This window comes from Paenibacillus sp. SEL1 (assembly GCF_054602535.1).
The window spans coordinates 843185-900249 of sequence record NZ_CM137723.1 but is presented as its reverse complement, the minus strand read 5'-3'; the positions used below and the strand labels follow the sequence as shown (position 1 = coordinate 900249).

Annotated in this window: 63 protein-coding genes, 2 pseudogenes and 1 riboswitch (2 of these 66 running past the window's edge); of the genes and pseudogenes, 47 read left to right on the top strand and 18 right to left on the bottom strand. The window is 45.9% G+C overall.

The genetic code is table 11. The annotated features are described in order from the left end of the window. Positions 1–932, bottom strand: partial view of an NAD(P)/FAD-dependent oxidoreductase gene (locus tag ACYCSE_RS04170; protein WP_076294236.1) — the 5' portion only. Its footprint begins 136 nt before the window's first position; 932 of the gene's 1068 nt are visible here — the first part of the coding sequence; its start codon is at positions 930–932; its stop codon lies off the left edge, out of view. A gap of 204 nt (positions 933–1136) precedes the next feature. Beyond that, on the bottom strand, positions 1137–2243 hold the full coding sequence (mqnE, locus tag ACYCSE_RS04165; protein WP_459701568.1) for an aminofutalosine synthase MqnE: 1107 nt from the start codon (positions 2241–2243) through the stop codon (positions 1137–1139). Between the two features lie 372 nt (positions 2244–2615). Here mqnE and ACYCSE_RS04160 point away from each other — a divergent pair, with 372 nt between their 5' ends. The 3 genes from ACYCSE_RS04160 to ACYCSE_RS04150 all read left to right on the top strand — a co-directional run bounded on the left by ACYCSE_RS04160 (position 2616) and on the right by ACYCSE_RS04150 (position 5278). Next, complete coding sequence (locus tag ACYCSE_RS04160; RefSeq protein WP_013311832.1) at positions 2616–2975, top strand: HesB/IscA family protein; 360 nt, start codon at positions 2616–2618, stop codon at positions 2973–2975. A 224-nt stretch (positions 2976–3199) separates the two neighbouring features. Further along, the gene (locus ACYCSE_RS04155; protein ID WP_459701565.1) at positions 3200–4234 is read left to right on the top strand and encodes a tyrosine-type recombinase/integrase; all 1035 of its coding nucleotides are present in this window, start codon (positions 3200–3202) and stop codon (positions 4232–4234) included. A gap of 93 nt (positions 4235–4327) precedes the next feature. Beyond that, positions 4328–5278: a tyrosine-type recombinase/integrase gene (locus ACYCSE_RS04150; RefSeq protein ID WP_459701562.1), complete on the top strand. Its 951-nt coding sequence runs from the start codon at positions 4328–4330 to the stop codon at positions 5276–5278. A 194-nt stretch (positions 5279–5472) separates the two neighbouring features. Here the strand turns inward: ACYCSE_RS04150 and ACYCSE_RS04145 are convergent, their stop codons facing one another. From ACYCSE_RS04145 to ACYCSE_RS04125, 5 genes are all read right to left on the bottom strand, one after another. Further along, positions 5473–5676 carry a YqaE/Pmp3 family membrane protein gene (locus ACYCSE_RS04145; protein ID WP_459701560.1) on the bottom strand — a complete coding sequence of 68 codons (204 nt, stop codon included), beginning with the start codon at positions 5674–5676 and terminating at the stop codon, positions 5473–5475. An 84-nt stretch (positions 5677–5760) separates the two neighbouring features. Continuing rightward, positions 5761–6339: a DUF3102 domain-containing protein gene (locus ACYCSE_RS04140; protein ID WP_459701558.1), complete on the bottom strand. Its 579-nt coding sequence runs from the start codon at positions 6337–6339 to the stop codon at positions 5761–5763. Positions 6340–6355: 16 nt separating this feature from the next. Then, complete coding sequence (locus ACYCSE_RS04135) at positions 6356–6730, bottom strand: hypothetical protein (RefSeq protein WP_459701556.1); 375 nt, start codon at positions 6728–6730, stop codon at positions 6356–6358. A gap of 136 nt (positions 6731–6866) precedes the next feature. Then, positions 6867–7031 (bottom strand): hypothetical protein, encoded by a 165-nt coding sequence (locus tag ACYCSE_RS04130; RefSeq protein WP_459701554.1) that lies wholly within the window; start codon positions 7029–7031, stop codon positions 6867–6869. A 34-nt stretch (positions 7032–7065) separates the two neighbouring features. Beyond that, positions 7066–7317: a helix-turn-helix domain-containing protein gene (locus ACYCSE_RS04125; RefSeq protein WP_322153696.1), complete on the bottom strand. Its 252-nt coding sequence runs from the start codon at positions 7315–7317 to the stop codon at positions 7066–7068. A 193-nt stretch (positions 7318–7510) separates the two neighbouring features. On the opposite strand from ACYCSE_RS04125, the gene ACYCSE_RS04120 reads away from it, so the two are divergent. The 4 genes and pseudogenes from ACYCSE_RS04120 to ACYCSE_RS04105 all read left to right on the top strand — a co-directional run. Beyond that, positions 7511–7999 carry a hypothetical protein gene (locus tag ACYCSE_RS04120; RefSeq protein ID WP_459701551.1) on the top strand — a complete coding sequence of 163 codons (489 nt, stop codon included), beginning with the start codon at positions 7511–7513 and terminating at the stop codon, positions 7997–7999. Between the two features lie 93 nt (positions 8000–8092). Next, entirely contained in the window at positions 8093–8293 is a 201-nt protein-coding gene (locus tag ACYCSE_RS04115; protein ID WP_459701549.1) for a hypothetical protein, read from the top strand. After that, positions 8290–8652, top strand: a complete 363-nt coding sequence (locus tag ACYCSE_RS04110) for a hypothetical protein (RefSeq protein WP_459701547.1) — start codon at positions 8290–8292, stop codon at positions 8650–8652. Before ACYCSE_RS04115 ends, ACYCSE_RS04110 begins: the two co-directional genes overlap by 4 nt. Before the next feature lie 404 nt (positions 8653–9056). Next, positions 9057–9221: pseudogene (locus ACYCSE_RS04105) on the top strand (BRO-N domain-containing protein); the annotation flags it as partial. Here the strand turns inward: ACYCSE_RS04105 and ACYCSE_RS04100 are convergent. Then, the gene (locus tag ACYCSE_RS04100; protein WP_459701545.1) at positions 9174–9317 is read right to left on the bottom strand and encodes a hypothetical protein; all 144 of its coding nucleotides are present in this window, start codon (positions 9315–9317) and stop codon (positions 9174–9176) included. The pseudogene ACYCSE_RS04105 and the gene ACYCSE_RS04100 sit on opposite strands and share 48 nt — an antisense overlap. Continuing rightward, positions 9317–9514: a helix-turn-helix domain-containing protein gene (locus ACYCSE_RS04095; RefSeq protein ID WP_459702475.1), complete on the bottom strand. Its 198-nt coding sequence runs from the start codon at positions 9512–9514 to the stop codon at positions 9317–9319. The genes ACYCSE_RS04100 and ACYCSE_RS04095 overlap by 1 nt, the downstream gene beginning before the upstream one ends. Before the next feature lie 158 nt (positions 9515–9672). On the opposite strand from ACYCSE_RS04095, the gene ACYCSE_RS04090 reads away from it, so the two are divergent. From ACYCSE_RS04090 to ACYCSE_RS03985, 22 genes and pseudogenes are all read left to right on the top strand, one after another. After that, a complete protein-coding gene (locus ACYCSE_RS04090) occupies positions 9673–9801 on the top strand; it encodes a hypothetical protein (protein WP_459701543.1) in 129 nt (42 codons plus the stop codon). Between the two features lie 107 nt (positions 9802–9908). After that, positions 9909–10067, top strand: a complete 159-nt coding sequence (locus ACYCSE_RS04085; RefSeq protein ID WP_165181746.1) for a hypothetical protein — start codon at positions 9909–9911, stop codon at positions 10065–10067. Between the two features lie 231 nt (positions 10068–10298). Then, positions 10299–10487, top strand: a complete 189-nt coding sequence (locus tag ACYCSE_RS04080) for a BRO-N domain-containing protein (RefSeq protein ID WP_459702474.1) — start codon at positions 10299–10301, stop codon at positions 10485–10487. A gap of 26 nt (positions 10488–10513) precedes the next feature. Continuing rightward, complete coding sequence (locus ACYCSE_RS04075) at positions 10514–11494, top strand: hypothetical protein (RefSeq protein WP_459701541.1); 981 nt, start codon at positions 10514–10516, stop codon at positions 11492–11494. Between the two features lie 200 nt (positions 11495–11694). Next, positions 11695–11928: a helix-turn-helix domain-containing protein gene (locus ACYCSE_RS04070; RefSeq protein ID WP_459701539.1), complete on the top strand. Its 234-nt coding sequence runs from the start codon at positions 11695–11697 to the stop codon at positions 11926–11928. A 418-nt stretch (positions 11929–12346) separates the two neighbouring features. Next, on the top strand, positions 12347–13264 hold the full coding sequence (locus ACYCSE_RS04065) for a hypothetical protein (RefSeq protein ID WP_459701537.1): 918 nt from the start codon (positions 12347–12349) through the stop codon (positions 13262–13264). Between the two features lie 71 nt (positions 13265–13335). After that, positions 13336–13548, top strand: coding sequence for a hypothetical protein (locus tag ACYCSE_RS04060; protein WP_459701536.1), 213 nt, complete (start codon positions 13336–13338; stop codon positions 13546–13548). 158 nt (positions 13549–13706) lie between these two features. Next, positions 13707–13844 carry a hypothetical protein gene (locus ACYCSE_RS04055; RefSeq protein WP_459701534.1) on the top strand — a complete coding sequence of 46 codons (138 nt, stop codon included), beginning with the start codon at positions 13707–13709 and terminating at the stop codon, positions 13842–13844. A 28-nt stretch (positions 13845–13872) separates the two neighbouring features. After that, positions 13873–14022, top strand: coding sequence for a hypothetical protein (locus ACYCSE_RS04050; protein ID WP_459701533.1), 150 nt, complete (start codon positions 13873–13875; stop codon positions 14020–14022). After that, positions 14019–14300, top strand: coding sequence for a hypothetical protein (locus tag ACYCSE_RS04045; RefSeq protein WP_459701531.1), 282 nt, complete (start codon positions 14019–14021; stop codon positions 14298–14300). The genes ACYCSE_RS04050 and ACYCSE_RS04045 overlap by 4 nt, the downstream gene beginning before the upstream one ends. A gap of 105 nt (positions 14301–14405) precedes the next feature. Further along, positions 14406–14852, top strand: a complete 447-nt coding sequence (locus ACYCSE_RS04040) for a hypothetical protein (RefSeq protein ID WP_459701529.1) — start codon at positions 14406–14408, stop codon at positions 14850–14852. A gap of 15 nt (positions 14853–14867) precedes the next feature. Next, positions 14868–15965 carry an SU10 major capsid protein gene (locus ACYCSE_RS04035; RefSeq protein ID WP_459701527.1) on the top strand — a complete coding sequence of 366 codons (1098 nt, stop codon included), beginning with the start codon at positions 14868–14870 and terminating at the stop codon, positions 15963–15965. A 78-nt stretch (positions 15966–16043) separates the two neighbouring features. Next, on the top strand, positions 16044–16421 hold the full coding sequence (locus ACYCSE_RS04030; protein ID WP_459701525.1) for a phage tail assembly chaperone: 378 nt from the start codon (positions 16044–16046) through the stop codon (positions 16419–16421). 23 nt (positions 16422–16444) lie between these two features. Continuing rightward, a complete protein-coding gene (locus tag ACYCSE_RS04025) occupies positions 16445–16576 on the top strand; it encodes a hypothetical protein (RefSeq protein ID WP_273041341.1) in 132 nt (43 codons plus the stop codon). Positions 16577–16592: 16 nt separating this feature from the next. Further along, the gene (locus tag ACYCSE_RS04020) at positions 16593–16943 is read left to right on the top strand and encodes a hypothetical protein (RefSeq protein WP_192510628.1); all 351 of its coding nucleotides are present in this window, start codon (positions 16593–16595) and stop codon (positions 16941–16943) included. Then, on the top strand, positions 16933–18906 hold the full coding sequence (locus tag ACYCSE_RS04015; protein ID WP_459701521.1) for a phage tail tape measure protein: 1974 nt from the start codon (positions 16933–16935) through the stop codon (positions 18904–18906). The genes ACYCSE_RS04020 and ACYCSE_RS04015 overlap by 11 nt, the downstream gene beginning before the upstream one ends. Positions 18907–18963: 57 nt before the next feature. Continuing rightward, positions 18964–19266, top strand: a complete 303-nt coding sequence (locus ACYCSE_RS04010) for a phBC6A51 family helix-turn-helix protein (RefSeq protein ID WP_459701519.1) — start codon at positions 18964–18966, stop codon at positions 19264–19266. A gap of 942 nt (positions 19267–20208) precedes the next feature. Then, a pseudogene (locus tag ACYCSE_RS04005) lies at positions 20209–20307 on the top strand (iron-sulfur cluster assembly accessory protein); the annotation flags it as partial. A gap of 423 nt (positions 20308–20730) precedes the next feature. After that, positions 20731–22035 carry a radical SAM protein gene (locus ACYCSE_RS04000; protein WP_459701517.1) on the top strand — a complete coding sequence of 435 codons (1305 nt, stop codon included), beginning with the start codon at positions 20731–20733 and terminating at the stop codon, positions 22033–22035. A 258-nt stretch (positions 22036–22293) separates the two neighbouring features. After that, positions 22294–22902, top strand: a complete 609-nt coding sequence (locus ACYCSE_RS03995) for a response regulator transcription factor (protein WP_322173165.1) — start codon at positions 22294–22296, stop codon at positions 22900–22902. 44 nt (positions 22903–22946) lie between these two features. Next, positions 22947–24683 (top strand): ABC transporter ATP-binding protein, encoded by a 1737-nt coding sequence (locus ACYCSE_RS03990; RefSeq protein WP_254350154.1) that lies wholly within the window; start codon positions 22947–22949, stop codon positions 24681–24683. Between the two features lie 407 nt (positions 24684–25090). Beyond that, positions 25091–26668, top strand: a complete 1578-nt coding sequence (locus ACYCSE_RS03985; RefSeq protein WP_322173162.1) for a sigma-70 family RNA polymerase sigma factor — start codon at positions 25091–25093, stop codon at positions 26666–26668. Positions 26669–26907: 239 nt separating this feature from the next. Here the strand turns inward: ACYCSE_RS03985 and ACYCSE_RS03980 are convergent, their stop codons facing one another. Next, complete coding sequence (locus ACYCSE_RS03980; RefSeq protein WP_254329235.1) at positions 26908–27786, bottom strand: LysR family transcriptional regulator; 879 nt, start codon at positions 27784–27786, stop codon at positions 26908–26910. A gap of 147 nt (positions 27787–27933) precedes the next feature. Here ACYCSE_RS03980 and ACYCSE_RS03975 point away from each other — a divergent pair, with 147 nt between their 5' ends. The 6 genes from ACYCSE_RS03975 to ACYCSE_RS03950 all read left to right on the top strand — a co-directional run bounded on the left by ACYCSE_RS03975 (position 27934) and on the right by ACYCSE_RS03950 (position 32947). After that, the gene (locus tag ACYCSE_RS03975; protein ID WP_322173160.1) at positions 27934–28821 is read left to right on the top strand and encodes a DMT family transporter; all 888 of its coding nucleotides are present in this window, start codon (positions 27934–27936) and stop codon (positions 28819–28821) included. A 727-nt stretch (positions 28822–29548) separates the two neighbouring features. After that, positions 29549–31315, top strand: coding sequence for an RICIN domain-containing protein (locus ACYCSE_RS03970; RefSeq protein ID WP_459701512.1), 1767 nt, complete (start codon positions 29549–29551; stop codon positions 31313–31315). A gap of 279 nt (positions 31316–31594) precedes the next feature. Further along, a complete protein-coding gene (locus ACYCSE_RS03965; protein ID WP_459701510.1) occupies positions 31595–31720 on the top strand; it encodes a YkvA family protein in 126 nt (41 codons plus the stop codon). Then, positions 31678–32004 carry a hypothetical protein gene (locus ACYCSE_RS03960; protein WP_459701508.1) on the top strand — a complete coding sequence of 109 codons (327 nt, stop codon included), beginning with the start codon at positions 31678–31680 and terminating at the stop codon, positions 32002–32004. The genes ACYCSE_RS03965 and ACYCSE_RS03960 overlap by 43 nt, the downstream gene beginning before the upstream one ends. Positions 32005–32022: 18 nt before the next feature. Then, the gene (locus ACYCSE_RS03955) at positions 32023–32313 is read left to right on the top strand and encodes a hypothetical protein (protein WP_341163182.1); all 291 of its coding nucleotides are present in this window, start codon (positions 32023–32025) and stop codon (positions 32311–32313) included. A 313-nt stretch (positions 32314–32626) separates the two neighbouring features. Then, the gene (locus ACYCSE_RS03950; protein WP_014277849.1) at positions 32627–32947 is read left to right on the top strand and encodes a hypothetical protein; all 321 of its coding nucleotides are present in this window, start codon (positions 32627–32629) and stop codon (positions 32945–32947) included. A 157-nt stretch (positions 32948–33104) separates the two neighbouring features. On the opposite strand, the gene ACYCSE_RS03945 is transcribed toward ACYCSE_RS03950, so the two are convergent. The 3 genes from ACYCSE_RS03945 to ACYCSE_RS03935 all read right to left on the bottom strand — a co-directional run bounded on the left by ACYCSE_RS03945 (position 33105) and on the right by ACYCSE_RS03935 (position 35072). Then, positions 33105–33962, bottom strand: a complete 858-nt coding sequence (locus ACYCSE_RS03945) for a 1,4-dihydroxy-6-naphthoate synthase (RefSeq protein ID WP_254329232.1) — start codon at positions 33960–33962, stop codon at positions 33105–33107. Next, positions 33963–34625 carry a futalosine hydrolase gene (locus ACYCSE_RS03940; RefSeq protein WP_459702473.1) on the bottom strand — a complete coding sequence of 221 codons (663 nt, stop codon included), beginning with the start codon at positions 34623–34625 and terminating at the stop codon, positions 33963–33965. Positions 34626–34826: 201 nt separating this feature from the next. Next, positions 34827–35072, bottom strand: coding sequence for a hypothetical protein (locus tag ACYCSE_RS03935; RefSeq protein ID WP_007431922.1), 246 nt, complete (start codon positions 35070–35072; stop codon positions 34827–34829). A gap of 308 nt (positions 35073–35380) precedes the next feature. Between ACYCSE_RS03935 and ppk1 the strand changes: the two genes are divergently transcribed. Next, positions 35381–37489 (top strand): polyphosphate kinase 1, encoded by a 2109-nt coding sequence (ppk1, locus tag ACYCSE_RS03930; protein ID WP_250240262.1) that lies wholly within the window; start codon positions 35381–35383, stop codon positions 37487–37489. Here the strand turns inward: ppk1 and ACYCSE_RS03925 are convergent. Next, positions 37449–38984 (bottom strand): Ppx/GppA phosphatase family protein, encoded by a 1536-nt coding sequence (locus ACYCSE_RS03925; RefSeq protein ID WP_069290324.1) that lies wholly within the window; start codon positions 38982–38984, stop codon positions 37449–37451. The two genes, ppk1 and ACYCSE_RS03925, sit on opposite strands and share 41 nt — an antisense overlap. Positions 38985–39201: 217 nt before the next feature. Between ACYCSE_RS03925 and ACYCSE_RS03920 the strand changes: the two genes are divergently transcribed. Both ACYCSE_RS03920 and sda read left to right on the top strand, forming a co-directional pair. Continuing rightward, entirely contained in the window at positions 39202–39858 is a 657-nt protein-coding gene (locus ACYCSE_RS03920; RefSeq protein ID WP_250260487.1) for a YheC/YheD family protein, read from the top strand. Between the two features lie 282 nt (positions 39859–40140). After that, a complete protein-coding gene (gene sda / locus ACYCSE_RS03915; RefSeq protein ID WP_007431918.1) occupies positions 40141–40284 on the top strand; it encodes a sporulation histidine kinase inhibitor Sda in 144 nt (47 codons plus the stop codon). A 160-nt stretch (positions 40285–40444) separates the two neighbouring features. Here the strand turns inward: sda and ACYCSE_RS03910 are convergent, their stop codons facing one another. Further along, positions 40445–41449, bottom strand: coding sequence for an NAD(P)/FAD-dependent oxidoreductase (locus tag ACYCSE_RS03910; RefSeq protein ID WP_235308434.1), 1005 nt, complete (start codon positions 41447–41449; stop codon positions 40445–40447). A gap of 244 nt (positions 41450–41693) precedes the next feature. Between ACYCSE_RS03910 and ACYCSE_RS03905 the strand changes: the two genes are divergently transcribed. Continuing rightward, complete coding sequence (locus ACYCSE_RS03905; protein WP_459701502.1) at positions 41694–42884, top strand: NAD(P)/FAD-dependent oxidoreductase; 1191 nt, start codon at positions 41694–41696, stop codon at positions 42882–42884. Between the two features lie 200 nt (positions 42885–43084). Here the strand turns inward: ACYCSE_RS03905 and hemQ are convergent, their stop codons facing one another. Further along, the gene (gene hemQ, locus ACYCSE_RS03900) at positions 43085–43864 is read right to left on the bottom strand and encodes a hydrogen peroxide-dependent heme synthase (protein ID WP_023990152.1); all 780 of its coding nucleotides are present in this window, start codon (positions 43862–43864) and stop codon (positions 43085–43087) included. Between the two features lie 345 nt (positions 43865–44209). Between hemQ and ACYCSE_RS03895 the strand changes: the two genes are divergently transcribed. From ACYCSE_RS03895 to uvrC, 4 genes are all read left to right on the top strand, one after another. Then, a complete protein-coding gene (locus tag ACYCSE_RS03895) occupies positions 44210–45727 on the top strand; it encodes a replication initiation and membrane attachment family protein (RefSeq protein WP_459701500.1) in 1518 nt (505 codons plus the stop codon). 40 nt (positions 45728–45767) lie between these two features. Next, a complete protein-coding gene (gene dnaI / locus ACYCSE_RS03890; protein ID WP_061830114.1) occupies positions 45768–46715 on the top strand; it encodes a primosomal protein DnaI in 948 nt (315 codons plus the stop codon). Positions 46716–46840: 125 nt separating this feature from the next. Then, positions 46841–47158: a thioredoxin gene (gene trxA / locus ACYCSE_RS03885; RefSeq protein ID WP_010347861.1), complete on the top strand. Its 318-nt coding sequence runs from the start codon at positions 46841–46843 to the stop codon at positions 47156–47158. 160 nt (positions 47159–47318) lie between these two features. Continuing rightward, the gene (gene uvrC / locus ACYCSE_RS03880) at positions 47319–49403 is read left to right on the top strand and encodes an excinuclease ABC subunit UvrC (protein ID WP_322173141.1); all 2085 of its coding nucleotides are present in this window, start codon (positions 47319–47321) and stop codon (positions 49401–49403) included. Here uvrC and ACYCSE_RS03875 read toward each other — a convergent pair. Further along, complete coding sequence (locus tag ACYCSE_RS03875) at positions 49372–51102, bottom strand: CPBP family intramembrane glutamic endopeptidase (protein ID WP_459701497.1); 1731 nt, start codon at positions 51100–51102, stop codon at positions 49372–49374. The genes uvrC and ACYCSE_RS03875 overlap by 32 nt on opposite strands. A gap of 261 nt (positions 51103–51363) precedes the next feature. Beyond that, a riboswitch (cyclic di-AMP (ydaO/yuaA leader) is annotated at positions 51364–51516 on the top strand. Positions 51517–51924: 408 nt separating this feature from the next. Between ACYCSE_RS03875 and ACYCSE_RS03870 the strand changes: the two genes are divergently transcribed. Both ACYCSE_RS03870 and ACYCSE_RS03865 read left to right on the top strand, forming a co-directional pair. Beyond that, complete coding sequence (locus ACYCSE_RS03870) at positions 51925–53265, top strand: TrkH family potassium uptake protein (RefSeq protein ID WP_459701495.1); 1341 nt, start codon at positions 51925–51927, stop codon at positions 53263–53265. Between the two features lie 192 nt (positions 53266–53457). Beyond that, positions 53458–54135 (top strand): potassium channel family protein, encoded by a 678-nt coding sequence (locus tag ACYCSE_RS03865; RefSeq protein ID WP_459701493.1) that lies wholly within the window; start codon positions 53458–53460, stop codon positions 54133–54135. 5 nt (positions 54136–54140) lie between these two features. On the opposite strand, the gene ACYCSE_RS03860 is transcribed toward ACYCSE_RS03865, so the two are convergent. Next, positions 54141–55046, bottom strand: coding sequence for a LysR family transcriptional regulator (locus ACYCSE_RS03860; RefSeq protein WP_028541456.1), 906 nt, complete (start codon positions 55044–55046; stop codon positions 54141–54143). A gap of 226 nt (positions 55047–55272) precedes the next feature. Here ACYCSE_RS03860 and ACYCSE_RS03855 point away from each other — a divergent pair, with 226 nt between their 5' ends. Then, a complete protein-coding gene (locus ACYCSE_RS03855; RefSeq protein ID WP_103050010.1) occupies positions 55273–55947 on the top strand; it encodes a succinate dehydrogenase cytochrome b558 subunit in 675 nt (224 codons plus the stop codon). Positions 55948–56040: 93 nt separating this feature from the next. After that, a protein-coding gene (gene sdhA / locus ACYCSE_RS03850; protein ID WP_061830109.1) for a succinate dehydrogenase flavoprotein subunit crosses the window boundary here: on the top strand, positions 56041–57065 show its 5' portion. It continues 721 nt past the right edge of the window; 1025 of the gene's 1746 nt are visible here — the first part of the coding sequence; its start codon is at positions 56041–56043; the stop codon falls past the right edge of the window.

Sequence of the window (57065 nt, the reverse complement as noted above, 5' to 3'; positions counted from 1 at the left end):
AGCTTTAAAGGATGCGGGTGAGGCGTTTGGCCCTTCCACAGGTCGCGTACAATGTGTGCGATTTGCTCCCCTTGCACTTCTGCCGCTTGAGCGCTTGGAGAGTAGGGAAGGCTCGCACAGTCTCCGACCACATACACCTCAGGATGGTCCGGTATTTGATAATATTCGTTGAGCACGATGCGGCCCTGAGGGTCTTTAGGGACGGCTAAATCCTGCACAATTTTTACTGGCTGAATCCCCGCTGTCCATACCACTGCATCCGTTACAATTTGCTCGTCACGGTTATAAATAGCCCCCGGCTCAATACGCGAAACCGCAACATGATTCAGTGCATTAACTTGATGTTCCTTGAACCAAGCATGTACATAGGCAGACAAACGTTGCGGGAATGCCGACAGCACCCGCTCGCCCCGATCCATAATGGTAATATTTAAATCCGTGCGGCTTTCACGTAACTCCGCAGCAATCTCAACACCGCTAAGACCGCCGCCTACAATATGGACATGTCCATATGGCTTGATTTCGTTCAAGCGCAGATAGGTTTGGCGGGTATGGTTAAACGACTGGATCGTACAGCTGTGTTCTTCAGCCCCCGGTGTATTGTGAAAGCGGTCGGTACAACCCAACGCAATGACAAGCTGGTCATAGGGCAAGGGTTCACCGTCTTGAAAATGGACCATTTTATTCTCCAGATCCATCGAGGTGACTTCTCCATATTTGCGAATAAGACGTTGTTCATCTGGAAAATGCACCCGCAAATCAAAATCAGATACCGTACCTGCCGCGAGGGCATAGTATTCTGTTTTCAACCCCTGAAAGGGCATCCGATCCACTAAAATAACTTGAACATCGTCGGGAATGTGTTTATCCAGCAATTCTTTGGCAATGGTAAGGCCGCCATAGCCGCCCCCCAGAATAACGAAATTTTTCATCAAAATCCGCCTTCCTTTCGCTACCGTGTCCCCGGCAAATGGTCTGGTGTCTCGTTGATCTAACACAAGTTTTTGTTGTTATAAAACCCGAGAATCGGGCCTGCCTTTGGCAGGCAGACCAGCGTATTCCGAGGCAGCATGATGCTGCATGGTGTGAGTAATGGGGATAAAATGCTCGCGGGAAATCTGAATCCGATATTACATTTATTCGAAAATTTCGATTTCGTTATAGAAGGTGTCCCGTTCAACAGGTATGCGTCCGGCACCTTTGACCAGCCAGATCAGCTCTTTACGGGTCAATCCGGCAGGGGTCAAAGCACCTGCGGCGTGGCTGATCTGCTCGCGCACAATCGTGCCATGCACGTCTGATGCGCCAAAGGTGAGAGCGACCTGCGTCAATTGCGGGCCAATATTAATGAAGTAAGCTTTGACATGGTCGATATTGTCCAGCATCAGGCGGCTGATTGCAATGGTTTTGAGATCCTCGTAAGCGGAGTTCCGGCGCATGATGTTGGCGTTTTTGCTTTTCGGCTGCATGGACAGTGGAATAAATACCATAAATCCGTTCGTTTCGTCCTGCAATTCACGAATTTGCAGCATATGTTCAATACGATCCTGATACGATTCGACCGAACCGTACAGCATGGTCGTATGAGTTTTCATGCCGAGATTGTGGGCCGTGCGATGTACTTCGAGATAGCGGTCCACGTTGGCTTTCGTAACACGCATCTTCTTCCGATATTCGTCGGACAAGATTTCTGCGCCACCACCAGTCAGGGATTGAAGTCCAGCCTTTTGCAGCTCCTGAAGCACTTCTTTAATACTCAAGCCGCTTATGCGTGTGAAAAAGTCAATTTCCGCTGCTGTGTAAGCTTTCAGTGTAACGTGGGGATATTTTTCATTCAGCGCCTTCAATGAGTCTACATAGTATTGGAAAGGCACATGATTATTATGACCACCGACGATATGGAATTCTCTTACTCCCGGATGGATGTGTTGCTCTACATAATCAATCATTTCCTGCCCGGACAACGTATAAGAGCCGTCCTCCCCCTGATCCTTGCGGAAATTGCAGAACGCGCAGCGCGCTTCGCATACATTGGTGAAGTACAGGCTCATGTTTTCGATAAAATAAACCTTTTTTCCGTTCTTGCGTAAATTAGCTTCATTAGCCAACTGACCCAGTGTGAGGATATCGTCAGTTTCATATAAATATATACCGTCTTCAAGGTTCAAACGAATACCGTTCTGTACCTTTTCTACAATTTCCGCCATTCTGCGGTCTGTAAAAGGTGTAACTAATGTGGACATGCCTATTCCTCCTTCAAGTTGCTCTGTGCGAGGCTGTCCGCCAAATCAGCGGCACAAGCGCTAAGTGCGCACAGGATGTCCCGTTCCGTCGGTAAGAATCCGGCAGCGCGGATATACGATATGTGAAAAATGTTACAATGCCAGGCTACAATGATGAATATCTCAAAATATCGCCTTTGAAATGACAAATTTCCGACAGTTTCTTTTACACACTCTTCACCTATTATAAACCTCACACCACCGGTGTTCAATACAAACGAATAGAAAAACAGGTCTTTAAGCCTGTAAGGGAAGGACATTCCATGACTTGAGCACGTGCAAATAGTGGAGTATACTGAAGGAGAACATGAAGTAAAAGAGGAGGATGGAGCTATGATTAACATCACCGATTCCGCTGCTGAGCGTTTGAAAGATATGCTGGAGCAGCAGGAAACGCCGAATATGTTTTTACGTCTGGGTGTTACGCCGGGCGGTTGCACCGGATTTTCGTATGCAATGGGCTTTGACGACAACGAGACGGATCAAGATATATATATGAACGTACAGGATATGAAGATTGTAGTGGAAAAGGAAAGCATCCGCTACCTGGACGGTCTGGAAATCGACTTTGAAGAGTCTGGAATGTCAGGCGGCTTCACGATTCATAATCCGAATGCTGTAGCTACATGCGGCTGCGGTTCAAGCTTCCGTACGGCTACGGATGCCGGAAAACCGAACGAAGAGCCTTGTTAACACACGTTACGTCAATGTTTTGTCTTCCGATGATCTGTTCGGAGGTAGATGCATTAGCCTAGCGGAATAGATGTTCGGGATTGCGGATTGTACGCAGGGATTTGAGCGTTAACAATCCCGTATGATGAACGTTAACAACCCCAAAATACACGATTTAGGGTTGCGGATTACAACCTCTACAGCGGTATAGTCACGTACTATACCTATGTGGAGGTCTTTTTATTATGGCGTTAAAGAAACGTGAAAGACGGGTGCCGGCGGGCGGAAGACTAGCACGGGAATATCCGCAGATATCGCTAGAGCAAGCGATTAATCTCGTTATAGGCACGAAGAAGTCGGAGGGCTTACGTGAACGTTCGCTCAAGGACTACGCGAAGCACTACGGGTATTTCGTCGATTGGCTACGCGAGAAACATCCGGATATTCAATACGTCGAGGATATTACGACAGAGATTATCCGTGACCACGTCGCGTATATGAAATTTGACAAGGTGCGTTATTCCGGTCATAAGTACATTCCTACGGAGAATCAACCCGTCGGACTGTCCGATACAACGGTCAATATACGCCTTCGTACGTTAAAAGCGATATTTAATCAGATGGAACGCGACGAGCTTATTGAGGTCAATCCAGTCGCTAAAGTGCGCTTGTTACGCCAGGACGTTGACCTTACGAACTGTCTGACTGACGACGAGGTAAAGGCGGTACTTGCGCAACCTAATCAGCGCGATTTCGTTGGATATCGGGATTACGTCGCGATCGCCTTTCTACTTGACTCGGGATGTCGCGTATCGGAAATGCTCAGTCTAAGGATATCAGATATCGACTTCCAGACACGTTTTATTACACTGTCGGGCGGCGTAAACAAAAACCGTAAGCCTCGGATGGTTCCGATTTCTGCGCACGTGGCGAAACTGTTATTGCAGTTAATCGAAGAAAACCGCCAGTATTTCACGACGGATCGCATATTCATGTCCTGCTTCGGTGACCCGGTAACTGCGAATCATTTCAATAAACGATTGAAGCTTTACGGAGAAAAGGCGGGCGTAGCTGGTAAGAAAATGACGGCGCACGTTTACCGTCACACCTGGGCTCGCGCGATGATTCTTAACGGAGCTGACCCGTTCACCGTACAGAAAATGGGCGGGTGGTCAGACATACGGACAATGCGGAGGTACATCCAAATGGATACGAGTGATGTACGGCGGAGTCACGACGAATATTCGCCGACTACACGATTTATTAAAAAGCGAGTTTGATAACGGCGCTCATCTCTTCGGAGGTGGGCGTTTTTGTATCCGCTGAGTTAATGGTTTAAACTTTCTCTTAATAATAGGAGAGGAGTTTAAAACATGGACTACAAAGAGAAAAGAAAGAAAATCATTGGACAAAAGCAGAACAAAGAACTATTGGAGATGGACGAAGCTATAACCGGTTTCCTTCAGTCAAGGAAGCTCAAAAATCTGACCGAAAATACACATGATTTTTACTTTCAAACCTTAAGTAAGTTCAAAGAGTTCCTGACCGAAAACGATGTATCGCGCCCTATAGACGTAATTACGGAGGACGTATACGAATTTATACAACGTAGATTAGACATAGGTAATAAAGCGTCTACAGTCAACAAATATATTAGAGGTCTGCGTGCGTTCTTTAACCACTTGCATAGCTCAGGCTACTTAAATGAGAACCCAATGGAACCGATTGATAAGCTCGTTGAAGAAAAGCGCATTAATCGCACGTTAAGCCGAGAACAGGTTGTTGCGCTATTGGACGCTCCTGATAGAGGTACGATAGCCGGTTTCCGTGCCTACGTTTTCCTGCTCGTTCTTTTGGATACGGGAATACGCCTTGAGGAGGCGCTGACCTTCCGTGTCCATGACGTTTACTGGAGGGAGCGCGTGATTCAAATTTACGGAAAGGGCCGTACAGAACGCGTTGTACCCTTCAGCGAAACGTTGGCGCTTCGATTACATGAATATCAGGGGATGCGCGGAGAACAGGAACATGACGTTTTCTTCGTGAATGCGGAGGGTCAGCCGCTTAAACGACGCTATGTACAGGAGCAGATAAGCGATTACGGGAAGCTTGCGAATATCAAGGGAGTTCGCGTGTCATGCCATTCGCTCCGGTATACGTTTGCGCGCAATTACTTAATGAACGGCGGTGATATTGTTTCGCTTATGTCGATCATGGGCCACAAAACGCTTGAAATGGTGAGGCTCTACGCTGAGATGTACCAGCCGGATATCTCCGTACAACATACGAAATATTCACCAGTAAATTCGATTCTAAACGATTAGCAGGAGGAGCAGTGTATTATCAAGAATCATATAACTCTTACTACTCCAATGAAAAAGCGTATTTTCGCCGTAAATAAGCGCCATAACTCCGTCCAGAACACCCACATAAGGGTAGCGCTGTAAACGCCTAATTTTCCGTTAAAAGCCCGTAATCCTCTACGTTGAGGACGCGGGCTTTTCGTTGTTTATAATCGTCAGTGGTCTTGGCCTCGGTGCATTGCTCGGATTAACTGCTCGTTACGCTTATCTGCTTTATGGCTGTTTACAACAACCAACGCGTGAATCACACCAGGAATGAAGAAAAATAGACATAGTATAAAATTTAAAATAGCCTGGCCGGGTTTGCCACAAAGTAGGACCGCCAGCGGCGGAATCAGAATAGCAAGAAGGTATCGCATCAGATGTAACCCCTTTTTACGTTTATTTACTTTGAGCACAATTCTATCAGATATAGGGAAATTATGCTACGAAAAAACTGGAAATTATGCCCTCGGCGGTTGTGCGCGTACAGCTTCCAGCGTATCGCACATAAGGCCGTAATCGTCCTCCGCTTTCTCGGCGCGAGTCTCCGCTTGTTCTCGTGCTTCACGTTCGGCCTTCAGCGCGGCTTTAACTTCGCGTAGTTCACGGACGGTCATTTCGTCAACAGTTTTGGTGGCGCCTGTTGACGGGATAGTATGCGAAGAAGAGACAAAGGACGAACGGTCGATATCGGAGGGTAACTGAAGGATCTCAAATACTTTACTAGATGAGATTCGGGACGACGTCGTCCCAAGTTCGTCAAATGCCTGGATGAACCTGTTAGCGGACCTCCGCGCCATGTCACACTCCTCAGCACACCAGCGCTCCCAATCACGGTAACCGGACAGTCCATACTTTTCGGGGGCATCGCGTACTTCTTTTAAGCGTACGCCAATTTCGAAGATAGCTTCGCCTGCGACGCGCTTGTACGCGTTGATTTCCGCAGTTATCGTAGGTAAATCGGATGATAAAGCTCGGGTGCAAGATGCACCTGGCCTCCAATGTGGCGGTGCGTCTTTGTGTAACGATGTCGTTACCATCTCTATTATGTAATAATTAGAAAATTAAATTAAGTAATATGAAAATAAGTATAGAGAGATGACCCACAAAAAAAGAGTACGCCTGGTTTTTGGATAGCTTAAACTCATCCGTAGATTGCTTGTCCATCATCTTTTGATTCTTTTGAGAAAGTCCCTTTTCGGGTAAAAGTTTATTTTCGAAAACAAAAGAATACATCCTCAGTAATCCATAGGAGGTGAAGAAGCAATATCCTAAACTTGCCCAAGCAATGATGAGTATAAAAAGAAAATGGGTGTTTTCAATTTTTCCATAAAGGGTAATCGTAAAACCTAATAAAATAGAAATAATGCCTAAAACCCATTTGTTATAATCAATTTTACTTTTATAGTAATCCTTTTCATCTTCGGTCAATTGGATACCCCTTTTTAATTATTTATCGTTTAACAAGGATACTAACACATATATCGTATAATTTCACCGTGAAATTAGCGTGTATCGGGCCGCTAAAGCCTACGTTAAGGGATACGGAAGGGTACGATTGGGGGCGCTAATTTAACGCTGATTTTACGTCATTACAAAGCAAAATAATTTCGCGAATTTCATCGCTTATTGAGTCTATACGTGCGTTAACGTTGTCGATCTTATCTCTCGTAACGCGTTGCTTGCGATCCAGTTCGAGGACGAGTGTGCGAATTTCATTGTTCATTTTCACAATAATAGCCTCCTACGTAAAAAAGACCGCGAGATTAACGGTCTTCTTTTTTTGGTTCGGTACTTTCTTTGGCACTTTGAGATATGTATTTAATCAAATCCCCCGGTTGACAGTCTAATACGGAGCAAATTCGTTCCAGAGTCTCGATAGTTATAGACTTTACGTCAACGCCCCCGTTAGTTACCCATTGGCTTATGGTATTTGGACGGATACCTGAGCTTTTAGACAATGCATACATACTCATTTCTCTTTTCTTGAGCATCTCTTCAAGCGTAAAACGAATCATGCGCGACCCTCCTTGTAATTAATTTTATTTTATCATAAAAGGGGCTTGACTCTAATAACTCATTGGGTTATTATCGTATCAGGTTATTAACGTATTGAGTTAATGAAAAGTTTCATCTTTATCCCCAGCAACATCGTACTGTTCCGAAGCACCATCGCAACTCATCCTATAATCTCGCTTGGAGGCGAATCATATGTCTATCACGTTAGGTTTCATCCGTAATCGTCGCGAAAGTAACGTCATTATCACGGTCGGAAGCGGCCGCAAACGTCAAGAACTCCGCGTTACATCGGAATTATTCTTCACTATTATACCGCAAGCTAATCCATATCTCTACGGTGATACAGTCGCAGCTACTCCGGCACAACTCGTCGAACTCGGCTTTGAATTGGACGCAGAAATGAAACGCGAAGTATTCCGTGTTGTTCGTCCGCTAGTTACTCCGGCTCAAGTCCGCTATGTACTCGATCCATCTACGGGTAACTACATAGTTCGGTACGTCGGCACACGTCAGGAACTCGTTATACAACCGCGGGCGTTCTGGCGGATAACCAGAGTCAATCAACGGTCATCGCTCGGTAGTTTAACGCTATCAATGGACGTAATGAAGGAACTCGGATTCATTGTCGGGAAGGGAGGCGTCCAGATTGAACGCAGTAAGCAATTTATTAACTACGCGTAACACCGTATTATCACGTAAAAATCGCAAACGTATTGTCGCAGTCCTAAAATTCATCTACTCAGTCGTATTAATTGCTCGTGAGGTGTTGACGTAATGTCTTACTTGGAAATATTCACGGATTATCGGCTGGGTTCCGAAACGACGAGCGAGGCGTTAATGATCGCGTTTCGGTTCTATGTTCTCGCGGTCGGCAACGTATTAGAAAGTCGGCACTTCACCGATGCCGAACGAATTGAGACGTTAAAAGAGTTAGATACAGCGTTTAACAATGTATTTCCGAATGGAGGCGTTTGAGTATGAATGGTATCGCTGTTCTCGAGAAGATCGTTATTTTGCACGTATGGGAAGACGATGACCTCGATTACGACATGAGCGAGGGCTTCCTCGTCAAACCGGGATACGCCGCTTTTGTACTGGAGGGAACCGTCTATCTATCAAAGGTTGAGCGGATATATCAGACGGGCGTCAATCGGTTTTATATCGAAAACCGAAACACATCTAGCGTTAGACTCGCAACCAACGTCACGCAAGATCCGGCTGTAGTCATACCGGAGATCGTTACCAAACTACAAGGCCGTGACGTCATCGGATGGTTGACGCAAGACGTCCTCAATCATATGGTCGGAGAGTTTCCGTTTCAGGTTCTCCGATGAACCCACGTGTTGTTCGAAATGACGCCAATCATTTCGGACACTCAACGGGGAGGAGACGGTTTAACACCCTACCAGGTCGGCCGCCTCGCGCCAACGAGCGGTCAAATCAAATGTCCGTACTTTCCGACGCCAATCGGAGGGATCGCTATGCGGACATCTGACCTGCGCTAACAGGTCGCTGCTTTAAATCTCCGGCCATCCGTAGACTGCGCGCCAACGCATGTACTGCGGTTTGGCCGGCTTCGATAATTCCTACGTCCGGATACGGCAATATCCGTCAGGCAGGCGTAGTTTATATAAATTTTTCACACCAAGACGATCGGCCGGTAAATCCGGTTCAGGCACCGGTCGTCTGCTTGTTATATCTAGTAATACGCAAGATAAGAACGTAGGTTCCGTTTTGTTTGAAATTTTTTATTGACCACTTGGAGGAAGTAAGAACGGTAGTAATCGAAGGCGAATCGTGGTTCGTTGCGAAAGATGTTTGTGACTCAATAGGGGTCGTGAATGTTACGCAAGCACTATTTAGGTTGGACGAGGACGAACGGTCTATGTTCAACATAGGTCGTCAGGGAGAAACGAACATCGTAAATGAACCTGGCCTCTACTCGCTTATCCTCGGCAGCCGTAGATTTGCCGTACCGCCATTCTTCCAACGTTTTCACTACGCTTCCTCCTCAATTTCGAAAAGGTCCTCAACTGCAACGCCCAAGGCACGGGCAATGGCGATAATGTTTGCGTATGCTCCTTGGCTGGCTCGGTCGAATCTAGATACAGCTGCCTGCGGGATTCCCGCTGCCGTTGCTAATTCAGTCTGCGTGAGTCCGCGTTCTTTCAATATAGTGCTTAGCTTGGGGGTCACCTTAATCAATTATGCCACTCCTCCGAACGTTTTTATATACCTAATATAGAGGGAAAATAAACTTTTGTCAAAACTATTGACTAATGATTATACACTAGTGTATAATATGTATATAAGGATGACACGTTAAAAGAGTCATCGGAAAGGAGAACATCAACATGAAAGATTGGGTAAACTTTATTACGGCCGTCATACAATTGGTTACAGCAATCGCAATACTTAAAACACACCGCCGTAATAAAAAGAAAAAAGGAACCAGTAAACGACGCGGCCCACGCAGACGTTAAGGATTCCTTGGTAGAGGGCGGCTTACACAGCGCCTTCTATACCCAATCATAACATAACGATCTAACATACACAATTGGCGGCGGTCTTACGCGGGAGGCTATGGAATATGGAAAAAGCGAAATATGTGGTGACAGAGGATAAAGGATACTGGAGCCAAACAGACGCATACACAATGAAGGATGTTCATGCCATTGTCGCGGGGGCTATTCGCGATGCAAAGGAAATGGGTCGCAGCTCGGTCAAGTTCACTATAGAAATTAAATAACACGGGGCTTCGGCCCCTCTTTTAGGAGGGAAATCGTATGGATGCGTTAACTTGGATTGTCTGTGTTGCGGCTTTAGTCGCATCGGTAATTGTCGCGGTTATTGTATTCCGAAATAAATAAGAATCGCAGGACGCTACGAAAACGTCGCCAGATGTTAGACGTCGATTGAGTGACGAGGTGGTTTCAACCCACACCGTCAAAGATTCGCGTGACAGAGCCAAAATGCAACGATAATCAATGAGGACGGACTCTATGATGTAATCCTTGAGAGTCGTAAGCCAGAAGCTCGTGCCTTCCGTAAATGGATAAGTGGCGAGATTTTGCCAACAATCCGCAAAACAGGAGGATCTGTAGCGAATGAAAAAAGCATACGTTTTGATTGCAATAATTCACAAAATAGAAGGTCTACGCTAGACTAGAGAAAAATAGAATCGGGAGGAGAAGTATGAACCTCAAAGATGCGATCAAAGCATACCAGGAAACAGGTGATATCAGCATCATCAATGGAATTATGGACGATGTTGAGACGGTCGACTTCATGGACAACCCTACACGGAGGTATGCCTCTTCTGAAATAAGAGAGGTTTATATCACACTGGCAGAGCCGCGACAATACATTGCTTATCGGATCAAGGCTATACGTGAAATGGCGGTAAAATACGCTTGGTACGTTCGACAGCCTTTAAGATATAGTTATCCCGAGTTGAACCGATATCTCTCCATAATGACAATCGACTTAAACATTGACATTCCGTTTGAGCCGATTGAATTTGATAGGTATTTGTACACATACGAAATTAACGCGGAACTTATGGCGTGGCTTCGGCAGGAAGAGAGCACAATAGAGGAACGTTTTATAGACGGAGGATTCGAACCCGATTATAAATGGTATCTTCACGTATTGGCTCTTATTGAGAAGACAGAGGCAGAGGCAGTTAAAGAGGAAGCGCGCATCCGTACGGAAGTTATGGAAGATATGGAGAAGGCGCTCAAACACGTACTGAAATACGTCGACCTCGAACGCAGCGAACAAGAAATAGTCAAATACGTTAACGCTTCGTTGATGACCCGGTATTATGGCGAGCAATCAAAGCGGAACGGCTTGCGACGTGTCAGGCGTGGTGGTGGCGATTGGATGATAAAACCGCAGTTCACTAGTCCGATCGCGTCCATACTTGGTGTGGATGTGCCGCCGTCGAAGTTGGCGAAAAGCCTAACCAAGCAGCAGAGCGAGTTCTTACGCAAGCTTACGGACAAGGCGGAAAAGGACATACAAGAAAACCAGCATGAGGGATACAGCGTTACGAGAGAAGGGCGATTCATAATGAAAGGAGCGTATGCAGCGCAGATTAGCGGCCTTCCATACGAGGTAGCAAAGCGGAGGCTAACAAGAATTAAAAATAAATTTCGAAATTTTCGTCTCTAGTTGTCCCTTTTTGACAGTATATTTATAACTTACGAAGGGGCTGGTAAGGGTCATGATAACCCAAGTATATTATACGACGAAAACGTCCGGATTGCAACCGAAATTGATCGCTCTCGTGTCGATTGCCTAACGACATGACGGCGGTCTTTTTATTTACACTACACGCAAGAAATCTTGCGCAATTAAAGGAGGCTAACGTTATGATTATCGATTTTACCACCGTCAAAAAGCTGCGGCTGATCTACCGTCTATCCCTTGCGGAAATGGCGGCCTTACTCGGCGTGTCTGAATCGCATCTATGGCGCGTGGAGAAAGGAGAACGCCCGATTAATGAAACGATGCGCCAGCGCTGTGTTGAGGAACTGGAGCTGAGCCCGCCGAAGTTGGAGCGGCTGCTCGAGATATACCGGGATACGTTACTACCGGGAAAGTAGACGCTGCAACGTTAGATATAACGTGTTCATACACTCTACCTTCCGCGTCGCTACGCTCCTGCGGACATCCGCCCCTAACCGGGACGTCTGTACATATTCTAAACGCGAGAAAGACTTTGGTAGAGATACACTTTCATCGTGCCATCTTTTGGGCGCGGTGAGGCAACGACCAAAGGGAGGCGGCAGGAGGTTATACGATCATCTTCATACCATACTTCATGCGTGTCAAAGAATAATAATTGACTGAATAAAGAGGGATAGAATCGACGAAAATCCAGAAAAAGAACGAAAAAAGGCTTTGCATCAACGTTTTTCAGTAGTGCCACTCTAAAAAGCTTGTTCCTGAAAAGCAGGGTATTTCGCCTTTTTTGTTCCTGAAAAGCAGGGTATTTATTAATTTCCAAAAGGAGGGGATTGCGTGTCAGTCGTGCGCAAGGAGGAACATCGAGTATGGGCAGGTCTTACGCCCAAAGTAAAGCGAGGTGTAATTGCTCAGAAGGAAGCCGTCGAGCAGGAAGTCGGGGATATGCTCGGAGATACGCTAGAAATCGCAATTAAGGTTACGGAAAAACAGGCGCATGGCTATTCTGCTGTAAATGAGATTAGTACGCACGAATCGGAAAACGGTGGATTTGTATTCGCTCTATTTGACGGCTGCATAACGATGAGCGAAAGGTTTCCGTCGCTTACACAGTCCGATCTAGCTCGTCTAATGTTCATCGGGACATACACCGGATATAACGGTCGTCTTCAGCACGACAACGGACGACGTATAGATCGGAAGCAACTCGAAAGATTGCTCGGGATGAGCCGCCCACGTTTCTCGGAACTGTATCGTAAGCTAGTGGGTGAGGCTGTTCTTACAGTAGAGGATGAACACGGCGATCTTTACATCAATCCCTCCATATTTTACAGAGGTGTGCTAAAGGATTCGCCGTATAAGCTAGACAGCTACCGACATACTCGGATGTTTCGGGACACAGTCCGTGAGCTCTACAAACGATATAACGGTAGGACGGTCAAACAGTTAGCGATCATCTACGCGGTTCTTCCTTTCGTAAGCTTTTCGACGAATATCGTTTGCTACAATCCGGAGGAGTCCGATGAAGACCGGCTCCAACCGATGGACCTCGAAAGGCTGGCGGCTTTGCTCCATTATCAGGACACGCAGCGACTTCGTATTGCCCTTGAGTCTATCAAGCTTGAAGGTGAGCCGGTGTTCTACCTGCCGCATAACGTCCGCGATAGACGTAAGAAGCGCATTATTATTAATCCGCGTATTGTTTTCGCAGGGTCAGCGGAAAAGCTGGCGGCGATTAAAGTTCTCTTCAATTAAAAACCGCACACGACCAAAGCGGCCCTGATTTCCGAGGGGCTTATTTGTCGTACCCAAAAGGAGGGCCTTACGTGGGTAACAAGATATGGCGGATCGATTCGGACAACCTCGCAGCTTACACAGAGGATGCTACCGTTATGGCGAAGATCAAGCGTAGCTATACGGATTTTCACGTCATGGCCGAGTATTTCCGATTCGGCAAGTTAATCGCGATTCAGTATCGTGTACCGGAAGCGCGGAAACGGTCTATCAAACGGCTGTTAAATTGCCAAATCAGCGCATGACGGCGCAGTACCCTATACGTTGAATTAGCGTGGTATTAGCGTATTAGACAAGCGGAGGAACAATGACCCTCGGCTTATTTTTGCGCGTCTGAAATCAAGCGAAAACACGGGAAATAAGTACCGGTTATGTACGCTTTAAACGGGAGGTGAGCTAGTGAGTGATCGAGAGGACGCGGCTGCATATTGTCCGTATTACAAGCCGGATTCGAGCTGCGTATTGCTTCACGCGATGTCAAAAGCGGATAAGCGGTGTAAAGCCTGGCGCGGCGATGATTCCGTACAATGTCGGTATTTAAGTACACAAGTAGCGAGGAGGTAGTAAACGTGAATCCGCAGTATCAAACAGTCGTAACGTTCGCTGACGGTATAAATGTTACTTTCGGTGACTCCGTATCCCGCGCGTGGATTCGATTCGCTGCGCCTATGATCGCGGAAGAGGAACGGAAACGTAGACGAAGGGGGAAACGGAAATGAGCAAGGGATTACCGACGATTGAGCATGAGCGGAACTTTGGCCGTGACTTTGTCTACGTTGACTCATCCGTTGGGTGGCCGATTCTACAAGGTAGTAAGCCTATTTCAGAGGATAGCGACGATCCAATCGAGGCCGGAGCTGGCGCGATAGTTTCCGCTTTTGACGAAGTGGCTGCGCGGGGATTGTTCATCGGCGAGAGTATTCGGCTTCATTCAAACGTGCTGGGCGCAGCCGATCGAGCACTACAAATAATTACCGCAACAGAGGAATTAGCGTGAAGGAGGTGAGACCGGTGATTACTCCAGCAATAAAACGGCTAATGACGCCACGAGGTTTTACGTGGTTCAGGCACATGAAATTTAAATGGTAAAGGAGCGGTATACGTGGAAGACGTAACAAATCCGGATATCCCGGAAGAACAAACGCAAGAGCCAACGCGGGAGGATGAACGCGTGGAGCTCAAACAGCGCCTTGAAACGTTGACAACGGAGCTACACAGCCAACGTGTTAGCAACGCATTCTATCGGAAGGCAAGAGCAGCAGGTATTGACGATCCGGACGCACTGGCGGGTATCGTAAATCTTTCTGCTGTAACGTTTGATGACGCAGGGCAAGCGCAGGGGATTGATGAAATCCTGACCGCGTTTACCGCAGCCGCTAAACCTAAAGAGCCGCGTACAATAGGGGGCCCGTCCGGTCTCAACTATCAAGAGAGAGTCGAAAAGACGAGTGAACAGCGACTTGCGACAGCAGCGGAAAAAGCCAAACGTACCGGTCGTCCGGAAGACATGGTCGAGTATATGGGCATTAAAAGAAAACTTCAAAAATAATAGGGGGAATTTATTATGACAATTTATACAACTGACTTGGTAGGTAAACGCGAATCTGTAGCCGACGAAATTCTGCTACTTAACCCAACACAAACGCCGATGCTGAATTTACTCGGATTCAGCCAGCCAGTTACATCAACTACGCACGTATGGTACGAGGACGTGATGTTCGCAACACGGACGACGGTAACTGCCGCTGCTGCTGTGGATGCAACGGAGATTAAGGTCGCCAGCACCGAGCCATTCCGACCGCGTACCATTGCGGAAATTGGCGATGAACTCGTATTGATTCAGGCCGTCGATACCACCGCGAATAAGATTACGGTCGTTCGCGGTTACAACGGAACAACTGCCGCCGCGATTACGAAGGATTCTCCGATTGAATCGTTGTACGGCGATGGTCTGGAAGGCGCAGACGCACGGGAAGCCCGCTTTAAAGAACGAGTCAAGGTCGACAATGTGACGCAAATCTTCGAGGATACGGTGAGCATCACCGGTTCCGCTGAGGCGGTAGCACAGTACGGTATCGGGACGTCAGGATTGTACAGTTACGAGAAAGCGAAGAAGCAAATCGAACTTGCGCTCCAGTTGGAAAAAGCAATTATCGGCGGTAGGAAGTCGGACAACGGCAATAGACGCACAATGCGCGGCATCCGTAGCTTCATCGAGACCAACGTAACGACCGCAGGCGGCCCTGTTACGAAAAAGCTACTCGATGACGTGGTACAAAAAGTCTACAATGCGGGTGGCTTTGCGACAGGAAGCGCAGGCTATACGTTCGTTGTTCCTGCCGTGCAGAAGCGCGCGATCAGCGACATGGCATTTACGCAGATTAGATTGACACAAGCGGAGAATAGTCGCGGCCAGAAAGTCGACCACATCGTCAATGACTTCGGTACATTCCAAGTCGTGCTTAACGATAATCTGAAGCCTGACGAGATTCTTTTCGTAGACGCGAATCGGATTAAGATTAGACCGCTCGGCGACCGCTCCTTCGGCCATACGTACCTCGGCGTCAAGGGCGATTATCAGTCCGGTATCATCGTCGGAGAGTACACGCTAGAGTTCGAACAAGAGAAGGCGCACGCCCGTATTAAAGGGCTGACCGCGTAAGTAAATAGCGAAATCACGGAGGTCCTTTTCTTTGGGACCTCTTTTTAATTCCAACAAAAACATACGGAGGTTGATTATATGACAACAAGCAGACTGGACGCACTACTCGGAGCCACTACGGATTTACAGGAAGGCGTGTATATCCCTCGTTTGAAGACGGATTTTATCGTCAAAGCGCTGGATGAAGATACGCTCGAAAAGGCTCGCGCACAGGCCACTACCGGTAAGGATAGATCGGTCGACGAGTCGCTATTTAACCGTCTACTCATCGTTAAAGCCGTAGCCGATCCGGACCTTAACGATAAGGCGCTGAAAGACCGTTACGAAGCGTCTGACGCAGCCGATGTCGTCAAAAAGGCGTTGTTGCCCGGCGAACAGGCCCGCGTCGTACAGGCGTTGCTTAAACTGTCCGGATTCGTAGACGATGCGAAGTTGATTGACGAAGCAAAAAACTAATCAAGTCGGGCGGGGAGGCTTACGTGCTGCACGAGATATTTCAACGGCTCGGCATCCCGCCCGACGAGGTTTATGCGAAAGAGCGACGGCACCGGATGTTTATGTACGCGTCGATGATGCTCCAGCTTGAACGGGAAGCGAAGGCGGCGCAATAACGATAGGGGGAGTTATATGTCGGACAATATTACGGTAGCTTTTGAGCGTGCGGTCCCGATCACGGTGTTACTGGCGGAGATCATTACGTATACACGGCCGGGTAACTACGGATTCCGGACAAACCATGCGGAGCAGTACGTAACGTGGACGGAGACAGCCGCACAATTCGAGGCTTCCGGGGTTCACTCGATTAAGACCGTTGGCTACCGTATGCGTCGTCTTTCGGATGCGCTAGAGAAAGCGGATGAGGCCGTGGATCGCGGTCGAAACGCTATGAGGCAGACACTAACCGTTCACGATGCGTTGCGTAAGTTACTGCGTGCGATCGATCGTTATCGGGAGTGGGTGGTACGGAATGTCGTTTGATTTAATTGGGCATTTACGGTTAAGAGACGAGATGAGCAGCAAGCTCAGTAAGGCTATGGGCGGCATGATGAAGTTCGGAGCAGCGGCGGGCCTTCTTGGGTCTGCCGTTTCTGCTGTCGCCGTTGCGGGAGATTCCGTTAAAAAAGCAATGGATTTTGAGGAGCAAATGTCCACGATTAAAGCTTTAACGGGTTCTACAGATGCACAAATGAAGCAGATGCAACAACTCGCGCTGGAGCAGGGAATGGCTACTAAATATTCAGCACTTGAGTCAGCAAAAGCGATCGAGGAGCTTTTGAAGGCGGGAATGTCCACTGCGCAAGTCCAAGCGGGCGGTCTGAACGCAGCGCTGAACCTCGCGACGGCTGGCGGCTTGGAACTCACGGAAGCTGCGGAGACAATGGCAACGTCGCTGAACGCGTTTAAGAAGGATGGGCTTACAGCGGCACAAGCTGCGGATATTCTCGCGGGTACTGCCAATTCCGGGGCAACCGACGTAAGAAGTCTCGGATATGCTCTCGCGAGTGCGGGCGGCGTTGCGGACATGGTAGGGGTATCGTTCAAAGACTTTAATACCGCGATCGGCCTCATGTCCAATGACGGGTTGAAATCCGGGTCGGATGCTGGTACCTCTTATAAGTCTATGCTGATGTATCTACAGCCTCAGACGAAGAAGGCTACGCGACTGTTCGAAGACCTCGGCATCGGCGTCGGCAAGGCAAATAAGTTCTTCGAAAAGGGTAAGATCAAGGACCTAGCGGGCGTGGCTGATGTATTGCAGCAGACTCTCGGCAAAATGTCGAACCAAGACCGTACGGCTACGCTGCTAGATATTTTCGGTACGGATGGTGTGAAGGCAGCGACCACGTTGTATAAGGCGGGTTCTAAAGGCGTCAAGGAATTTCAGCGTCAGATGAGCAACGTCACTGCGCTCCAAGTAGCCAAGGAAAAGATGAACAACGCAGCCGGTGCAGTGGAACAACTTGAAGGGGCTATACAGACGCTTCAGATATCCGCGCTACTTCCAACGATGCCGATGATCGCTGCACTCGCAAATAAAGGGTCCGAGCTCGCTATTCAATTAAACAACTGGTTAGACTCCGATCAAGCGAAGTCGTGGGGCAACGCGATTAAGTCTACGTTTACTAGCGTCATGACTGTGCTGGCTCCCGTCGGTCAAGCGGTTATGAACGGAGTTAAATCGTTGCTTCCGACGGCGCAGGCGACATGGACCGCGCTCGTAAACGGAGTTATGAACGTAGTTGGCATATTTAAAAGCTACTTTCCGCAGATATCGAGCGCTCTCCAGTCAGCTTGGACGTTCATGCAGCCGGTGTTTACATTGGTTCAATCCGCAGTTAAAGCGATCGGTGAGGTTGTGGTCGCGGTATTGCCGACCGTTCTGGACATATTCAACACGGTATTTCCAATTGCAGCCAAGCTCGTCGGATACCTCGCGCAAGGGATTACGTTCCTGATTGATAACGTTGTGAGACCGATGCTTCCGACGTTGGGCGAGGCGTTTTCGGCTGCGTGGGAAACCGTTAAGCCTATCCTGAAGTTTATGGAGGCGGCGATTGATGCGGTGGCTTCTGCGATCGAGTACGCGTATAAGAAGTGGCAGGAGTTCAAAAATTCTGACGCGGCGCAGGTATTATCCGGGAACTTCTCGTTAGGTATGCCGGAGGCTTTTGGCGGAAACGGCGTTATTCAAGTCGAACGTCCGAATGCGAATGGTCATGCGGGTGGGCTCGACCGCGTCCCATATAACGATTATCCTGCGCGTCTCCATCGGGATGAAACAGTCCTTACGAAGCACGAGGCGTCCGAGTGGCGTGATCAGCAACGCGGCAAAGGTGGTTCGGGCGATGTGAATATTTATCTCGGCGGGGTCACGATTAACAATGATTCTGACATCGAGGTACTGTGTGGGCGTCTTGTAAAAGCATTGTCACGTGCTTAATCTTACGGGCGGCCTTCGAGCCGCTCTTTTTTTACATACGGAAGGAGTTGCGTTACAATGGCGAAGAAGAGGCGTAAGAGACGCGTACGTCCACCGCTGGACGACCGTCATAGGGTGGCGATTGAATTGTTGGCGCTTAAAGGTACGCATGATACACTAGATGATATTGCGTCTGTATGCGGGGTAGACAGACAGACCCTGTACCGATGGAGACAGCGTAAAGACTTCAATAAGGAGTACGAGAGGGCAATTCGGCTCTTTGTATCCGCAATACGCCGACGACACAAGACTACGATAGATTGGTCGGTGCTTTCAGCGGATGAGCTCGCGGATAGTTGCCGTATGCATGGCCTTATTTAGCGGTGAGTCGGGCGTGGCTCACAACGATGCGAAATCGGGTGAAATGACGGCAGAAGCGCGCTGTAACGGGCTATTCTTCGTATTATTATCACGTCCCAAAACTATACTTTACAGCGAATTTTCCTACACGAGCCTCCGGACGCGTGACCCCTTCGGAATTTTTCGGATACGAAAGCGTGCTAATAGCTGAGGGTCCGGTTGGGGCGCGGAGTTTCGCTGTTTTATCGCTTCGGAAACCTTCGGATATGGCGGATTTACGCTATACGTTTTGGTTGCATACGTAATGCATAACAGACGTGAGAACCAGCGTATTTCACTGCATATGTTACCAGCGGGTAGGTGGCCGGGCAGGGCGTAAAGCCGCGTCACTAAAGGATTTATACGGATTATACGCTGGTTATGTATATACAGTGAATATGGTACGTTTATGCAGTACGGTAGGAACCGCATAACGGCGCGGCTTCCGGGCGCAGACATATTCGCATAATATGGATTTTGTGCACATGTCCGTGAATATCCGCTGCATAAAAGGTGGACGGGTGGTACGTATGGCTGCGTGTGTCCGATCGAAATTAACGCTTATTTACGCTATCAAAAGCGATTTAATCGGCGTCGTTTTGCGTGGAGATAGCGAGGGCCGTGCCCCCAAGCGCCCCTGCGTGCGGCCCGGAATCTGGAGTACGAAAAATCCAGACAGTATTTTTTATCTCGGGGATAACCTAACACAACGATAAACTAAGCGCTTGTCTCTCCGGAGGCGGGCGCTTTTTCTTCGTTTATAGGCGTTGCGTTCCGCCATCCATTGGGGTAGAATACGATTAACGTGATTATGCGCTGTAGAGGCGTGTGATTAACAAGTAGTCATACGAATTAACAATCCCGTTCAACGCTCAAAAACGTTGATCTGACGCGGTTTTGGCCGAACGTTAGCCTAACGCCAGATTCACGATTCATAATCCGAATGCTGTAGCTACATGCGGCTGCGGTTCAAGCTTCCGTACGGCTACGGATGCCGGAAAACCGAACGAAGAGCCTTGTTAATTCAGGTTTTTCGAGTGGTGGTATGAAAATAAATCTGAATGATGAACGCTAACAATTAACGAAATGGAAATATTTGTTTTAGGGTTGTAAGTTAAGACCTCCAGCGGTATAGTCGCATACTATATCGTTTTGGAGGTTTTTGTGTTTTCGTTTCTGTCAGTGGGTAGAAATAGAGGAACTAGGGGGCCACTTTTGTTAAATAGTCTGTCTTACACTCTATGATTTTATCTTTGCTTTATTTATAATTTGCGGTTAATTTGCGGTGATTTTTAAGAAAGGTAATGGTAAAATATAATTAAATAGATGAATGAATGGTTATTGATTAGTCGGATGTAAAATGATGTAATAAATAGTTATTTAGTTCGGTACATTGTGGAAGTAGGTCAATCTGGTACTTAATACTAAATGATAGAAGGGGTACACATGAAAATTTCTTCTTACAACGAGTACTTGAAACTGTATGAGGAAGGATGTGGTAAATACTTAATATATAATAGCCTGACTAACGGTTTAGGAGAAATAAAGAAGGACTTATACGAGGCCCTCGTTAATGAAGATTTTTCCTATCTAACGAATTGTGAAGAGTTAGAACACTTAATACAAGGACGATTTTTATATCTGAATCCCGTTAATGAATTAGAGATAATGGAGAAGTCATTCACTACAACTAGATATCAAAAAAGCACATTACACCTTACAATTTTACCTACGTTTAATTGTAATTTCAGATGCTCTTATTGCTATGAGAATTTGACTGAGAAAACAGGTAATCATTCTTTCACTGATCAAGTTCAGCAAGATATTTTGAGTTATATAAAAAGTGCAATGGAAGCTACAAATTTGAAACATATTACTGTCAATTGGACAGGCGGAGAACCATTACTTGAATTTAAAAAGGTTACTCGGCTCATGGATCAAATGAATACTATGGCAGCCGCAAAACATATTGAAATAGCGCACTACATGGTTAGCAACGGATATTTACTAACTAAAAGTCGTGCCGTTATTTTAAGGGATTTGGGTTTGAAAAGTATTCAAATTACGATCGATGGTAATAAGGTGAATCATGATAAAAGAAGGGTTTTGGCGAACCAACAAGGGACATTTGATCAAATAATAAAAAATATTAGAGATTCATGTGATTTTGTTCACATTAATATACGCTCAAATGTAGATTTGAACAACGTAGCTTCAATGGAAGATTATATGGATTATTTAGGGCAGCAAGACTTTAGGGAAAAAGTGAATATTTATTTTTCTGCCACTACTGATTATGTGGCAGGAGGTTGTTCAAGTAGTAATAGCTGCTTTGCCAATCAAGAATTCTCTGGAGTTATTCTGAGCTTGTATGAGAAAGCATTGGAAAAAGGGCTTAATATTTCTTATTACCCTCAATATGTACCTGTTGTTTGTGCTGCTATTGCAGATAATTCAATTGTAGTGCAGCCAGATGGCTGGATTCAAAAATGCTGGAATACGGTAGGAAACTCAAATTATGCGATAGGTCATATTAGTAATGGTATATATTCTAATGAACGTACGGAGAAGTGGCTTAATTATTCCCCATATAAAATTGAAAAATGCCGAAGTTGCTCAGTGCTGCCCTTATGTGGCGGAGGTTGTGCCCAGCAAGCGTTTGAAAGTATCGACAAACAGCCTGTTTGTTGTGAGTACAAGTACAATTTAGGTGAAATGCTTAAATTTAATTATCACCGACTTGAAGTATAAGTATTAACTTTCTATTATTTCGCTCTTTTGTAGTTTTGAAAGGAGGTGAGAAATATGCGTTGGATTGTAGAGCCAAAAGCAGCCCAAAGTTCTGTTGAACCTGCCAGTACTTGTTGGTATTATCATGGTTGTATTATTTTCTCCTGGTAATCTTCTTTATTATGAAACCGCCTGTTTATCTTTAGTAGACAGGCGGTTATTTAGCTACTTTGTCGAGAATTATATTAGTAAGTATAAAATACGCAGGAGGTTAGTCAAATGTACAGCATTTTACTTATTGATGATCATCCTGAATCAGGAGAGGTTACCAAGTTGTGGATTGAACAAGATCAATATATACATGTCACACTTATCAGAACTATTTTGGAAGCAAAAGAGAACTTAACTAAATATAATTTTAATCTATGTATCTATCATTTGAATAAAATGCTTCCTGTAGATTTGGAATGTATCCATCTAATTCAGGATATACCCATACTATTTATTGGACAGGTTCATACATATACAATGATGGATAAACTCTTAAACCTGGGCGTTATAGCATTTATTGAAAATGATCCTTCGCACGATCAACTAATTTGGACTATAAGAAACGTGTTAAACGGTATTTCCGTTTTACCCGTAACCTTACTGAAACAGCTTCATCACCGTGAAGGAGTAATGGACTATGTAGTGCTTAACAACAAGGAACGATCTATTTTGGAATGCGTCGCAGAGGGGAAAAGTAATAAGGAGCTCGCTGTCATTTTCTGTGTTAGTCAAAGGACTGTGGAATATTATTTAACTAATATTTTCAATAAATTTGAGGTGCATTCGAGATTAGAAGCTGTAGTTGCTGCCAAAAATAGAGGGATGATTAATGTGTGAAAATTTAAATTTCAGACAAAAATATATTCTAATGGGGGTTAGTGATGAAGCTTTTTTTGTTTAAGTATAGATTTCAGTTAATATTACTTATCATTTGCATCACTTTATCAAGCCTCATGAATATGTATATGGCTTTTATCTTTAAGAAATTGGTAGACACTGTTACAACCGGAAGTGAACAAGAATTTGTTAAATCAGCTTTTTTGGCTGTATTTTTAATCATTCTGGGTGCAATACTTCGATTACTAACGAATTTATCTCATGCTTCTTATATGAGGAAGACCATGCTTAATCTAAAAGAAATTGTATTTGGGCATATTTTAAATAAAAGTCTAACACAATTTTCTTCAAATCATAGCGCCAAGTATATTTCTATTTTTAGTAATGATATAAAGATGATTGAAGATGATTATTTTAAAAATATATTCTCGTTAATTGGGACATTTATATCTTTTTCAGCATCTTTGTTAGCGATGTTTTTACTCAGTCCTACAATTGTCATAGCCCTTGTCTTATTAACACTGTCATCTATGTTTATCCCTCGAATGTTTGAAAAGAAACTTGTAAATTGTAAGAGAAAAGTAGTTGAAGCTTTAGAAAAATTTATGATTCATACGAATGATATGTATTCAGGATTTGCAGTTATTAAAAGCTTTGGTATTGAGGGGCATGTACATGGGCAATTTGATGGTATTAATCAGGAGACGGAAAATCAAAAATATAGATTTCAGAAATTGAGTGCTTGGGTTGCCTCTATTAGTGAAGTATTTGGTGGATTTATGTTTATTTCAGTATTTATTATTGGGAGTTTCCTTACTTTACGGCAGCTTATCACGTTGGGAACTATGATTGCTTGTGTTCAACTAACTAATAGCATCGTTAATCCGATACAAATGAGTATTCAATATATAACTCAAATCAAGTCGTTACGTGATATATCGGCAAAGATTACACAACTTTTACATACAGAGCGACAGGACAAGATTTACATTCGCAAACCGACTATTCAGGATAAAGTATCGTTAAAAGAAGTGTCTTTTGGTTATAAAGATGACTGCTATAATGTACATGGATTAAATATGGATTTGGAGTTAGGAAAGAAGTATGCCTTAGTCGGGCCGAGCGGGTCAGGAAAATCAACGGTATTACGGCTTTTAATGAAGCAATATGAGAACTACAAAGGCAGGATCAGTATTGATGAAGTAGATTTAAAGGAAATCAATATGGAGGATTGGTGCAGACTGGAGTCTGTCCTGCATCAGGATGTTTTTTTATTTGATAGTAGCATTAAGGAAAATATTGTATTACATCAGATATATTCTGATAAGGAAATTGAAGATGCTATTCAAAAATCTGGTCTGAGTATGCTAATTAATAAGCTACCCAATGGAATGGAGACACAGGTTGGAGAGAAAGGAAGTTTTTTGTCTGGAGGTGAAAAGCAAAGAATAGCCATAGCAAGGACGTTAATACGCCGCACTCCCCTATTGTTAATGGATGAGCCGACTTCGTCACTTGATCAGGAAACAGCAAATGCTGTTGAAGAAACAGTTCTGAATTTAGAGAATACTACATGCGTGATGGTTACTCATCGGTTATCAAAACCAGTATTAGAGCGCTATGATATGATATTTGTATTCGCTGATGGAGCAATTATAGAGAAAGGGACATTTTGTGAATTAATAGAGCTTCAGGGTTGCTTCTATCATATGTATGGATTGGCAGAAGAGTCGACAATGACACAACATAAAGACAGCCCAATCTCTTACGTGGTAAATTAATTAGTTTTTAAATTGACTCACTAAATGAGTGTTTGGCCAATTAAAGGCGGGCACCTTTTAGTGTTTTTTTATGGCTGTACATTTAATCAGCAGTTGTTATTGCATAACTTCTTATAGTGATAATTTATCTTCTCTATAATTTTAGTATGCGCTTTTAAATGCAGAAGGATAGGGATAATGGAATTGAGCTTAACCTCGTGAAAAATAAAAGATGATATATTTCTGTTGGAAACTAACAGCTGTAACTACATTATGCTTCTTTTGAGAAAGAATCTGTTAATATGGTTGCTGTGTTCAGTGACGCTATTTATCAATCATTTCATTTTTCCATCAACATGATTTGTAACCTTCCCCCATGGAGTTGGCACTTAAGAATAAGAACACGAAAGAAAAGAGGCTAGGGACGTATGAGGGAGTGGGTTGAAAAGGCGCGGTTAGGGGATGCAGAAGCGTTCGGGCAGCTGATGCTGCATTTTCGCGGAATGGCATATGCCGTGTCCTATGACATGCTGAAGGATGTTCATCTCGCGGAAGATGCCGTGCAGGATGCGTTCATAGAGGCTTATCAGAATCTGGAGAAGCTACAGAACCCGTCCGCTTTTCCAGGCTGGTTCAAGACCATTGTCGTAAGACAGTGCCAGCGGATGCTGCGGCGTAAGCATCATTCGATGCTTCCTCTGGATGAGGCTGTGCAGGTTTCCGGAGGAGTACCGGGTGTAGCAGAAATTGCGGAGCGTAGGGAGGAGAGCCAAGTTCTGCAACAATCGGTGAAGGCACTGTCTGCCAAGCTGCGCGTTCCTCTGCGATTGTTTTATTTTTACGGCTACTCTCTGCAGGAAATTTCCGATTATCTGGGCACTCCGGTCCCGACGCTTAAGAAGCGGCTGCACGATGCCCGCCGAAAGTTGAAAGGTACACTCCCGGTAGCCGACCTCGTTTCCGTGTTCAATCATTTGTATGAGGGAGGGCAAAACATGCTACATATTGTTAACGGTGATGTTGTAGGTGAGATGTTGAAGCAGGGTGTTGTACAGGGTGATGTGCTTGTATGGAGAGAGGTATATCCGGCAGGACCGATATTTGCAAATCCAGCGGGGGCGGAAGAACGGGCATTGCGGGCCCGGGTCTTGGAGGAAACGATGGGTATTCCGGCCAACGAATATATTACGGGGTGTGAGGAACAAGAGCAGAAACTTCGAGAGTTTATTAAGTATGATGAAGTCGTATTGTGGTTTGAGCATGACCTGTTTGATCAGAGCATGCTCGCCTATCTGCTCCACTGGTTCAAAAGACAGAAACTGGGCCGCACGAAGCTGAGCCTGCTCTGTATTGGGGAGTTTCCGGGAATCGAACGGTTTCATGGTCTGGGACAGCTCACTCCGGCACAGCTTCAAACATTATCCGGGACCTGGCGGACTATTGGGCGGCAAGAAATGGAGCTTGGAAGCGAGCTTTGGCAGGCGTATGCTTCTCCTGATCCTGTTCAAATGGCTAATCTGCTGGAAGACAAGAAGGCAGAACTGGCAGCCTCCGGCCTGCCTTTTGCCTATGAAGCCTTCACAGCGCATCTCAAGCGGCTGCCCTCGCAGCAGAATGGTCTTGGCGTTGTGGAACAGACCACGCTTCAGGCCGTTCATAATGGAGTGAATACGCCATTGGAATTGTTTCGTCAGGTAACTGACGTCCTGCATGTGCTCGGCATGGGTGATCTCGAATACTGGAAATTTATTCGTGCTTTGGCGCAAGGCGAACATCCTTTGCTGATGATTGACGGGGATGAGGCTGGCTTGAATTTCAGACAAATTCCGGATTTTTTGAACCGAAAGGTAATTCTGACAGAGTTGGGTAAAGAGGTACTGAATGGATCAGCGGACCGCATTGCAGTTCAAGGGATCGATGAGTGGTTTGGGGGGCTGCATCTCCATGGACATGAGGTTTCTTGGCGCTGGGATGATGTAGCCGGAGAATTGGTGGTCCGACATTGAACAAGCTGTAGCAGTAAATAGCTTAATGTGCGAAGGAGTTTTCCGTTTATGGAAAACTCCTTTTTATTTTTTAAGTACACCATATTAAAACAAGAAAAATCACCGGGAATAGGTTAGGAACTTAGCTATCCGGTCCAATGAATTGATTTTCCTGCATATGAAAAGACACCTCTTATAATATGATTCAAGTAATATTTAGTAAACATTATACACCTGCCAAAATCTCGTTATCAGTGCTTCTACTGCTTCACATCTGTAAACAGCTCCTGCGCGGTCCGCACAAATAACTGTACAGCAAGTGAAGCATTGTGCAGGGACGGTACAGCTATACCGATTTGACGTGTGATCAGAGGCGAGGTTTCCTTGACGGTCAGATTATGAGGGAACGTGGACAAGGCAAGTGAAGAAACAATACCCATACCAAGTCCCTGTCGAACCATGCTGACCAAGGTACTGATATTATGAGTAATGAACTGTGCCTGCAACTGACTTTGCTCGCGTTCAAAACCTTCCATAATGGCGACCTCATGTCCACCTTTACAAAAGATCATATCCTGCTGATTCAAGTCTCGAATGGCGATTTTATTGTGCGATTGCAAAGGGTGACCGTCTGGCAGGAGAATAACCATGTCATCCTGACATAATGGGATTACATCTACCTGAGGGTCTGGCAACAGGATGATACCCGCCTCGATTTCTCTGGTATGCACCCACTCCTTGACTTCATTCGTGGAGCCTTCATGTAGATCGAAAACAAGGTTCGGATAATGCTGACGAATATGATGAATAATCGGGGGCAGAAAATAGGCTGAAGCAGAAGGAAAGGCACCGATCGTGATTGTGCCCACGTCTAGACCTTTTTCAGCAGCCACCTGCTGCTGTACCTTTTCCATGCTTTGCAGCATCATACGGAATTCCAGCAGTACTTTGTGCCCGATATCGGTCAGCAGCACTCCTTTTTTTCGGTCGCGCAGCAATAGCTGGACATCCAGTTCGTTTTCGATGCTGGCGATGGCATGGCTGACCGCGGGCTGCGTCATATGCAGCTCATGGGCAGTTTGGGTGAAGTTTAGCGTTTCAGCTACGCGAACGAAGATCATAATTTGAGTAATGGTCATAAGTGAAAAGTTATCTCCCTTATTGAAAATATTCATTTTATTTATTAGTGACCACAGTATACGCTAGTAAAGCAAAACTTTGCAAACGGCTATTCAGATTGTAGACGTAAAGCAATGAGCGATAAATCTAAGGGAGAGAAGACATCTATGAAAAAATTAACACCTAAAGCTACGCTGTGGCTTGTCTTGATATTAGTGATGGTATGGGGGATCAACTGGCCGTTGACCAAGCTGGCTTTGCCAGATGCGCCGCCGATATTTTTTTCAGGACTCCGTACCCTACTGGGTGGTGTGATTCTGCTGTTGTTCGCTATGCGTCATCGGGAAACCTTACGCTTTAGACAGAATGGGTGGACTTATCTGGTGCTGGCCATATTTAATATTGCAGGCTACTATGGCTTGCAGACGGTAGGGTTGCGTTATTTGCCTGCTGGGTTATTTTCCACTTTAGTATTCCTTCAGCCGATCCTGTTGGGATTATTCTCCTGGATGTGGTTGGGGGAGCGTATGTTTCCCCTGAAGGTCATTGGACTGGTGCTGGGTTTTGGCGGAGTGATCGTGATTAGCTCTGGTGGAATGGCAGGGCATTTATCGGTACTGGGCATTGTGTTGGGGCTAGCTTCAGGACTGTGCTGGGCGCTCGGAACGATTTATATGAAGAAAAAAAGCCAACAGTTGGATTCCATTTGGGCGGTGACGATGCAGCTCGTTTTGGGAGGGATTATACTCAATGGCATTGGATTTACGACCGAGAAATGGAGCGATATTCACTGGACGACCTCCTTTATCGCAATTTTATTGTTTATTTCGATATTCGTGATTGCGATGGGCTGGATGATTTATTTTAAACTAATCGACAACGGAGATGCGGGAACCGTCGGCTCCTATACGTTTTTGATACCGGTGTTGTCCACGGTCTTTAGTATGGTAATGCTCAAGGAATCACTTACTTTGACGTTTGTTGTGGGGCTGGTGCTGATTGCAGGCAGTGTGTATCTGGTAAATATTAAAGAAAGAATAGAGTTATCCCACTAAGTATCAGAACGGTGAGACATTTGAGGATTAACGGGGGCGATGGATCAAGAAGAACTTCAATAACTTCTTTCATGCACGCATATTGGAAGCACCAATATAGCGTGCTTTTTTGACTATGATTTTCAAAGAACTCATTTGCTATGCTATTCAAGATCATCGAAAAAATTTAAATTTATGGTAGAGGTTGTCGTACAAAATTAGCTAACAAGATATGATGTTATAAAAAAACATTAGAATAACAAAATATTTTTAAAGATTTTTGTGTTTTTTATGTTTTTCGTCCTTATGTAAAAAATGAATGAATATAATTGTTTTATAGCAAAAATAGAGATGATAAAAGAAGCTTGGTATTCAATATCACTAATTTGTTATTTTAATATAATGTTTGTTTTTTAAATAATCATTGTATTTTACAGATTTTTGTTATGCTAACAATTGACATTTAGTATAACGTAAACTAGAATGAGTAAGAATTCATTTCCCAATCACATAATTAGTTTGGAACAATTGAAAGCGTTTACCTAATATTAGGATAGAGCTCTTTTTTTGGTTCTTTTTTCTTTTCCGAATTATGGCCGGGAGGGAGAGATCATAGTACGTGCCTAAGGGATGGAAATTTGAATATATAAGCTAAGGGAGAGGTGTATGTTGAGATGCGGTTAAATAGAAATGTTGGAAACTTCGAGCAAACGGTGAATGGTAACGCTGGTTACCTGGAGGGTACAAAATGAAGAAATTATTGTCGTGTTTGATCTCGTTAGGAATGCTTGTTTATATATTGCCGACCACTATTGTAAGCGCTAACAATGATGGAGTTACTAATCTAACGCTTGATCCAACACCGTCTGCCCAATCGGATATTATTTCAGATGCTGTTTACAAAATTACGGCACAGCATAGCGGAAAAAACTTGGAAGTTGAAGGGGGGTCCAAGGATGACGGAGCGAATGTTCAACAATGGACCGATAACGGAAAGGAGCAACAGAAGTGGAGAGTGGTCGACGTTGGGGATGGGTATTATAAGCTGATCTCGCAATCTAGTGGTAAAGCATTAGATGTAGCCGGTGGTAATACCCATGACGGAGCGAACGTTCAACAATGGACCGACAATGGGAACGCTCAGCAAAAGTGGAAAATCATTGACGCTGGTGGTGGATATTATAAGCTGATCTCGCAATCTAGTGGTAAAGCATTGGATGTTGTCGGTGGTTATACCCATGACGGTGCAAACGTTCAACAATGGGCCGACAACGGTAGCGCTCAGCAAAGGTGGAGATTCACGCAGATTGATACGACAGCAGATACGACACCACCAACCGCCCCAACAAACCTCCAAAGCTCATCCAAGACGAGCACATCTGTCACTCTCACATGGACGACCTCAATAGACAATGTAGGTGTAACTGGCTACGTTATTTATAACGGAACAGATCTGATAGGCACGAGCACCACAACAAGTTATACAGTGACGGGTCTCACTGCGAACACATCCTACAATTTCACTGTAAAAGCGAAAGATGCAGCAGGCAATGTTTCGGAACCAAGTAATGTCTTAAAAGTAACAACAAGTTCCGACTCCTCTCAAAATACAGGATTTTATGTTAAAGGTACGACGCTTTATGATGGCAAGGGAAATCCCTTTGTCATGAGAGGAATTAATCACGCTTACACTTGGTACAAAGGTCAAGAGTCGGTTGCGATACCTGCAATTGCCAAAACAGGAGCGAACACGATTAGAATCGTGCTGTCAGACGGTCAGCAATGGACGAAAGATGATTTGTCAGCGTTGCAAAACCTGATTACTTTATCAGAACAAAACAAATTGGTTGTTGTCCTTGAAGTACACGATGGTACGGGAAGTGATAATGCTGCTGTGTTGAATAAAATCGCAGATTACTGGATTGAAATGAAGAGCGCACTGATTGGAAAAGAAAATACAGTCATTCTTAACATTGCGAATGAATGGTTTGGTACTTGGGATGGAAACGGCTGGGCCCAGGGGTATAAATCAGTTATTCCAAAGCTACGAAATGCTGGCATCAAAAATACCATTCTGGTTGACGCCGCTGGTTGGGGTCAATATCCGAAGTCGATTTTTGACTACGGTACGCAAGTGTTTGATGCCGATCCGCTTAAAAATACGATGTTCTCCATTCATATGTACGAATACGCTGGAGGAAATGCCGAAACAGTAAAAAGCAATATTGACAATGTATTAAATAAAAATTTAGCTCTCATCATTGGAGAATTCGGAATCAAGCATACAAATGGTGATGTTGACGAGGCCACCATTATGAGTTACGCCCAACAAAAAGGTGTAGGTTATCTCGGGTGGTCTTGGAAAGGAAATGGATCGGGTCTAGAATATTTGGATATGTCAAACGACTGGGGAGGATCGAGTTATACTGAACAAGGACGTGCCATTATTGAAGGTCCGAATGGCATCAGAGCAACATCCAAGTTAAGTACGGTTTATAGTAACGGTAAACAGTAAAAAAGATTCATATTGTTTTAGCAACGGCCTTTTCTCGAAATTCTAATGGGGAAGGTCGTTTAGTTTGTCTGGAATCAAGCAAAAGCCTGTACAAATACATAGGAGCAAGGATTAGGATAAATATACTAGAATATCAAAGGAGGTCATAGTAAAATATGACTATAAGTCTGTTGAGTTAGTGGAAATGACGGTTCAAAATTATCCGCTTGGTAAGCGGGAAGGTGGTACTTTTAAACTCATCAGTCGGCAATAGGAGGAATCTACGTAGCATTCGGAGCCTTGGCGTATTTTATTTCTCCATTAGATGCTATATCAGATGTTATTCCGATGTTGGGTTTTACAGATGATGCGGGGGAGAAGGAATGGACAGATATACACCTACAGCGAGGGAACGCTGGCAGATGAAGCAGAGTGAGCCGCAGCAGCAGGGATGGTTGCTCGCTTTCTTTGGCTGGATTTTTGCAGGTTTGGGGTTCATATTTAGTTTTTTTGTCTTTGGAGGATTGTTGGGTGTCTTAGGTTTGGTTTTCGGAATTTTAACGAAACGAATGGAACAAAGAAACACGCAGGGTATCTTCATTGTCGTAATCAGCTCCGTAGCTATTGGGATTGGACTATTGATTTTTATGATTTTTTTTGCGCAAGGTTTTGTAGAGGGTCTGAGAGAAGGGTATAATGAGCATTATTAGGTCAGGGAGGTAACAGCATTGAGCGTCATTATTTCACAGCAGATCTCGGCAACGGGCGTGAAGGAATATACGAAGGTGATGAAAACATTTGATTCCCAGTTTACACCTTTGGTTGGACAGAAAATCAGGGATATGGCATTTGGCGATATGCAATATTATGATGTCGAGGACGTATTTATTGATCTAGCGGAGAATGAGTATTGGGTAATTCTACCTGCCATTTTGCTGCATTCTGATGATATTGAGGATATACGAGACGCTGTGCGTGAGTATCGTTCACACGGTTGGGAATGTACGAAACCTCTGTAAATGCATACCACTTAAGCATCTATACGGAAACGTCTTTCTTTTGCGAGATAGGCGTTTTTTTGTGTATTTGTGTATAAACTATTCCTAATGATTGGCATGAAAAGAAAGAATTTATGCTGAAAATGCGCAAATTGTATCATTTTTTATCATAAAACGACAAGTTGGGAAATGAAAACGGCCTTAATGTGTTATACTTAGTATATCAAAGGACAAGAGTCTAAAACGACCGGTAAGGCCCTTTCTTTGAAGAGCCTCTGAAAGGTTCAACGTTTATCCAAAATAAATGGTCAAAAGGAAAAGGGGAAATGCTAACGTGAGAGTGAATTTGAAATTTACCAACAAAGGGCAAGTTGCAGTTGAGAAGTTCAACAATGAGGAGCTTATCGAAATCTTTACCCGCTACATTAAAACGTTAAGCAAGAAGTATGATATCTCGGTTACCGTACCGGAGGATCTGAATGAGCAGATCTTGGCAGAGGGCACCGTAAAGGTCGTGTTGGATAAGATTAATTGTGACATGGACGCTTTTTTCAAGGAGCTGAGCCGGGATATCAAGGTGCCGCTGGTCAAAAGATTGGGTACCAAACTGGATAACGTATTTAAGACCGAGGTTGTGGAGCAGGAACAGAACTAAGAATAAGGATCAAGCGAGTCCGAATGAGGATTCGCCATATGAAATGATAAAACCTCCCGAATGGGGCGCACGGCTAGGCCATGTGCTCGTTCGGGAGGTTTTATATGTTTAAACTACTCTATTCAGCAGAAAAACATGCATGGCATGTCTGTCCCTTTTAACGTGTTGTTGTGGAAGTAGGGCGCAGTTGGGCTAAATCAAACGAAGGTACCAGCCCTTCCTGCGCAGCGCGACCAAGCAAAGCTTCGATGGCGGCATATCCGCTGTCGCCCAAATTGGCGGTAAAATCGTTAACATACAGGTCGATATGCGATTGGGCGACATCGGGTGAAAGCTCCTGCGCATGAGACAATACATATTCACGCGAAGCTTCTGGATGCTTCCAAGCGTATTCAACAGAGGCACGTATCCAGTTTGTGATCGCATCCAAATCCAGCGTACGGCGGGCAATAATGGCTCCGAGCGGGATTGGGAGCCCTGTATCTTCTTCCCACCAGTTCCCCAGATCGACTTGCTTACTAAGTCCGTAGGACGGATACGTGAACCGTGCTTCATGAATAACCAGTCCGGCATCTATCTCCCCGTCACGGACAGCAGGCATGATTTGGTCGAACGGCATCACGACGATCTCGCCGACACCCCCAGGCACATGCTTGGCTGCCCACAGGCGGAACAGCAGATAGGCAGTGGAACGTTCACTCGGAACGGCTACACGCTTGCCGGACAGGGCTTCCGGGCCTTCGACGGTGGAACCTTCCTTGGTCAGCACGAGCGGACCACACCCCCGGCCCAGTGCGCCTCCGCAAGGCAGCAGGGCGTATTCATCCAGCACCCAAGGGAGTGCAGCATACGAAATTTTCATGATATCCAGTCCGTCTGGTGTGATCGCCAGATTGTTGGTGATGTCGATATCGGCAAATGTAATGTCCAGCGCGGGTGCGCCCGGAATCAATCCATGCGCCAGGGCATGGAAGACAAAAGTGTCGTTGGGACAAGGTGAAAAAGCAATTTGCATCTATATAACCTCCGTTAATGTAGAAAATGCGGCTTCCAACGCTTGCAAAGCCTCTTTGATCCGCCAGGCTGCACGGTCACGTGGACCGACAGCATTGGAAATCGTGCGGATTTCCATCGTCGGCAGTTCCAGTCTATTTGCCGCCACGGCTACGCCGTAGCCTTCCATCGCTTCGGCAGCAGCTCCGGGAACGCGCTTGGCCAGCCGTTCCGCTGTTGCCGCCGTACCAGTGGCTGTGGAAACGGTCAGGATCGGCCCCGCGATAGCCGTCTGTCCAGCGGCACGCAACGCCTGAACGAGTCGCTGCGCGTTGGCAACGTTCACGGCAATTCGGCTTGAGCCGAAACCCAGCTCGTCCACGCTGCTGAAGCCCTCTGCCGTCTCGGCTCCTAGGTCGGCGGCAATGATCGCGTCAGCAACAACGACGCTCTCCAGTGCAGCGACCTCCACGAAGCCGCCACCAATTCCGGTGCTGATGACCAGACGGTAGTCACCGGCCGCCGCCAGTGCTAGCGCGGTTGAAGCCGCTGCGGACGATGCGCCCACGCCAGCCAGCTCGACCACAAAACGGGTATCGCCTTGCAGGCCCCGCAGTACAGCTTCCCGTTCGGCTTCAACCGCGGTCATAACCAAGATGCGCCCATCTGATGTTGTATGCTCCATCGGTTGATTCCCCTTTAAATTTAGGTAATATGCTCCCTTATCATACTGCTTTTCGAAACGATGTTCAAAAAAAGTCGACAAAAAAAGCGCTCCGAGGCGCTTTTTGGAAAAACTGCAAGATTCAGCAGATATCAAAATCGGTAGTTGTAAACATTAAACAATTCTAATCTGGAAGAACAGCGCAGGCATAGCATATAATAATTATATCGGCTGATCCTTCGTGATTAACTGAAACATGGTGATATTGCGGTCATAATGGCTTGGGGTTCCATCTTGATTGCGCACCCGAATCATCTCGCTACTGAATAACTCGATATATCCACAGCCAATCTCACAGTATACACCTGTAGGGTCCTCTTGCCAGACCGAAACGAGGTGTTGAGATAGCGCCGCGGTGAAAAATTCGATGTTTTTTTGCAGTACGCGTGGCGTTTTCTTGGGTTCCATAACGTAAATCCTCCCTATATCATGCCATTTGAAAATCAGCAATTGAACGTGGCTACTAAGTGATTACTACACATCATAATGAACATAAAACAACTGAAAAAGGAACGGTTCGTTAATCTACTCTATGAAACAGACGTAAACACTGTACCGCTTAATGCTATTTTTGTAAAGCGTCCGATTGACCTTTTCAAACATCCAGATTGTGTTTACACACATTTTACATTGCGTTTACACTGCTGTGATGCTAGTGCGTTTCATCTAATAGTACAATAAAGGGATACTATACTGCATGAATTGATGGAGGCCATATGTTGATAGAGAGTCAGAATAAGGATAAAGCCGGGTCAGAACGTTACTTTAACCGAGATTTAAGCTGGATTGAATTTAATCGCCGTGTGCTTCAGGAAGCTCAGGATGCAGATACACCGTTGCTGGAGAGAGCCAAATTTTTGGCGATTGTATCTAGCAATTTGGATGAGTTTATGGCTGTTCGTGTTGCAGAGACGCGCGAGAAGATCAAGGCGGGTTTTATGCAAAAGGATTTTACGGGATATACCCCCTCCGGTTTGTACAAACGACTGATCAAGCGTACCGTCTCGATGGTATCAGAACAATACCGGACCTATCGTGATATTTCTCGCCTCTTGACGAAAAAAGGTCTTTTACTGCTCGAATATGAAGACTTAAATACAACACAGCGCAAGTCGCTGGATGCATATTTTCATGAAATTATATTTCCGGTACTCACGCCGATGGCGGTCGATCAGAGCCGTCCTTTTCCACTCGTTCACAATAAATACGTATATTTAGCGGTCGTCTTGAGACGTCCAGGGGATACGGAGGAGGATAAACCGCTTTTTGCCATTGTGCAGGTGCCTTCGAATATTCCACGTGTTGTTACCGTGCCTTTGCGGTCGAACAGCAAGAAGAAATCATTTATTTTAATTGAGGAACTAATCAAGCATCACATCCAAACGCTGTTCACCGGATATGTTCCAGAGGCGGTTCATGCCTTTCGTGTTACGCGTAACTCCGATTTATCCATTAATGAAGAAGAGATCGAAGACTTGCTCGAAGAGATTGAAAAAGAGCTGCGTCGAAGACGCCGGGGGGCGCCGGTTAGACTGGAAGTAGAAAAAGGGATTCATCCCTATGCCCTGATGGAGCTTCAACGCGAATTCAAGCTGTTCGATCATGTGTTTGAGATGGACGGGCCGCTCGATCTGACATTTTTGTCGTCTTTTGCCGATCATTTGGAGGGGTATTCGCATTTGAAATTTCCGGCAATCAAACCACTGTATCCAGAAGAACTGCCCCCACAAGAGGATATTTTCAACGTACTTCGTAAACGAGACGTGCTCGTGTACCATCCATATGAATCATTCGATGCGGTAACTGATTTTATCATTGAGGCATCAGAGGACCCGGATGTGATGGCAATCAAAATGACCCTGTACCGTGTCAACGGGGAATCGAAGCTGATTCCGGCATTGGCACGTGCGGCCGAATCGGGCAAGCAGGTAACGGTGGTGGTAGAGCTGAAAGCCCGTTTTGACGAGGAGCGTAATATTGCCTGGGCGCGTACGCTTGAAAAAGCAGGCTGTCACGTAGTGTATGGATTGGTTGGCTTGAAGACGCACGCCAAAATCATTCTTGTCATACGCCATGAGCGTAACGCACTCAAACGATATGTGCATGTAGGTACAGGCAATTATAATGAAAGCACGGCGCGCGTGTATACGGATATCGGATTGTTTACGTCAGATCCGGTACTTGGCGAGGATGCCTCCGAACTGTTTAATGAAATTACGGGATTCTCTGCGCTCAAGACTTTGCAAGCTTTTACGGTGGCTCCAACGGGAATGAAGAACAAGCTGTTTGAACTCATCCGTAGGGAAGCAGAGCAAGCATTGGCAGGTAAGCCCGCCCGGATTATTGCCAAGATCAACTCCTTATCCAATCAGGAGATGATCGATGAACTATATGCGGCTTCCCAGGCAGGTGTGAAGATTGATCTTATTATTAGAGGGGTTTGTTGTTTGCGTCCCGGTGTGGAAGGATTCAGCGAGAACATACGTGTCATCAGTATTGTAGACCGCTTCCTGGAGCATTCCAGATTGTTTTATTTTGAAAATGGAGGGAAGTCCGAGTTATTTCTGTCCAGTGCGGATTGGATGACGCGCAATTTGACCCGCCGAATTGAACTGATGTGCCCGATTTATGATGACGGGATCAAAGAAATGCTGGCAGATATTCTGCATTTATCGTTAAGGGATAATGTGAAGGCGCGCCAGCTTTTGCCTAACGGCAGCTATCAATTTGTGTCCAGAAACGACAAAGAGGCTCCCATTAGGAGCCAATCTGAAGCGATGAAGGTTAGAAATTGGAAGAAGGTAGAATGGACCACGACAATGTAAGGTTCCACGCCTTTTGAAAATCCTTGGCAACCGATTCTAGCTCCCGTTGTTCTAATATGGGTTCACTCTTGCTTTCCAGACGAAGATGCAGTGCGTCATCCCCTGTAGTGGGATTGATGCTGGTAATCATCCCCGACTCACTCCGATCCATGCCAATCGCGAGCTGGAGCAGCGAGCCGAGCCGATGTACACGTTCCTCGTCGGAAGGCTCCAAAATATCGGCATGTGTGCGTAGCAAACGGGGAGTCCGGTTCTTGGGATGGTAATCCGCGATCAACGCGGCTAGTACCGTTTCCCTATGGGACAGACCGCCAATGCCTGCATGTAAAATCCAGAATACGGAATTCTGGCGGAAATGATAATAATTCAAGGCAGCCCCCGTTTTGTAAAGAGTTGCTGCGGTCAGTAACAAGCGCTTGTCCATAGCAGCTGAGGTTCCGTTAGCCAATGTGTCATAAAGACGGACGGCGTACTCGTTAACCCGCTTGACATGCGCTTCGCTAACCGGGACAGCAAACGAAAGGATATTGCGAATGGATGTGATAAGCGGATTAGCTACCACGGGCTGTTCAGCGTTGACCAGCTCATGAAATAGGCCGTCTCGCAGACCCGCTCCACTGACCAAATACGCGGAGCCTTGAGCAGCTTCAAATATCGTTTTCAATATAATAAGACCCGGTACAATGATGTCGGCTCTGTCCTTGGACAGGCCGGCTGTTTTTTTGCGTTTTTCATAGGGAAGATGGGGCAGACTGCCATAGAAGTAATCGACATCTTCTATCGTCATTTCGTAATGGTGCGTCACAGGAAGTGAGTAATCCTGCCGCTTCTGATTGATTTTAGCCAAAGTACGCAGGGTTCCGCCCAGCCCGATGAATGGCAGACCCGGATTGGAGAAGATCCAATCATGATTTTGCAGTGAAGAACGGACAAAGCTCTCCATTTCCTCAATCTGCTGAGGAGACCATTCGCCATTCTTAACCTCACGTCCAAAGCGCCAATTCATATTGACGGCGCCAAAGGGAAATGACACCGTATGCAGTCGCTTTCGATCGCGGAACAGCGTAATTTCGGTACTGCCACCCCCGATGTCAATAATGATTCCGTCACTTACATTCATAGTGTTCACTACGCCCAGAAAACCGGCATAGCCTTCTTGCTCCCCGCTCAGTATTTCCAGTGTTAAATTTGTCTCCTCCGCGATCCATTGGACGATTTCGTCCGAATTCGTGGCATTGCGGATGGCTGCCGTTGCTGCTGCACGCATACGGACCACCCCGTGCATATGGCATACCGCCATAAATTGGCGTAACAATGGAGCGATGCTTCGAATCGCCTCCCGTTCCATACGGCCGTTGGCCCCAACCTTTTCGCTCAGTCGGGCAGCTTCTTTGCATTCCTGCACAATTCGATAGGCTCCTGTCTCTGTCATTTCATAGATCACCAGACGTATGGAGTTTGAGCCAATGTCCATGATGCCAATTTTGCTATTCATGAGTTGACCTCCTTGTTGAAAAAACGATTTGCCGGTAATTTCCGTTGCTCCGTGCAAATGGTAGTAGATTATTGTCATTGTACCAGTGATGTTCGGTGCATGCTACCGTTCGCCATGATCTTGTCGAAATAGGCACATGCCGCGGACAATCATCCAAGAATAGAACATTCCTGTTGAGTATGTATAAGTATACCTGACGGCGAAAGGAGAGGGTTAGATGAGACAACTTGCAAGCAAATGGCTAAAGACGAAGGCGCTGCTCCACCATCCACATACCGCCGTTTATATACCGGAAACCTGTCTATATAGTGAAGAACAATTGCGCATGATGCTGCGGCGGCATGCTTTTGTATTTATAAAACCTGTGAAAGGAGGCGGAGGAGTCGGAGTCATGCGTGTGGCAAAGGAGCGTAGGGGATACACCTGTACGCGTATGGAGCACACGCACCGGTTCAGTCATTTTAAAGCGCTTGTAATCGGAATTAATAAGCTCAGAATCCAACGTCCATATCTCATTCAACAAGGCATCCAACTGGCAAGTATTCAAGGTAGACCTGTCGACTATCGAGTCAAAGTTGTGAAGGAAGGGCAGAGATGGGTTTTCCGTGCGGTGGTTGCACGTCATGCTCGGCCTGGGCTGGTCATTACGAATCTGTGCAAAGGGGGAACTTTGCTGAAGGGAACAGAGGCGCTTCGGATGATATATCCCCGGCGGCTTGCTACTCAAAAGCGGCGAGAGATCATTGAACTTACACGACGCTGTATTCCTGTACTGGAAAGAAGATTTCCTGGGATCGGACAACTGGGATTTGATTACGGGCTTGATCAGAGTGGACGGGTATGGATTTTAGAGGTTAATACAAGACCGCAATAAATTTCTGATTTCTTTAAAAAAATTCCAATATAATCTATTAACAAGACGCTAAATATAATATATTTGTATAAATAATAAAAATATTTTTTTTGTGTTCGAGCGTCAAAATTCTGTGTATAAATATTGTCCACATTATCCCCTGTCACATATATGGGTTAACGACACTTACCAACAATTTATACACAGGATTTCCACAATTGACTGTGGATAACAGAACGCTTGTTCCGATTTTGGTATTTTGATAGAATAGATTTTGAAATAAAAGGAAAGGTTGTGTCGAGGATGGCTATGCTGACGGATGAAATGCTTTTGGATTCCTATCAGATGGCAATCGAGCTTAAACTTGAATGTGACTTCATTGCACTGTTGCTGGCTGAGATTCACAAAAGAAATCTAGAGATGAATACAGCCGTAGTCCTTCATTAGACCGGACAAGCTCTCGTACTGCGACTGTAAAGTCATTCAGGGTTCGGATGACTTTACGGACAATCACTGCAACGAATAGGCACACCGTAAAAAAGGGTATTTCACTCCAAAGAATCAAATTTGGAGTAAAATACCCTTTTTTGTCATAGTCTAAACTAGACTACAATTTCATGTTACTGCTGTGCCCGGGAGACAACTTGGCATCTGGATCTACATAGACCTTGGCGTTGTTGACTGCCGTAGGAGCTTCACCAAAGCCGACCGCAATCAGCTTGAGCTTGCCTGGATAGGTCGTAATGTCCCCTGCGGCGAAAATGCCGGGAATATTTGTTTCCTGGCGAGAGTCGACCACGATAGAGTTACTTTCGATTTCAATTCCCCATTCAGCAATCGGGCCAAGTGTGGATACAAATCCAAAGTTAACGATCACATCGTCCACTTCAATTTCCTGTGTTTCTTTGGTTTTTACATGAGCAAGAGTGACTTTTGTAATCGTGTCATCTCCATGCAATTCTGTAATTTCCGTTGGTGTAATAACGTTTACTTTGGAAGCGAGGAGGTTTTCGACACTGTGTTCATGCGCACGGAATTTGTCACGGCGGTGAATCAATGTAACCTGTTCTGCAATCGGTTCCAGCATAAGTGCCCAGTCTACAGCAGAATCACCACCACCGCTGATTAGCACTTTTCGGCCTGCAAATTTGCTCAGGTCGCTGACAAAGTAATGCAGATTCGTTTTTTCAAAACGTTCGGCACCTGGAAGCTCCAGTCTGCGCGGCTCGAAAGCACCAACACCAGCGGTAATAATAACCGCTTTACCATGATACTCGCCACCTTTGTCTGTTTTTACAATGAAGTGGCGCTCTTCCTTTTTCTCTAACGATACGACTTTCTCTTCTAGCTGCACCTCTGGATTAAAGTGGTTCATTTGTTGAACCAAATTGTTAACCAGTTCTTGTGCAGTCACTTTAGGAAAGCCAGCAACGTCATAAATATATTTTTCAGGATAAAGGGCTGCAAGCTGGCCGCCCAGTTGGGGCATACTTTCAATTAAGGTGACGGATGCCTGACGCATTCCTCCGTAAAAAGCGGCGAAAATACCGGCTGGACCGCCTCCGATAATAATCAGATCGCGGATCTCCGCACCTGTGGATTGAGCTGTCACTCTAAAAACACCTCCGAAAGGGATAGTATGGGATTTGTAGATATTGAATCAGCCGCATAGAGGTTCAGATAGCCGCCGAACGCATGATTCACTGTTTATCATTATAAACTGCTGGGTTCCGCTTGCAAAGTTAAAGCGATTAATATTTGATGAAGACTTTTCTGTGAGTATCAATTAACCGTTTTGAGAGAACAGCTGTGAACAATTAATGATTATGATTATGTATATCGGAAGGGGTAGAAGCATGAGCAGTATTCCCAAAATTGTCATTGTGGGCGCCGGATATGGCGGTATATTGACGGCTCAGCAATTGCAAAAGGAGCTCAAGCACAATGAGGCGGATGTCACGCTGATTAACCGTCATGATTACCACTATATTACGACACATCTTCATATGCCTGCGGCAGGTACAGATACGATTGAACATTCAAGGATTCCGATTGCTCAGCTAATCGATGAGTTCAAGGTGGATTTAGTCAAAGGAACGGTTAAGGAAATCATACCAAAGGAGAAAAAAATCGTGCTGGAGGATGGCTCGCTGTCCTACGATTATTTGGTCATCGGACTAGGCGGGGAGCCAGAAACATTCGGTATTCCGGGGATGGATAAGTTCGCGCTGACGATTCGCAGTATTAACTCGGTTCGCCTGATTCGTGAGCATATTGAATACCAACTGGCCCTGTATAAAAATGACGGTAAGCCAGGTCGCCTCAATTTTGTCGTTGGGGGCGCTGGTTTCAGCGGGATTGAGTTTGTAGCGGAGTTGGCGGATCGTTTGCCACAGCTCGCTAGAGCGTATGATATCGATTTTAACCGGATTCAAATCATTAACGTCGAGGCAGCTCCTACGGCACTGCCAGGGTTCGATCCTGAACTGGTGGAGTATGCGATGGATGTCCTTAAGCGTAAAGGGGTCACCTTCCGCATTGGAATTCCGATTAAGGAATGCTTGCAGGATGGTGTAATCGTTGGTGAGGGTGAGAAAATCGAAGCCTGCACGGTGGTGTGGACGGGAGGGATTCGTGGGAACGGATTAATTGAGAAAGCCGGATTCGAAGTGATGCGCGGAAGGGTGAAAATCGACGATTTTCTGCGTGCACCGGGCCACGATGATATTTTTATTATCGGGGACAGCTCCCTGATGTTTAATCCCGAAGGACGTCCTTATCCACCGACTGCCCAAATTGCGATGCAGCAAGGGGGCCTTTGTGCCAAGAATCTGGCCGCTACTCTTCGCAAAAAGGAGCTGCACAAGTTCGTATTTTCTAACAAAGGGACGGTTGCTTCGCTTGGAAAAGGCGAAGCCGTCGCCGTGGTGGGCAAACGTAAAATAAAAGGCTGGGTGGCCGCACAATTGAAAAAAATTGTCGATCTCCGCTATCTGTTCATCATTGGCGGAATTCCACTGGTACTGAAAAAAGGGCGGTTTTTCTAACCTCAGACGAGTAGTCAACATGCAAAAACAATACGAGCAGAAAAAGGTTTCCACAGCTCTTATCAGAGCTCGGAGGCCTTTTTTTCATTGTTCTGTTTTCTATTATAGTTTTAGGTCTTATAAAAAAGGATTCCGTCGTCCCGAAAGTGGGAGTTCACGAAATCCTCGGATTTATTCAGTAAAGAGTTGATGTCTGCGTCTTACAGCTTCAACATGTCTTCAAATGTCTCTTCATTCAACACGCTGCCGACATAGAAGGAGCCGAATTCACCGTAACGGGCACTGACTTCATCAAAACGCATTTCGTAGATTAGCTTCTTGAACTGAAGTGCGTCATCGGAGAACAGTGTTACGCCCCATTCCCAATCGTCAAATCCGACGGAACCGGAAATAATTTGCTTTACTTTGCCAGCATAGCTGCGTCCAATTAAACCGTGGCTGCGCATCAAGGTGCGACGCTCGTCCATCGAAAGCATATACCAGTTGTCGTCCAGGTCACGTTTTTTGTTCATTGGATAGAAGCAAATATAACGCGCCTTGTTTAATACGGGCTTCAATCGTGCGACGATTTGTGGATTTTGCATTGGATCTTCATCTTTGCTCAAATAATTACTTAGTTCCACCACACTCACATAAGAATAGGTTTTGGTTGTATATTTGGCGAAGGTTGTTTTGTTAAAGTCATTTTCCAGTTTATTGAGGTCTTCCAGCGTTTCGCGCAGGTGCATCATGACAAAATCAGCCTTTTGTCCGACTACAGTATAGACAGCTGAGCTGCCCAGACCCGCTTCCTCGGTAACGTTCCATTCCTTCATAAACTCTTGAAGCTCGTCCAGTGCTCCGGCGCGCTCTTCATCGTCTGCGGTCTTCCATGCTGTCCAGTTGATGGACCGGAAATCGTGAAGCGCATACCAGCCTTCCAGTGTGGAGGCTACTTCGTTGGGGGTTGCTGGGGTTTGTTGTGGTTGATGTTGACTCACGATCTACACTCCTTTACGATCTGTAAATGATAATCGGCTTAACCGAAATATGTGTACTTCCTTATATCTTTCCTGTATCCAATACGTGATGCTTAACCATTATATTGTAGCTCAAAGTAAAGCTTTTCACCAATGAAAGAAGTGTGAAGAATTTTATTTTTACCATGATGCAGGTCACAAAGTCATAAAATAGTTAGTATTCTCGAAAAAAGTAGAACTCAGACGAATATGGCTGCCAAAAAGGAGAACAATTGCCCTTATTTTGTTGGTCCCACGAGAAGGCAAGTATGATAGAATAGAAAAACATCTTGGAGACCGTTATGTCAGGAAAGGAAGAATGTTGGAATGCGGATGAAAAACCTGCTGCACTATACTGAGAACCACCGCTATTGCGTTTATCGGGAATTTGGCTTGAGCGCACTGGATGAATTGATGCTGGGAAGCGTCTATCAGCCGATGGTAGGCGCATTTGCGGTCAGTCTGTATCGACTGTTGTTCCAGCATGTGCCAGTTGGACAAATCGGTTATTCGCCGTTGGAACAGCAGCGTCGCCTTTTTCTGACACTGGGACTGGAGCCGAGTGAGAAGGGACGCAAGTATTTGATTGAACAGACTTCCAAGCTGGAGGCCGTCGGTCTGTTACAGACGTCCAGGCTGTATGCACCCGAAACGGACGACTATATGTACGAATATGAGATGCAGCCACCGCTTGCACCTGCTGAATTTTTCAGAACACAGCATCTCACCCTTTTGTTGAGAGACAAAATCGGTAAGTTTGCAGTGCTCTCTCTGAGAGAATCGTTGTGGAGCAGGGAATCTAGCGAATGGTCGCAATCTTCCTATAATAAAGAGAATATTTCGATTCCTTTCTACGAGTTATTTGAACTGAATACCCATGTTATAGATTATGAACTGGAGCAGGCGCTGTCCGAGGTGTCCACTAGTCGTCAGACTGGAGCACTAGCGTCAGAATCGGAGGAAGCATTGAATTATGCAGATATTATTCTCCGTTTTCCGCGTGAATCTGCCAATCGTAAGCACGTGGAACGTCTTCGGTTTGAGCACGAGCAGTTAGGCATGGTCAATTACGTTGTTCGCAAATTTGATCTCTCTGTACAGGATATTAGTCGCTTGCTGGATGAGGATGGTATTTTTACCGAAGCAGGCGATTTGTTGCTTGACGAGCTTCAGCTTCGGGCTAGTCAGCACTCCAGACAGGATCGGAAGCGTCAGGAGGAACAGCAGGTACAGGCCGCCAAAGTGGTCGCCTTGCGCCAGAGGGAAACTTCCACATCTGAAGAGCCGCCTGCAGAACTGGCTGTGGAAATGGAATTTTATGTAGAGGTTCCACCACAATTCACAGCCAAATGTGACATTCACCAGTATAATATGATGTTGCGCAACGAGCCTTATCGCCGGTTGCTGCAAACCTTTTTCCCTGGCACGGTTCCCGGTAACCTGCTGGATATATTCGAGAAAATTGATATCAGCTATAAGCTGCCCGGTGAAGTCATCAACGTGCTGATCCATTATTTAATGTCACTGCTCGTATCGGGGAGCGATCAGCGGATTAACCGCAACTTTGTCGAGGCCGTTGCTTCCAACATGCTGCTTAAGCAGGTCAACACTTACGAAAAAGCCGTTCAATATATAAGAGATCAAGCCAAGGTAAAAGGAAAACAGTCCTCTGCTTCTCCTTCCGGCGGCCGATCCCGCGCATATGCCAAAAATAACGGGCCAGCCAAGCCATCCATTCCAATCGTACAGGATCACCCTTCCGAGGAGTCTGTATCTGAGGAAGAAATGGATGAACTGCTGCGTCTGGCCGAACGAATGCAATCCGGTAAACAGAAAAAGGTGTAGGTGTCCATAACTCTGCACATTTTAGAAAGGAGGAGCGTTCTTGGAATCACTGGGCGATTTGCTACAGCAGATGCAGAACCCTTCGTTTCGCCAGCGCACTCGCAATGTAGCCGATCAAGTTCTAAATGATCCGCTCGTGCAGGAGTTTTGTGCTGCTCATCCTGATGTGGACGAAACACAATTGCGACTCAACATGAGCATGCTCTTTCAGTATACCCGGGATCGTCGAAATTGCGACAATTGTCCGGGGCTGGAACGATGTCCTAACGATTTTCAGGGCCACTTTTGCAAGCTGGGCGTGGAATATCCGAATGGAACAGCCGAAATCGTGGACATTCGGACCCCATGTGCGAAGTTGGTTGCTTCCCAACATGAACAACGGGTTCGTCAGCGAATTAAAAGCTTCTATGTGGATGAACGCGCCCTTCTGGAGGGATATAACGCTCTTGAAATTGCGCGCAAAGATTCACAACGTATGCCTGCCGTCACACAGCTATTCCGTTACATTGAAGAAACGAAAAGTCAGGGTCTATCCAAAAAAGGACTGTATCTGGAAGGTACATTTGGTACGGGTAAAACTTTTTTGATGGGCTATCTATTGCACGAGCTGGCCCTGTCGGGTCTGAATGGTGTGATTGTGTATATGCCTGATTTTGTGGAGGACTTAAAGTCCATGATTCAGGACGGGCAGAAGCTGAAGGAAACGACCGAAATGCTCAAAAATTGTGATCTGCTCGTATTTGACGATATTGGTGCTGAAAATTTAAGCCCGTGGGTACGGGACCATGTGATGGGCTCCATACTGAATTACCGAATGAATCGCAAACCGACCTTTTATACTTCCAATTATTCGTTGCAAGGGCTGGAGAAGCATCTCAGCTTTACGAGTAAGGACGGAGAGGAAATGTATAAGGGACAACGCTTGATGGACCGGATTCGTCCTTTTGTAGATGTCATTACCGTAAAGGGAAAAAATCAGCGGGGTTAAGCGTTTTTCCGTCTGCTATTTTGATATCTTACAATTAAAAGACTATTGTGATATAATTAAAAGGTGTCGAAACAGACATTACAGGTTATAATAATCTTGACTTTTCTATAAAGGAGGAACATACAATGGCAATTGTTAACGTGTCCGATCAATCCTTCAACGCAGAAGTCGAAGGCACAGGAACCGTTTTGGTTGATTTTTGGGCGCCATGGTGCGGTCCTTGCAAAATGATCGCTCCTATTCTGGAGGATCTGTCCACAGAAGTTGGCGACAGCGTCAAAATCGCAAAGGTGAACGTGGATGAAAATCCAGAGTCTGCTTCCCGTTTCGGCGTGATGAGTATTCCTACCCTGATCGTCTTCAAAGACGGACAGCCTGTCGATAAAGTGGTAGGTCTGAACTCCAAAGAAGCACTGAAAAGCATGCTTACTAAACACCAATAATCATCGCATGTGACCCATGCTCCCGCGGGGGCTTGGTGGAGCGGCCATGAAAGGTCAATGCCTCCGGTTGTAAATACCGGGGGCGTTTTTGTGTATTATTCCTATATATTATAAATAGTTAGTTGAGTAATCATTAAGAATGGAAGGAGGAACCGGGCGAATGAAACCTTATGCGGAGGACTTGCAAAATCAGGAGAAGGCGCTGGAGAACATACGGCACAAATTAGCGTTACTGCCGGATGCATCAGGCTGTTACCTGATGAAGAATAGCGAAGGCACCATTATTTATGTCGGCAAGGCCAAAGTGTTGAAAAACCGGGTCCGTTCCTATTTTACAGGTAGCCATAACGGCAAGACGCAGCGACTGGTTTCCGATATCCGTGATTTTGAATATATCGTTACAGGCAGTAATATGGAGGCGCTCATTTTGGAGTGCAACCTCATTAAAAAGTACCAGCCGCGTTATAACGTGCTATTGAAGGATGATAAAACCTTTCCGTATTTGAAAATTACGAACGAGGCACACCCCAAGCTGGAGGTGACCCGTCGCGTTCTGAAAGATAAAGCAAAATATTTTGGACCGTACCCCAATTCCTACGCGGCACATCAGACGAAGAAGCTGCTGGATCGTATGTATCCGTTACGCAAGTGTGGTGTAATGCCCAAGGAAGTGTGCCTGTATTATCACATGCATCAATGTTTGGGGCCTTGTGTGAAAGAGGTCGAGAAGGAAACGTATGACCAGATTGGTCAGGAGATTGGTTCCTTTTTGAGCGGGGGACATGAGGAAATTAAAAAGGATCTTCAGCGTAAAATGCAGGAGGCCGCAGAGGAATTGTACTTTGAGCGGGCCAAGGAGCTGCGAGATCAGATTATCAGCATCGACGCGATGATGGAAAAGCAGAAAATCACCACATCGGATGCGAAGGATCGAGATGTATTCGGTTTTTCAGTAGATAAGGGCTGGATGTGTGTACAGATCCTATATGTCCGCAAAGGTAAAATGATCGAGCGTCATATGTCGACTTTTCCTTTCTACGGTGAGGCTTACAGTGATTTTATGTCCTATGTGACGCAATATTATAGTGACAACCCGGCAGTGCCGCAAGAAATATTGCTGCCAGATTCTCCTAAGCTGATGCAGGCCGAACAGGTCAATGTCGATCAACCGGTTGCGGCAGAAACTGTACCCCACAGTGCAGCTACAACCGATGCTACCAGACAGACAGATGAGAAAGCGATACAAACGGAGACAGAGCCCTCTGCTGACTCATTGCTGGTGGCTGAAGAACGGGCAACTTATGCAGCAGCAACAAATCAAGACCAAGTTAGTGACCAAGATACCGGAGTAAAGGAAACAGAAACCCAACTATCCGGTGGACTGGAGGACCCGAGTACGGCGGCTCTCGCTCTGGCTGAATGGTTGGATGTAAAGGTACTTGTACCGCAGCGTGGACTGAAAAAGCAAATGACAGGCATGGCGACGGAAAATGCACGTGTTGCTTTGGATGAGAAGTTTAAGCTGATCGAGCGGGATGAGGAACGGACATCCAAAGCTGCAAGCAATCTCGGACGTGCCATTGGACTGGATAGCTTGCACCGGGTGGAGGCGTTTGATAACTCCAACATCCAGGGTTCCGATCCAGTCTCAGCCATGATCGTGTTTATTGATGGCAAGCCTGCCAAGAAGGAGTATCGAAAATATAAAATCCGTTCTGTGCAGGGACCCGATGATTATGAAACAATGCGTGAGGTTATCCGACGTAGATATGAACGTGTGCTTAAGGAAAATTTGGAACGTCCCGACTTGATCGTTGTCGATGGTGGACGTGGACAAATTAAGGCGGCGACCGATGTATTGCAAAATGAGCTGGGTTTGTTCATTCCTGTGTGTGGTCTGGTGAAGGATGCCAAACATAGAACTTCCCAACTATTAGTGGGAGAGTCCTCTGAGGCCGTGACACTTGCACGCAATAGCGAAGAATTTTATCTGCTGCAACGGATTCAGGACGAGGTTCACCGTTTTGCCATTACGTTCCACCGCGAGCAACGCGGCAAATCTATGGTAACTTCCCGGCTGGACTCTATTCCAGGCATCGGCGAGAAACGGCGTAAGTTACTGCTTAAGCATTTTGGATCGCTCAAAAAAATAAGAGAGGCCAGTGTCGAAGACTTCCGGCCTCTCTCTATTGGGGATAAGCTTGCGCGTCAGATTATAGCTGCCCTTCGGGAGGAGGAGTCGTAGAATACGGCTCCTCTTTTTTTATAGGTTCAAACATAATTCGATTTGGCTTTTTAGGACTAAACCAATAAATGATGTAACCCACGATGGCTGGAAGTAAGATCCAGAATAGACCAGCGCTCACATTCACAGTGTCTCCCAGACTCATCACACTAAGTCCCATTAGAATGCTGTCAAAAATAACGTGGCTGAACATGGCGGCAATAAAGCCGTAACGCAGGAACACAAAACTGAACAGCAAACCAAGAAAAGTCAGCTCAATAGGTCTGGAAATCACCGGATAGATCGGATAAAGCGTATGTCCCAGTGCCCAAATCAGCGTGGTGATCAGACAAGCAACAAAAGTGTTTTTCACTATTTTTTTGACCATCGGAATACCAAACAGACGGTAGACAGTCTCTTCTCCAATACCTGCCATCCACGCCATAATCGGCAGTAGCCATGGATAAGCCATATTGTAAGGGGATTGTGTGGCATCTGTGGTGGAGAATGTATTAAATGTGCGCTCCAGTATAAAGAATAAGATGGATTGTACCCCGAGTAAAATAAAGGCCCACAAGTAGCCAACATACATACTGCGAAGCACATACAACCCGTAGCCCGGCTCTTTTGCACGCGGCCATGCATTCAGTCCAACCTGACGCATAAGCCCATCACCGCCGACCAAGGAGAAGTAGAGCGCTACAGCCATGAAAAAGGTAACACCAATCTGGAAAACCATAAGAAATATAAGCATGCCCTTACCGCCTGCTTCTGCTTGCAATAAAGGCAGCATGTTCATGGTCCCAGCTATACTAGCAATAAAGTATACAACGGATAGAACAATGCCGCGTACAAATGAAGTATGTCGTCGGGTGAGTGACGCATACACAATAGCAAGTACACCCAGTACAAAGCTAAATAGGGCATAACCCGCATAGGTCATCAAATTCGCCCAAAATGTTTGCTTTTCGATATAATCGGTATAGGACGACGGGGCCGAAAAGCTTTGGGTGAAGGAGCGAACATCACCGTCTTCAAAAGTAAAAGCCAGTGTAAGTACCGAGGCGCCGATTTTTTTATCGTCTACGGTATACTTTAATCCGCCTTCTTGTTCAGTGGTCGCAAGCTTTAAATCCGACGGCTTAAAGCCAAAGCGCTTGACCCATACTGCGGCCGCCTGCTCCTTGGCTTCGAGCGTCATGCCGTCCTCAGCCACACGTACAAGCCTGTTACGTGCTTGTTCATCCGTAGAAATATCAGCCTGTGTGTAATTGGTGCTGGAGGTGATCCGTTTAAAGCTAACGATCTTGCCAGTGGATAAATCCACATGAATTTGCAGTTTACTCTTCGCTGAGGATTCAGGCAGATCGACCCGAAAGGTTTCGTAAGGGTAACTTTTTTTCCATGTACGGTCGTACTGTTGAAGTAGTTTTTCTCTAGATAAATAACCGTACAAATCTGTTTCGGCCTGATAGGTCACGACAGGCTCCTCAGGCTGTGATTCAGTATAGCCCAGCTCGGAGCGGGCGAAGTCCAATGCGTGTATGACCGCTTCTTGTTTGCTGATGACCTTTGCGTTCATTACTGATTCTGGACTCGGATTGCTAAGCGAGGGAATAAGCAATTGAAAGATAAAAAAGCAAATCAGGCCAATCCCGCCCAGCAAGCCTAATTTTTTGAAGTTGGCCGTGAGCACGACCGGTTTCCCGATAGGATTCATGAGTTTCCTCCTTAATCTGTAAATAAGAACATCCATTAAAGATATCATACTGCACAGGTTCCCGCCAACAGACAAGCGATATTCATGAAAATAGAGTGAAAGCACTTTAAAGTTCCAATAAAATTAGATAAGCTGCGATTAAACGATGCCCATTCGCAAAATAAAGCCAATTTCACGTTTTTTCGGCGAAATCGGTTTTGTGATCTGGATATAGAAGGATTATAATCTTGAGGCAATGCCTATGAAATACATAGGTAATGATATACAGTTGAGCCGAATTTCTATGGGAAAACGGGGGAACCATGTTACTGGGGTGAATTTTACAACCGATCCTGCTGGATCGGAAGTGTAAATAGGGCATACTGTGCTGCCCGAATCCGTCAGCTAACCTCGTAGGCTATGAGCAGGAACCAAGTCAGGCACTCGGTTTTCCGGTGTCTTTTTTTGTGCGTATAAAAGTGTTTGGATTGGTTAGACCGCTGCGGGTGCAGATTATTCTTCCGATTGCTGTTATCCCCGGATTTTTTTATTGTATACCCCCTTTAATGGTTAAAATCCGGAGATAAAGGCAAACGCTTCGCTTCTTCAGAACAATTCTGCCCCCTTCGCTACTGCTCGCCAATAGCACAGGGGGCCGAGTAGTGCTTGACATGCATTCTTCCTGTATTCAGGGAATGCTAATTATAGTTAACTAAGGTTTGGAAAAATCAAAAAATTCAGGGGCAACGACGATCGAAAGATCAAATGGAACGCGTAGCGAGCTTACACCGTATTAAATCACTGATTTATAGTTTTAAGGATTAGGAGAGAAGTGATGAATAGATGAATCCCAATGCAAGCTGGCTCCGGCTTTCTCCACCGCAGATATTCGTTGCGGGCTTTGCCATTATCATTCTAATAGGTAGTTTATTGTTAATGCTGCCGGTCTCCAATACAACAGGAAAGCCACTTGCGTTTATAGACGCTTTGTTTACTGCCGCCTCTGCGACCTGTGTAACCGGGCTTGTCGTAAAGGACACCGGGCTCTTTTTTACCACTTTTGGTCAAGTTGTCATCGTTGCGCTGATCCAAATCGGCGGTCTTGGCTTTATGACCATGGCTACCTTGATTGCACTGGTGTTCAAGCGTCGGATTTCCTTGCGGGAGCGTCTCATCTTGCAGGAAGCGATGAATCAGACTTCTGTAGAGGGAATTGTCGGGTTAATCCGTAAGGTATTACTGTACTCACTGGTTATTGAAGGCGTATGCGCTACGATATTCTCGGTTCGCTGGTCCTTTGATATGCCCGTAGGCAGGGCGATTTATTTTGGAATCTGGCATGCCATCTCCATGTTTAACAATGCTGGTTTTGATTTATTCGGTGAATTTCGCAGCTTGACAGGTTATGTATATGATCCGATTGTTAATTTTACCGCAATGTTTCTAATTATTTCTGGCGGCATTGGTTTTGTAGTGATGTCAGACCTGGCAGAATATCGCAAGCGCAAGAGACTGTCCTTGCATACCAAGGTGGTACTCAGCATGACGGGCGCTATGATTGTAGTCGGCACGCTCGTGATTTTTGTATTTGAGTTTACGAATCCAAGGACTCTTGGCTCGCTTGATTGGGGTGGTAAGCTACTGGGATCTTTATTCCAGTCCGTTACTCCCCGTACCGCAGGTGCCAATACGCTGGACATCGCAGGCTTGCGGCAGGCTACGCAGTTTTTTATCATCATACTCATGTTTATTGGGGCTTCCCCTGGCTCCACTGGAGGCGGGATTAAGACCACAACATTCGCCCTGCTCATTGGAGCAGTGATTTCGATGCTGCGGGGGCGGGAAGATATTGTACTGTTCAAGTACCGACTTGCGCAGGGACGAATTTACAAGGCTTTGACCATTACACTGCTGGGGTTGCTGTTCGTGATCGGGGTGACGATGATTTTGTCGGCAACTGAAGATCATCATTTTCTGATGATCTTGTTTGAGACGGTGTCTGCGTTTGGTACAGTGGGGCTGTCGATGGGGCTTACACCTGATTTGACAGTCATAGGCAAGCTGGTGATTACCCTGACGATGTTTGCAGGTAGACTGGGGCCACTCACGCTAGCTTATGCACTGGGGCCGAAAAAGGGTAAAGAATTATATCGTCATCCGGAAGGCAAAATGATTATAGGATGAATCATTTCATATACATTTCGTTGGTTTAATCATTTCAGGATTTTGCAAAATTCGATACCAGTCGCTCCGAAGTCAAGATATAGACGAACTAAACCATTTCGATCTATATCTTCTTCATTGGAAGTCGCTTATGGGATTTGTGCAAGATCCCATTTATGAAATTGATTCAGATAAGGGAGTTTTCGAGTAGATATGAAAACGCAGCAGTTTGTAGTTATTGGCTTGGGGCGGTTTGGCTCAAGCCTGGCTTTGCAATTGGTTGATATGGGGTGCGAGGTGCTAGGCATTGACCGGAATGAGGATGTTGTGGACAGTATGAGTGAGATGTTGACACATACTGTCGTGACGGACGCTACCGATGAAGACTCGTTGCGATCACTGGGCATCCGTAATTTCGATTGTGGCATTGTTGCTATTGGTGATGACATTCAGGTAAGCATCCTCACCGCCATTTTGCTGAAGGAGCTGGGTGTGAAAAAAGTTGTAGCCAAAGCCATATCTGTGCTGCACGGGCGTGCGTTAGAAAAGCTCGGTGTGGACCGGATTATTTATCCAGAACGGGATATGGGTATCCGGGTGGCTCACCAGCTAGTCACGCCTAATTTGCTCGATTATTTAGAGTTGTCTAAGGAATACAGTATTGTGGAACTCAATGTACCTGCATGTCTGAATGGCAAAACGCTAGCAGAGCTAAATGCCCGTACCCGCTTTGGTTGTAGCGTCGTGGCGCTTCATACGGCGAACGGTATCCTGATCGCACCGACGGCTATGGATCGGCTAAAAGCAGAAGATATTATGGTCATCATCGGTTCGAATGACAATATCGGTCGCTTTGAGGATGAGGTTGTTAATGTTAATGAAGAGGATTAAACCCTCTACACCATACGGTAACCTGCAAACGACGCCCGTGTCTCGCTAATCCAGCGTCGTGCTGTCGGACCGAGATCGGTCGTCTCCGAGTAAATGAGGGAGGTCGTTCGGCGTGTCTCCTTCAAATCGGGCAAGTACAATGCAGTGAGTCCATTATCCCGTAATAGTTCGCTGCGCAAATAGGATTTGGGTAGCAAGGCAGAAGCCTTACAGGTTGGAAGCAGGCGTACAATTGCCTCGAAGGAGTCGATTTCCATGCGGATATCCGGCATGATGCCGCTGCGCTGGAATAAGTCATCCGTCAGACTGCGGTACCAGGTTCCTTTGGAGAAAATAATCATCGGCAATCCTTGCAGATCTTTCATCGAGGCCGTTCCTGTCTTGACGGTTAATTCATGTCCAATGGGAACAACGAGCTCCAAATGATCATCAAATAGCGGAATGCAACGCAGTCCGGCTTCATGAATGGCAGACCCGACAATACCGGCGTCTGCTTTTTTGTCACGTACAAAGGCGACGATTTCATGGGTTTTACCGGTGAGCAGCTTTAGCTCGGTTTGAGGATGCTTGCTCATGAAAGCTTCGACGAGGGTAGGCAGCGTCGTTTGGAGTGTCGTGAGACTTGCGCCGAGTGTAAGCATACTCTGGGCTTCATTTTTGTGCTGGGACAGCTTTTGTAAGAAGCGAAGCTGTCGTTGCCGTTGCTCTAGCGCGAACGTGTAAACAAATCGGCCAGTGGACGTAATTTCGAGCCGTTTGCCCCGACGATCAAAAAGATTCACACCCAGCTCTTCCTCCAGCTTCGCAATTTTGCGAGACAGGGCAGGTTGGGACAGATTCAGCAGTTTGGAGGCTTTATTCAGGCTGGACTGCTCGACAATGACGGCAAAAGCGTTCAAATCCTCAAACAAATCATCCACTTCCTCTCTATATGCAAAAAAGACATAATAATTAATACGTATATTGCAATTCCATTATAAGCCGAAAAGGAGTAACATGAAAGCGACACAAGATGTTCACACTTTTGTTTTTCCTTATAAGGGACACCTTGTTGGACATTTCCTGTCGGAAACTGTCAATTTATATGTTATATTACTATTGAAAACGCTATTATTGGGAGAAGGGAGCATGACCTAGATGAGAGGATTTTATTCCAGAAAGCTGCATTCGCTTCTTGGCGTCATTCCGCTGGCTCTATTTTTTGTTGAGCATTTGGTGACGAACTTCACAGCGGTGGAGGGCGGCAAGGAAGGATTTAATCGCAGCGTGGCCTTCCTGAATGGTTTGCCACTGGTTATTGTGCTAGAAACGTTATTCATCTACTTGCCATTACTGTTCCACGGAATTTATGGCTTGTATATTGCTTATCAAGCTGACCCGAATGTCAAAAGATTCGGCTATTCACGTAACTGGCGCTTTCTGTTCCAGCGTATTTCTGGCGTTATTACGTTTGTATTTATTATCTGGCACGTATACGACACGCGCTTTCAGGTGGCTCTGGGTAATGTAACCCATGAGGAGCTAGGCGGAGTCATGCATGGCATCGTGACGAACCCGGTTTATTTCATTTTGTATTTAATCAGTGTCGTTTCGGCATCCTTTCACTTTGCTAACGGACTGTGGGCATTTATGGTCAGTTGGGGGATTACCGTGGGACCACGTGCGCAAAAAGTATCTTCTTATATCTGTATGACCCTGTTCGTGGTGGTGTCTATCGGCTTCATCGCTTCCCTGCTTGCATTCCGCAGCGCGGAATTTCAGGAAACGGCAACTGCCTTGGTGCAATGCAGCGCTTTTAAACAGCTACTATAAACGACTCATATCAATTATACATCGTGTTGAGATTCTATTTTCAAACGTAAAAGGGGATTTGGTTAAAATCCTGAAAAAAAGGAGTGAGCAGAAATGGCAGCATCCAACATTATTGTCGTGGGCGGCGGTCTGGCAGGTCTAATGGCTACGATCAAGGCGGCAGAGGCGGGAGTTCACGTTCATTTATTTTCTTTGGTTCCGGTCAAAAGGTCCCACTCCGTTTGTGCTCAAGGCGGCATCAACGGTGCGGTTAATACCAAGGGTGAGGGAGACTCACCATGGATTCACTTTGATGATTCAGTTTATGGGGGGGACTTTCTGGCCAACCAGCCTCCGGTAAAAGCGATGTGCGAAGCGGCTCCGGGGATCATTCATCTCATGGACCGCATGGGCGTCATGTTTAACCGGACACCGGAAGGACTGCTGGACTTCCGCCGCTTCGGCGGTACCCAGCATCATCGGACCGCTTTTGCCGGTGCGACGACAGGACAGCAGCTTCTGTACGCTCTCGATGAGCAGGTACGACGCTGGGAATCTGCTGGTTTGGTGACCAAGTATGAAAACTGGGAGTTTTTACAGGCTGTACTGGATGATGAAGGCATCTGTCGAGGGATTTGCGGGCAGGATTTGCGTACGATGGAAGTGAAGACTTTTGCGGCGGATGCAGTTATTTTGGCATCTGGTGGCCCCGGGATTATTTTCGGTAAAACCACGAATTCCGTCATTAATACGGGCACGGCTGCCGGTGCGGTGTATCAGCAAGGCGTACGCTATGCGAACGGTGAGTTTATCCAGATTCATCCGACGGCTATACCAGGTGATGACAAGCTGCGTCTCATGTCCGAGTCGGCACGGGGAGAGGGCGGTCGTATTTGGACGTATAAGGACGGTAAGCCATGGTATTTCCTCGAAGAAAAGTATCCGGCTTACGGAAATCTGGTCCCTCGCGATATTGCGACACGTGAAATATTCAGTGTATGCGTTGATGATGGACTGGGTATTAATGGCGAGAACATGGTCTACCTCGACCTTTCCCACAAGGACCCGAAAGAGCTGGATGTAAAGCTGGGCGGCATTATTGAAATTTATGAAAAATTCGTCGGTGACGATCCGCGCAA

Excerpts from the sequence above, each read along its gene's own strand:
- mqnE (WP_459701568.1), bottom strand. The coding sequence starts at position 2,243 with ATGTCCACATTAGTTACACCTTTTACAGACCGCAGAATGGCGGAAATT.
- ACYCSE_RS04160 (WP_013311832.1), top strand. The coding sequence starts at position 2,616 with ATGATTAACATCACCGATTCCGCTGCTGAGCGTTTGAAAGATATGCTG.
- ACYCSE_RS04155 (WP_459701565.1), top strand. The coding sequence starts at position 3,200 with ATGGCGTTAAAGAAACGTGAAAGACGGGTGCCGGCGGGCGGAAGACTA.
- ACYCSE_RS04150 (WP_459701562.1), top strand. The coding sequence starts at position 4,328 with ATGGACTACAAAGAGAAAAGAAAGAAAATCATTGGACAAAAGCAGAAC.
- ACYCSE_RS04145 (WP_459701560.1), bottom strand. The coding sequence starts at position 5,676 with ATGCGATACCTTCTTGCTATTCTGATTCCGCCGCTGGCGGTCCTACTT.
- ACYCSE_RS04140 (WP_459701558.1), bottom strand. The coding sequence starts at position 6,339 with ATGGTAACGACATCGTTACACAAAGACGCACCGCCACATTGGAGGCCA.
- ACYCSE_RS04125 (WP_322153696.1), bottom strand. The coding sequence starts at position 7,317 with ATGATTCGTTTTACGCTTGAAGAGATGCTCAAGAAAAGAGAAATGAGT.
- ACYCSE_RS04120 (WP_459701551.1), top strand. The coding sequence starts at position 7,511 with ATGTCTATCACGTTAGGTTTCATCCGTAATCGTCGCGAAAGTAACGTC.
- ACYCSE_RS04115 (WP_459701549.1), top strand. The coding sequence starts at position 8,093 with ATGTCTTACTTGGAAATATTCACGGATTATCGGCTGGGTTCCGAAACG.
- ACYCSE_RS04090 (WP_459701543.1), top strand. The coding sequence starts at position 9,673 with ATGAAAGATTGGGTAAACTTTATTACGGCCGTCATACAATTGGTTACA.
- ACYCSE_RS04085 (WP_165181746.1), top strand. The coding sequence starts at position 9,909 with ATGGAAAAAGCGAAATATGTGGTGACAGAGGATAAAGGATACTGGAGC.
- ACYCSE_RS04075 (WP_459701541.1), top strand. The coding sequence starts at position 10,514 with ATGAACCTCAAAGATGCGATCAAAGCATACCAGGAAACAGGTGATATC.
- ACYCSE_RS04070 (WP_459701539.1), top strand. The coding sequence starts at position 11,695 with ATGATTATCGATTTTACCACCGTCAAAAAGCTGCGGCTGATCTACCGT.
- ACYCSE_RS04045 (WP_459701531.1), top strand. The coding sequence starts at position 14,019 with ATGAGCAAGGGATTACCGACGATTGAGCATGAGCGGAACTTTGGCCGT.
- ACYCSE_RS04035 (WP_459701527.1), top strand. The coding sequence starts at position 14,868 with ATGACAATTTATACAACTGACTTGGTAGGTAAACGCGAATCTGTAGCC.
- ACYCSE_RS04030 (WP_459701525.1), top strand. The coding sequence starts at position 16,044 with ATGACAACAAGCAGACTGGACGCACTACTCGGAGCCACTACGGATTTA.
- ACYCSE_RS04020 (WP_192510628.1), top strand. The coding sequence starts at position 16,593 with ATGTCGGACAATATTACGGTAGCTTTTGAGCGTGCGGTCCCGATCACG.
- ACYCSE_RS04015 (WP_459701521.1), top strand. The coding sequence starts at position 16,933 with ATGTCGTTTGATTTAATTGGGCATTTACGGTTAAGAGACGAGATGAGC.
- ACYCSE_RS04010 (WP_459701519.1), top strand. The coding sequence starts at position 18,964 with ATGGCGAAGAAGAGGCGTAAGAGACGCGTACGTCCACCGCTGGACGAC.
- ACYCSE_RS04000 (WP_459701517.1), top strand. The coding sequence starts at position 20,731 with ATGAAAATTTCTTCTTACAACGAGTACTTGAAACTGTATGAGGAAGGA.
- ACYCSE_RS03995 (WP_322173165.1), top strand. The coding sequence starts at position 22,294 with ATGTACAGCATTTTACTTATTGATGATCATCCTGAATCAGGAGAGGTT.
- ACYCSE_RS03990 (WP_254350154.1), top strand. The coding sequence starts at position 22,947 with ATGAAGCTTTTTTTGTTTAAGTATAGATTTCAGTTAATATTACTTATC.
- ACYCSE_RS03985 (WP_322173162.1), top strand. The coding sequence starts at position 25,091 with ATGAGGGAGTGGGTTGAAAAGGCGCGGTTAGGGGATGCAGAAGCGTTC.
- ACYCSE_RS03980 (WP_254329235.1), bottom strand. The coding sequence starts at position 27,786 with ATGACCATTACTCAAATTATGATCTTCGTTCGCGTAGCTGAAACGCTA.
- ACYCSE_RS03975 (WP_322173160.1), top strand. The coding sequence starts at position 27,934 with ATGAAAAAATTAACACCTAAAGCTACGCTGTGGCTTGTCTTGATATTA.
- ACYCSE_RS03970 (WP_459701512.1), top strand. The coding sequence starts at position 29,549 with ATGAAGAAATTATTGTCGTGTTTGATCTCGTTAGGAATGCTTGTTTAT.
- ACYCSE_RS03960 (WP_459701508.1), top strand. The coding sequence starts at position 31,678 with ATGGACAGATATACACCTACAGCGAGGGAACGCTGGCAGATGAAGCAG.
- ACYCSE_RS03945 (WP_254329232.1), bottom strand. The coding sequence starts at position 33,962 with ATGCAAATTGCTTTTTCACCTTGTCCCAACGACACTTTTGTCTTCCAT.
- ACYCSE_RS03940 (WP_459702473.1), bottom strand. The coding sequence starts at position 34,625 with ATGGAGCATACAACATCAGATGGGCGCATCTTGGTTATGACCGCGGTT.
- ACYCSE_RS03935 (WP_007431922.1), bottom strand. The coding sequence starts at position 35,072 with ATGGAACCCAAGAAAACGCCACGCGTACTGCAAAAAAACATCGAATTT.
- ppk1 (WP_250240262.1), top strand. The coding sequence starts at position 35,381 with ATGTTGATAGAGAGTCAGAATAAGGATAAAGCCGGGTCAGAACGTTAC.
- ACYCSE_RS03925 (WP_069290324.1), bottom strand. The coding sequence starts at position 38,984 with ATGAATAGCAAAATTGGCATCATGGACATTGGCTCAAACTCCATACGT.
- ACYCSE_RS03920 (WP_250260487.1), top strand. The coding sequence starts at position 39,202 with ATGAGACAACTTGCAAGCAAATGGCTAAAGACGAAGGCGCTGCTCCAC.
- sda (WP_007431918.1), top strand. The coding sequence starts at position 40,141 with ATGGCTATGCTGACGGATGAAATGCTTTTGGATTCCTATCAGATGGCA.
- ACYCSE_RS03905 (WP_459701502.1), top strand. The coding sequence starts at position 41,694 with ATGAGCAGTATTCCCAAAATTGTCATTGTGGGCGCCGGATATGGCGGT.
- ACYCSE_RS03895 (WP_459701500.1), top strand. The coding sequence starts at position 44,210 with ATGCGGATGAAAAACCTGCTGCACTATACTGAGAACCACCGCTATTGC.
- trxA (WP_010347861.1), top strand. The coding sequence starts at position 46,841 with ATGGCAATTGTTAACGTGTCCGATCAATCCTTCAACGCAGAAGTCGAA.
- uvrC (WP_322173141.1), top strand. The coding sequence starts at position 47,319 with ATGAAACCTTATGCGGAGGACTTGCAAAATCAGGAGAAGGCGCTGGAG.
- ACYCSE_RS03875 (WP_459701497.1), bottom strand. The coding sequence starts at position 51,102 with ATGAATCCTATCGGGAAACCGGTCGTGCTCACGGCCAACTTCAAAAAA.
- ACYCSE_RS03870 (WP_459701495.1), top strand. The coding sequence starts at position 51,925 with ATGAATCCCAATGCAAGCTGGCTCCGGCTTTCTCCACCGCAGATATTC.
- ACYCSE_RS03865 (WP_459701493.1), top strand. The coding sequence starts at position 53,458 with ATGAAAACGCAGCAGTTTGTAGTTATTGGCTTGGGGCGGTTTGGCTCA.
- ACYCSE_RS03855 (WP_103050010.1), top strand. The coding sequence starts at position 55,273 with ATGAGAGGATTTTATTCCAGAAAGCTGCATTCGCTTCTTGGCGTCATT.